Origin of the sequence: Ruegeria sp. ANG10 (genome assembly GCF_040705255.1) — a bacterium.
GTDB lineage: Bacteria > Pseudomonadota > Alphaproteobacteria > Rhodobacterales > Rhodobacteraceae > Ruegeria.
In genome coordinates this window covers 197,093-238,697 of record NZ_JBFCVU010000007.1, presented here as the reverse complement: position 1 = coordinate 238,697, position 41,605 = coordinate 197,093, and the positions used below count along the sequence as shown (strand labels likewise).

Genomic DNA, 41,605 nt, shown 5'->3' with positions numbered 1-41,605 from the left:
GGCCCCGAAAGGCTGGAAACGCGATTGCTAAAAGGGTTCATGCTCATCAGCCCAACCTCACTCAGTCATCTCAATCAGCAACACCATAAACAAAACACAACTAACACAACGAAAACTCACCGAACGGTGATGCCGAAAGAGATGCAAAAGCCCAACCTCAATAGAAATACGGAAGGTTCTTTTCACGGGCTGCGCGGACCCAGTTGGGAACAAACGGAATGATCTTGTCTTGCGAAGGCACCATGATCTCGATGAAATTTGCCCCTGGGTTGGCTATGGCATCCGACAGGATCGGCTCGATATCAGCCTCTGAGGTAATCCGAGCCGTTTTGAATCCGAAGCCTTCTGCCACTTTGACATAATCGACAGCGCCGAAATCGGTACTCCATGGTTCGTCGACATCGTCAAGCAGGATCGCTTCGCCTCGAATCCAGCCAAATGTATCGTTGCGAGTCAGGATCACGGTCACGTTCTTGCCTGATCGTTTGAGCGTTTCCATATCTCCGATCACAAATCCAAAGGAGCCGTCCCCGGTGAATGAGATCACTGGTCCGTCATTGGCATAGGCCGCCCCGATACAGGCCGGCACCGAGTATCCCAAAGCTCCCATCGAGTAATTGGTAATGTACCGCCGCCCGGGTTTGCGGAAGGTCAGCAGCGCCGAAGGGTAGATCGCGCTGACGCCCGGCTCTGAGGTGACCACCGCATCATCGGGCATGATCTTGTCCAGCACTTGCGACAGCCTTACAGGTGACAAGGTGCCTTCGGGCATGGGTATGTTGGAGTTGAATACCTTGTCGAGCGCCGTCTTCTTGACCGGGTTCAGATCTACCCTGGGCCGATCCAGATTGGGGTGTTCGGCCCGGATGAGTTCAACCATATATTCAAGGCTGGCGCGCGCATCGCCCACCATACCGACCTGCACCGGAAAATTATTCCCGATATGGGCTTCGGCGATGTCCAAATGCAGGAATGTCTTTGTGTTTGGGTCGCCATACAGTTTCCAGTGATCGGTGGCGGCGCTGTCGGTGTTTGAGCCGATGAAAAAGATCGTGTCGGCGTCGCGGACGTATTGATTGGAATATTCCATACCGCCCCGGCCACCGATCACACGCAGGGCCAGCGGATGGTCTTCGGGAATGGTGCCCTTGCCCGGTGTGGTGGTGCCAATCGGGATTTGCAGCAGTTCCGCCAGCTCTAGAATCACGTCCGACGCCTTGGAGATCAGCCCCCCCTGACCGCAGACAATCGCCGGTTTTTTCGCTTTGATCAAAATATCAATCGCTGCGCGGATTTTGCTGTGATCCGCGACGGGGCGATGCGCCGGATAGTGACTGTAGTCAGCCTCAGCATAAAGGTCGTTGATCTCAGCCTCTTCGCCGTAAATGTTGATTGGTACTCGGATGTGAACGGGCGCAGGGCGCCCCGACGTTGCCACACGGAAGGCGCGTCGCAACAGGAATGGGATGTCCTTGACGTTGGTCAGAACAAAGCTTTCCTTGCAGATACTGTCGTAAAGCTTGGTCTGATCAATACCCGTCAGCCCATGTTTCTTGTCCTGATTAATTGGGATGTCCGAGCTGAAAAAGATCACCGGAACCGAGCTGAGGAACGCCTCAGTGATGCCAGGTGTGCAGTGGGTAATGCCGGGGCTTGGGGCCTCAAGAACACAAGGTCGACCCGTGATCTTGGCGTAAGCTTCGGCCGCGTAAGAAGCCGTGCGTTCATCGCGTGTCAGAACAAATTCGATATCGCTGTGTTCGCGCCATTCCTTGTACCAGCCGATTGTTGTTTCACCAGGCAGGCCAAACACATGGCGCACGCCATGAAGCTCCAGCATCTTCAGGATGACCTGCGCGCCGTTCATACGCATGGGATCTGCCGATTTCACCACATTATCCTCCGTTTCGTGAGTCGCTTACTCAAATTGTCGACAATTAATTATACAGTATTGCCGACCGGTCAATACTCAGTTCAAACCCCGGCAAAAACCTGTTAGTCCAAAGCTTGATCCTTGCCTTGGGGAAACCGGATGACAAAAACCGAAGATCGTGTTGGTCGCGTCTATGATCTTGTGCGCAGGATGGCCGAGAACTTTGAGTTCAAACCAGAATCCCAGATCAATGAGGTCGCGCTGGCCAAAAGCTTTGGCACCAGCCGGACACCCGTACGCGAAGCACTGAACCGGCTGGTGGCCGAAGGGTTCCTGACCTTTCAGGCCAGGCGGGGATTTTTCTGCCGTCCGCTTAGCCCCTCTCAGATTCTTTCCCTGTACGAGGCCCGGATCGCGGTTGAAACAGAAGCCTTGCGGCTGGCTATTCGCAAATCTTCGGATAGTCAGCTTGCCGCTTTGCTGGAAACATTGCGTGGGGTTTTGAGCGAATATGACCAGTGCAAAGACCCCCGGAGGTTGCTGGAACTGGATGAGCAATTCCATGTGGACATTGCCAAGGGGTCCAAAAATCAGGAACTTGTGCGTATTCTTGAGAACCTCAATGCACGCATCCGGTTCGTTCGCCTGATCGATCTCAAGAACGCGTATTTGAACGACGGGGCTGAAACGACGACTAGCCAAATCCCCAGTCACCTAATGATCATGCAAAACATTGCAGACCGAGACGAAAGCGTCGCAGTCGATACTATTCGAAAACACATCGAACGCCGCCGTGAAGAGACGACTGAGGCCGTCGCCAAAGCGTTCGCCGAAATCTACTTTGTGGATGACGATGCCTAGTCGGCTAGGAATCCTCGTCACGCTGGCAGGATTCAACGATGTCCTGCACTAGAATTTCAACCGCGCGCCTATGTGCCAGTGATGGCCGTGTCGCGAGGTAAAAGGTTGAGTTCCAGTTCAGCTTGTCCGGCGCAAGCTCTCTGAGTCGATCGCGGTGGGCCCAGTTTTCGATAAAGTGAACCGGCAGCGGGCCCAAAAAGTGGCCGGTTTCAATCATCATCGCCATTGCTTCCATATTTGCAACTGTGGCTTTGGGCTGCGCAGTCTGAAGCACTGGTGACACTAATATGTTGTAGGAACGCTGACAGATTTGGTGCTGTGAGATTACTTCCAGATCAATCTGATCGTCCGGCAAGTCAAACAAGGGATGATCCTGCCCGCAGTACAAACGATGCTCTTCCCGGCACAGTTCGGTGTATGTCAGCTCTGGGACCTGATTGCGGAAGGGGGCGATTGCAACATGCAAATCGCCGGTAATCAGTTTCTGCGTCAATTCCGTTGGCGACGCGACAACTACTTCTAGCTGCACTTCATTGGGACGGTCGAGAAACCGCTTAAGGACCTGTGCCAGACTAAGCTCTGCCAAGGTGTTGACCGCATCAATGGTGCCAATCCGCAGATCGCCGGTAGTGGTCCCACGCAGTTCCAGCAATTCGGCGTCGAAATCGCGGGCACTGCGCAGGATATCTCCGGCCTTGCGATAGGCGATTTCGCCCCTTTCGGTTAGACGAAACCCACCGCGGCCGCGTTCGCAAATCCGATAGCCAAGCGCCGTTTCCAGATCTCGGATTCGGATGCTGATCGCCGATTGCGTAATGCCCAATGCGTATTGCGCATCTGTAAAACCACCGCATTCAACCACGGTCACGAAGGTTTCGAGCAGAGTATTTCTGAGTAGTTTCAACGCCTATCCGCCTTTCGGGAGTCGCGGGATAATCTACATTAAAATTCCTCATGTGAACATAAACAAGATGATATTTTTTCGTGTATTTTTCTATGCTGTCCTGATCCCTGAAGACCAAACCCAATAAGGCAACAGGGAAGAAACCAACATGACCTTGACCTCTCGTCCCCTCAAGATAACTGCCGCAGCTTTATTGCTGGGCCTTACCCCTCTCGCCGCCTTGGCCGAGGATTGGAAGTTCGCAATCGAAGAGATTCCGGGCTCGATCATGGATGCCTACGCGCAAGAATTCAAATCCCGCATCGAAGCCGCAACCGATGGTGAAGTGACCGTGACCGTCTACCCAATGGGCACGCTGGGCACGCCCACTGAAACGGTTGAGCAGGCCGCCGATGGTGTCATCCAGTTCACCAACGTATCGATTGGCAACTTGGGCACCGTGGTACCAGAAAGCCAAGTTTTCCTGCTCCCCTACTTGTTGCCATCCGATCCGGCTGCGATCTCGAACATCCTGAGCAGTTCGGAAACCATCTACGGCCCGCTAAACGATGATTTCCGCCAGCGTGGTCTGGAAGTCATGACCATGTATTCCGAAGGGCCGCAGGTCTGGACCACCAACCGCGAAATCCGCACGCCCGAAGATTTCGACAACTTCAAGATGCGGGTGATGGTGTCGCCGATCCTGTTGGAAACCTACAAGAACATGGGTGCCAGCCCGACCCCGCTGCCGTTTGGCGAAGTGTTCGGCGCGCTTCAACTGGGTGCTGTGGACGGTCAGGTCAACCCGATCCCGACCATCGAAGAGATGAAGTTCTACGAGGTTACCAGTCACCTGATCTGGGCCGGAGAGCAAGAGCTTGTTACCACCGTCGTGGCCGGTTCGGATTGGTTCGCGACCCTCAGCACTGACCGTCAGCAACTTGTGCGTGACACCATGGCCGACATGACCGGGTTCATTGATGGCGTCGTCACCGAATTCAACCAGCAGCGTCTGGATATCATCAAAGAAGCCAAACCTGACATTGGCCTGGTCGTTCTGAGCGAAGAAGAGCGTGACGCCTTCCGTGAGCGCAGCACGGGCACCTCTGCCGCTTATGTCGACACGGTAGGCGACCGTGGTCAGGAACTGCTGGACGCGCTGCAGGCGGAACTGTTAGGTAACTGATCCCTCCCACTCACTCAAAACTACCTCACGCGCTTTGCGCGTGGGGGCTTTCAAAGGGGGGAAACCATGCAAAGCAATACTGCCACTCCCTTCGGCTTGTTGGGAAAGATTGACGCCGTTATCGGACGGATCGAAATCTGGATCCTGGGCTGGGGGATCACCCTGATGGCCGTGAACACCATCGCGAATGTCTTTGGTCGGTATGTGTTCAACCAGTCCATCTATTTCTCAGAAGAACTGAACGAGTTTCTGATTGTGATCGTCACCTTCATGGGGTTGGGATATGCAACCCGCAAGGGCATCCATATCCGCATGTCGGCCATCTATGACGCCCTGCCAGTCAAATTGCGCAAAGGCCTGATGGTGGTGATCGCCACCACCACAGCCGTCGTGATGGCCGTGCTCGCCTGGTACGCGTATGAATATGTGCAGAAAGTCGCCTCGCGCGGGCGGATCACCCCGGCGCTGCAGCTGCCGTTGTACCTGACCTATGTCTGGGTGGTGATCGGATTGGCACTGGCCGCGTTCCAATACCTGCTGACCGCAATCCGGAACCTGAACTTCGCGGACGAGGACGTCTATGTCTCGTACCTCGAAATTGACAGCTATGAAGATCCGGAAACCGCGTCAGCCATCAAGAAATTCCAGGACACTGCGGAGGCAGACAAATGACCGAGTTGATGCTGGTTGTAATGATCGTCCTGCTGCTGGCAGGCTTTCCAATGAAAATGCCGTTGATCTCGGCGGCTGTGCTTGGGTTTCTCGTCTATTTCCCTGACATGAACATGCAAATCCTGATCCAGCAGATGATCGGAGGCGTGAAACCGGCCGCGCTGATTGCGGTGCCCATGTTCATTCTCGCCGCCGATATCATCACGCGGGGTCATTCTGCCAATCGGCTGATCGATCTAGTGATGAGCTTCATGGGCCATATCAAAGGCGGTCTGGCGATTTCTGTCACCTCAGCCTGCGCCTTGTTCGGGGCTGTATGTGGATCAACCCAAGCAACTGTGGTGGCCATTGGCGGGGCGATGCGGCCGCGTATGTTGAAATCGGGCTATAGCGACAGCTTTTCGATCGGGTTGATCGTAAACGCCGCTGATTTGGCCTATCTGATCCCGCCATCTATCGGCATGATTATCTATGGCGTGGTCTCGGGCACGTCAATTTCTCAGCTTTTCATCGCGGGCATCTTGCCGGGATTGCTGATCGTGGTGTTATTCTCGGCCTATTGCATGGTGTACGCTTACCGCCACGATATCCCTGTGCTGCCTCGCGAGGGGTGGGGACAGCGCCTGATCGCGCTGCGCAAAGCCCTGTGGCCGATGGGATTTCCGGCGATTATCGTCGGAGGAATCTATGGCGGCGTGTTCTCACCCACCGAGGCGGCGGCAATCTGCGTGCTTTATGCCGTCATCCTCGAGGTTGTGATCTTTCGCTCGATCAAGGTAGGCGACCTGTTCGATATTGCCCTGTCCACAGGGGCCATCACGTCGGTCGTGTTTATCCTGATCGCCGCTGGTGCCGCCTTTAGCTGGACGCTGAGCTTTGCCCAAGTGCCGCAAACCATCATCGCAGCATTGGGGCTGGAACAGGCCAGCCCGCTCATGGTGCTGCTGGCGATCAACGTGGCGTTTTTCCTCGGCTGTATGTTCGTGGACTCGATCGTGGTGATCCTGATCCTGGTTCCGATCTTCGCGCCGATGATCAAGGCCAGTGGGTTGGACCCGGTACTGGTCGGCGTTCTGATCACACTGCAAGTCGCCATCGGAGCCGCCACACCCCCCTTTGGCTGCAACCTGTTCACCGCCATCGCCGTATTCCGCCGCCCCTTTGTCGAGGTGGTCCGCGGTGTGCCGCCCTTTTTGATCATCCTTTTGGTTGTGACCGGGCTGTTGATGGCTTTCCCTCAAATCGCGCTGTTCTTGCCGGAACTGGCGTACCGATAACCCATAAGAAACGGAGAAATCATGTCGAGTCATGGCTATGAATCTGGTCGTCTGAACCTGCCTTTTGTCGGCATCGCGACGTTTGGCAAGAAACCTTATGTCGAAAATTGGGATAAGATCGACGCCGATGTCGCCGTCCTTGGTGCGCCTTTCGATTTCGGGTGTCAGTACCGATCCGGTGCCCGGTTCGGACCACGCGCCGTGCGCGAAGCGTCCACCCTGTTCAGCTTTGGTCACGCCGGGGCCTATGATCACGAGGATGACGCAACCTATCTGGCCAGCGATGTGCGCATCGTCGATCTGGGCGATGCCGATATCATCCACACCAAGACCGAGGAAAGCCACGCCAACATCGAATACGGTGTGAAGAAAATCCTTGATGCGGGCGCGCTGCCGGTGACTATCGGCGGCGATCACTCGATCAACATCCCATGTATCCGTGCCTTTGAAGAAGATTGCACAAAGAACGGGCCCATCCACGTGATCCAGATCGATGCGCATCTGGACTTTGTCGACGAACGCAAAGGCGTCACCGATGGTCATGGCAACCCGATGCGGCGGGCAATCGAAAAGGACTATGTTTCGGGCATGACCCAACTGGGCATCCGCAACGTATCCTCAACCGCGAAAGAAGGTTATGACGACGCGCGGGCGCGGGGTTCAGATATCCTTTCCGTACGACAAGTGCGCAAGCTGGGAACCGAGGGCGTTCTGGATCGTATCCCCGAAGGTGCGCGCTATTACGTCACCATAGATATCGACGCGTTCTGCCCGTCGATTGCGCCCGGAACAGGGACACCCAGCCATGGCGGGTTCCAGTACTACGATGTTCTGGAAATCGTTCAGGGGCTCAGCAAGCGCGGCGATGTGGTTGGCATTGATCTTGTCGAGGTTGCCCCTGCCTATGACCAGACCGAAAGTACGCAAATCCTTGCAGCGCAACTGCTTCTGAACTTCCTCGGGTTCATTTTCCACAACCGGAAATAAGGTCCCTCCCTGTCAGTCCGGCGTGCAGAAACTCGTCAATTTCACGCCGGGCTGCGATCTTTCCCCTTGCAGGCTTTTTTCCAAGACCCCTACCCCAGATAGTCGCGCAGGCTGGGCGGTGGATTGTCCAAAAGGTCCCGGGTCGGCGCAGGGGGATGTGCCTGCTCGTTAGACACAAGAACCGTCTGGCTGGTAATGCGGCGCGCGTCCTGCGGGTCATGGCTGACCATAAGCAGGGTCGTTCCGGTTTCCGCCAGCAACCCGGCCACAAGATCAAGCATTTCGGCCTTCAGTGCAGGTCCCAGCGCGGCAAACGGTTCGTCCAGCAGCAATAGTTGACGACGCTGGACAAGAACCCGGGCCAATGCGACTCGGCTTTGCTGACCCCCAGACAGCTCGGCTGGCTTGCGCTCACCCAAACCAGGCAGGGCAACCCGATCCAGTGCGGATTGGACCTGAGATTGCTCATCAACCGTCAACCGCCCGTTCGGACGCAGGCCCAAAGCGATATTCTGTTCGACCGTCAGATGTGGAAACAGATTGCCATCCTGAAACAGCATCGCCAAAGGGCGCTTGCCCGGGGCGAGGTTGGATATGAGCTCACCGTCCCAGAATATCTTTCCCTGTTTGAGGTCACGAAACCCGGCAATCGCCTCAAGCAGTGTCGACTTTCCCGCACCGGACGGCCCGATAATGGCCACACTGGCACCCGTTTCGACGGTAAAATCAGCGCGCAACGAAAATTTTCCATTCTCGATTACGCAGCCTTCAAGTTTCAGCATGCAACCGCCCTCCGCGATCCAATAGCCAGAAGGCCCCCATCGACAGCAACAACAGCAACAGCGCCGCACCGGCCGCCGCTTGCATCTGATAGGCGCCCATCAACCGGTAGATCTGCAAGGGCAAGGTCGCAATCTGCGGATCGGCAAACAGGGCAATAACCCCCAGATCTCCCATCGATAAAGCCGCGGACAGGCCAGCAGCAAAGCGGATTTGCGGACGCATTCGAGGCAGCATAACGCGAGCAATGAAGGTTTTCTTATCCATATCCAGCGACAGGGCAAGCCGCCCGTGCCGCGCCACAACATCGCGTGCCGCCGGCACCAGAATGCGTAGCGCGAAGGGCAAGGCCATTACGGCATTCACCAGCGCGGTTACCGGCAATGCCAGTGTAACTGGATTAGCCATGGGGCGGATCAGGATGAACAGGCCCGTGCCAATTACCAAAGGCGATGCCGCCAGCCCCAGAATACCGCTGAGCTCGACAATTCCGTGACGACCGGTTGCAACGGCCATGGCCATCGGTAGCGCAAGCATTAACAAAACAGCCGTGCTAGCAGTGGCAACCAGAACCGATATCACCGCCGCGCGGAACACCAAGGCAGGCATCTCGAACAACCCGGACAGGCCAGAGATCACCACCGCCGCCAAAGGAAGAAGCAGAAACGCTGCCGCGACACCGATCCAGCACACATCGACCGCAGGCGCGCCGCCATCCCATCGTTGTATCGCGCGGTCCAACCCTGCGCCGAACCCGTCACCACGCGAAAATTTCAGCGCAGCCATTGCGGCAGCAGCGGTCAAGGCTAGTTGCACCGCAGAAAGCAACGCCGCGCGGCCAAGGTCGAAATCGTAGGTAAAGGATTGATAGATAGCGAGTTCAAGTGTCGTTGCGCGGGGCCCTCCGCCAAGGGTCAACGCGACGGCAAAGCTTGTTAGGCAAATCGCAAAGATCACGGCCATAACACCGGGAAGGATGCGCCCTAACATTGGCAGTTCGATCAGACGGAACATCGCTAAGCCGTCGCAACCAAGTTGGGCTGCCAGACGAAATCTTTCTGCGGGAATTTCCTGCCACGCCTGCAGGATCAGGCGCGTGGCCAGAGGCAGGTTGAAGAATACATGGGCCAGAACCACCCCGTGCAACCCATAGATGCGCAGCGGCGGCAAACCAAACAGACCTAAAAAATCTGAAATCCAGCCTGCACGTCCGAAAACCTGCAACAACCCAAGGATCGCGACAATGACCGGCAGGATAAAGGGGGCGCCCAATAGGGCGATCAGGGCAGACCGCCCACGAAACCGACGCCGCGCCAGTGCCCGGGCGACCGGAATAGCCAGCCCGGCGCTGAACAGCGCAGACAACACCGCCTGAACCAGCGTAAAGCGCAGCGCAGCCCAATCGGCCGGACCCAACCCACCCGCTGTATCAGCGCGCAGGGCCACAGCGGCCAAAGTACCCAATATCAGCGCAGCAACCAGTGCCGCTGCGCCAACACCCGGCCAAGGGCTTACTGGCTGAGCGCGCCCAGCCATTCCGCAAGCGCCTGATCCCGCACGGCGGCGGCTTCATTCGGGGTATACAGCAAGGATTTCTCAGGCGTGATCAACGTGTCAAACCCTTCGGGTAGGCCAGCCGCAGGGGTCACTGCCGGATACATCCAGTTGGTGGTCGGGATGATCTGCTGGAAGGTGTCCGAGACCATGAATTCCAGAAATTGATCCGCCAGTTCGGACTGATCGGTACCGGCAAGCTTCGCCGCAACTTCAACCTGCATATAGTGGCCCTCATCAAAGGCGGCCGCTGCTTTGCTGGCGTCATCCTCGGCGATCAAGTGATAAGCAGGCGATGTGGTGTAGCTGAGCACCATGTCCGCCTCACCCTCAAGAAATAAGCCATACGCCTCGGACCAGCCTTTGGTCACGGTCACGATATTGTCGGCAAGCCCGGCCCAGATTTCGGGGGCTTCGTCTCCATAGGCCGCTTTGACCCACAACAGCAGCCCCAGACCCGGAGTGGACGAGCGCGGGTCTTGAATAATGATCTTGGTTTCACCTTCGGCCAGTTCGCGGAAATTGGCAGGTGCCGCCGCATCTGCGTTATGGACAAAAGCAAAATAGCCCCAGTCATAAGGCGCGAACACGTCATCTGACCATTCAACCGGCAGGGTATAATCGGCGCTGACCGAGTTTGGAGCAAACAAGCCAGTTTCCTTGGCCGCTGCGATCAGGCCGGTGTCCAATCCAAGGACCACATCGGCGTCCGTGTTTTCACCTTCAAGCCGAAGGCGAGACAACAGCGCCGCGCCGTCCTCGACGCCCACAAGGTTCAGATCACAGTTGCATACTGCTTCGAAAGCTTCTTCTACTTTCGGTCCGGGACCCCAGTCCGAGACAAAGCTGTCATAAGTGTAAACGGTCAGCTGAGGTTTGTCGGCCGCGACAGCCGCTGTTGCGCTCAGAAGTCCCGCAGCAATCATCAGATGTTTCATGTCATCCTCCATTGCGGCGAGAGGGCAAGGGTGGATGAAACCGTTACCTTTCCCTCCGCCGGTTCTAGCCGGTTCAGGTTCTACGGGTTCGCCAAAGGCATCTCAGCGCGGCAGGCCACGCACCCCGAGGTGAGGTTGTCAGTAGGTCGGAACGGACGAAAAGACAACCGGGTTAACGTGTTTTTTGGGTGCTCAAATTGGCATCCGTTCAGTTGGACTGAGAGATGCGCGACGTAATCGCCCTGTGGAACAATCACATCAGGAAAGGTTTTGAACTACGTTCCGGGTACTGGAACAGTATGCGTTCTTAACCTTGAGAAACTCAGTGGCCAAACCTCAAAACTGAGAGGACGACCACCAATCTGTTAGGCCTGCAGGCTAATCATCTTACCCGTCGGTCCCTGCCCCGTTTGGGCGGTAAAAGTCGCGGTACCACTTAACGAACTCGGCCACGCCATCCTCGACCGAAGTCCTTGGTTGATAACCGGTCAATTCCCTGAGCAGCGATGCATCGGCCCAGGTTGCGGGTACGTCACCGGGCTGCATCGGCATCATGTTTTTATCCGCCTTGATGCCCGTGGCCGTTTCGATGGCTTCAATAAACGCGGTCAGCTCTACCGCATCATTGTTGCCGATATTCACCACCCGATGAGGGGCGACCGGTGACAAACTGTCTCCTTTTGGAACCTTGCCATCTGCGGGGCGCACAGGGACGGCGTCCATCAGCAGGCGGATCGCCTCAATCAGATCTTCGACATAGGTAAAGTCGCGTTTCATGTCTCCGTGGTTATAGACATCAATCGCATTGCCCTCGAGGATCGCTTTGGTGAATTTGAACAGCGCCATGTCCGGGCGACCCCAGGGGCCATAGACTGTGAAGAACCGGAACATGGTGATCGGCAAATCGAACAGATGCGCATAGGAATGAGCCAAGCTTTCGGTCGATTTCTTGGTGGCCGCGTAGAACGACATCTGATGATCGGCGCGTTGGGTTTCCTTATAGGGCATCTCGTTATTGGCCCCAAAGGCCGAAGAAGTCGAAGCCAACAGCATGTGCTTGGGCGGATGCGCCCGCGCCGCTTCCAGAATTTCGAAAGTCCCGATCACATTGCTTTCCAGATACGAGCGCGGATTTTCGATCGAGTAGCGCACCCCAGCTTGGGCAGCGAGGTGAATGACATAGTCAAAACCATGTTCCTCGAACAACTCCATCATCAGGCCGGGGGTTTCGACCTTGCCGATGACGGGCGAAAAATTCTTACCATTGGGTTCGCGCGCCAGCATGTCGTGGCGGGCCTTTTTTAACGACACATCATAATAGTCGTTCAGAGAGTCCAACCCCACTACGCGATACCCTTGGGCCAACAGCAGCTTGCTTAGATGAAAGCCGATAAAGCCGGCTGACCCGGTGATGAGAACGCTCTGCATATTGTTGCCCTTGTAAAAAACTTGGTATTTCGGGCCTTTTTAGTGCGAGATCAAGGGAAGATACCACCACAGATATCGCAGAAAGCGGTGTATTCTGCTGTGCCCTTTCGCCACCCAGGCGACGCGCAGCGACAAACTGCCTTCGTAACGAATTGGCAGCAGCGGACACCAAAGGTTGCCGGCATTAAATATGCGCATAATTGACGCGCATATTTAATGGGTCTATCCTAGTGCGCAGGGAGGCTTATCTGATGAACGCCCAATCACGCAGACCAACCAACCTTTCGCTGGACAGCACATTGCTGTCCGAAGCCAAAGCTTTGAAGGTCAACCTGTCGCGCGCTGCCGAAGAAGGTGTTCGTATTGCGGTTGCCGAGGCCAAAGCCGAGCAATGGAAAGCAGACAACGCGGAAGCCCTCAAAAGCTCAAACGCGTATGTTGATCAAAACGGCCTGCCGCTGGACAGCTTCCGGCAATTCTGATGCCTAAATACGATGTTTTTCCGAACCCTTCGGGTGATGGCTATCTTCTGGATGTTCAAACCGATCTGCTTGGGGACCTGAATACGCGGGTGGTCGCCCCGTTGATACCATTGGCCAAGGCTCCAAAGCCCGCGACCCGGCTTAATCCGGTGTTCGATATCCATGGCGAACAGGTTGTCATGGTCACCCAGTTCATGGCCGCGGTTCCGGTGGGAATTCTCAAATCTCAGACCGCCAGCCTGAAAGAGGAAGCCGACCAGGTCACGGTTGCCATTGACATGCTGATGCAGGGCTTCTGACAGCGGAGGAACGACCCCGATCTAGTTGATCACGGTTGACTGACCCCCCCGTTAGTTGTCCTGACCCAGCACCTTGATCGCACCCAAAAGACGCGCGATCTCCTGTTCGGTGTTGTAGTGGCAGAACGAGATGCGGATGCAATCCGACAGGCCCAGTGGCTTTAGGACGTTGCCGGAATAGTGGTCATCCTTACGGGTGTGGGTGCGGATGCCCTGCTGGTTCAATATCTCCACCACATCTTCCGAGGCATGCCCGTTGACCACGATCGACACCAGCCCCTCACGCGCGGGATTGTCGGCCCCGGCCAGAATGGTGACGTGATCCATATCGCGCAGGCCAGGCAGATTACCGGTCCCATTGATCGCCGCGTTGGTCAGGTGAGTCTCATAGGCATGAATGGCACGACCAGCGGCCTCGATCCGTTTACGCGGCTCGGTCTCTTCCGACACTTCTCCGCCCAGCCAGTCGAAATAGGACACCACGTCTGAGACGGTCGCATAAGACCCGGTGTCTCGGGTGCCGAATTCCCAGCCTGTCGCAGGCGCGTCGATCAGCATGTCATGCGGGGTATTGGTCAGCTTGTCAGAAATCCAGGCAATGCCATACCCATGGCGCGAAAACACCTTGTAGGGCGAGATCGCATAGCCATCAACATTGTAAGCATCCAGATCCAGTTGCCCGTGGGCGGCGTGCTGAATGCCATCGACAATGATCATGCAATCCGGTGCGACCGCGCGGATCGCGGAGGAAATCGCCGCCACATCCATACCCATTCCCGTCACGGGCGAGGCATGCAGGATCGTCGCCACCGTCACGTCGGGAGTCATCAGCGCAGTGTAATCCTGGGGTGTGACCAGCCCGGTTTCGTCATTATGCGGTACATTTATGTAGTCCAGTCCTGCAATCTCGGCCCAGCGGCGCGCGGCGCTACGCGTGGCGGGATGTTCTATGGACGACCCGATCACCTTAGACCCCTTGGGCGCGGCCAGACAGGCAGTACGGATCATCCGGAACAACAACTCGGTCCCGCTTTCACCGGCAAAGAACTGCCCGCCCGAGGAGTTCATGAATACCGCCAAGTCACCCTTGGCCTTGTTGATCACATTCTGCGTCCCCTGCCCCGCCGGGTTGATGCGACCGGGATTGTCTGGGATCGCAGCATAAAAAGCCGAGGTTTCGGTGACCTTTTTCAATGTCAGCGCACCGCCTGCGTTTTCGAAAAAAATGCGCTCGCCCTGAAACGGGCAGCTTTCGACATGGGCAAACCGGTCGCGGATCGCATCGATGAGGGCTGGGTTGTTCTGGATCATGGGTTTGTCCTGTAGTTTTTCAAAGCGCGCGGCGTGCGATCAGAGTGTGTGTGGTCATTCAAGTGTCTGCCAGCTTTGTCTCTGTAACCCAAGGATTGTCGAGCAGATTGGCCGCCGTCTGGCGCATTGGCGACATCAGACAGTCTGCCACCGCCATCAATACCTTGAGGTATTGCCAACGTGAGCGACGCCGATAATCATGCGAAGTCTTGACGGATCGCCAAAACGGTGAGTGCAATATCCCTTAAAAACCCACATAAAACAAATAAATTCAGGACTTTTTTGGTTGAAATTGTATGTTTTTGTGGAATTATAGGGAGTAATGATGTCAAAAAGCCGGAATCTGATGTTACAAGAAGACGACAGCCTGGAACTTCAGGATTGGATTGTTGACTTGCACAGCGTGATGCAGTGTGCCGAGGGCTATCAGAGCGTCGGAATAGCGGGAGATGTCCAAGGTTCTGAAGGTGAAGCTCGACCGCCCGAGAGGAGGCTGGGCGCCACCATCGGACACGGCTATGCGCGGATGTTGGGCGTTGAAGCAAATTCAAGAAATGTGATCGAATTTAGACGAAATTCGGCTGGAACCCGCATGACCTTTCCCAAATATTGCTGCCCTAGCCCCACAATCCATAACTAGACAGGACGGAAATGGATGTTGAATCCAACAAGCTCTCAAAATACCGACATGGCTGATCTGGTAACGCATGCGATGGCGGTTGCCGATATAGCCAATACTGCGGCACGAGGGTATTTTCGCGGTAGGCTGGGTGTTGAATTCAAGTCGGATGAAAGCCCGGTTACACAGGCCGACAAAGGTGTTGAAACTCAGGTGCGCACTTACCTAGAGCAGCATTTCCCGGATCATGGTATCTTTGGCGAAGAGCATGGATTTGACGGGCAGAATTGTCGTGAAGTTTGGATCATTGACCCGATTGATGGCACAAGATCGTTCCTTTCGGGGCATCCGCTGTTCGGCTTCTTGCTGGGGCATCTGGTCAATGGCAAGCCGGATATCGGTGTGATCGGTATGCCTGCGTTGAATGAGGTATTTGTAGGCGTTTCCGGTCAGGGCGCGACACTGAATGGCAATGCCATCGCTACCTCAAAACAGACGCGATTGGATCAATCCATTCTGTTTGTAAACGAAGGCGACAAGATCTATCGCGATCATCCGTCTTTATTCGCAAAGCTGATGCAATCCGGGCAGACCCGCCGGTTCGCCTATGACTGCTACCCGCATGCCCTGCTGGCGGCGGGGCATGTGGATGCGGTGATTGATTATGACTTGCAGCCATATGACTTTTTACCTGTTCTGGCCGTTGTTGAGGCCGCAGGTGGGGTGATGACCGACTGGAACGGCAAGCCACTCGACCTGGCTTCGGACGGCCGGGTGATCTCGGCAGCAACGCCCGAGCTGCATGCGGAAATGCTGGAAATGGTGAACGGTTAGGCTCATGGCGATTGTAAGCTTTCTCATCAGCCTGGCCGGAGCGACAATGTTGTTGCTTTTCGCCGTGCGCATGGTGCGCACGGGGATTGAGCGCAGCTATGGGGCCTCGTTTCAGCGCGTTATGACAGGCCAGCGCAGTTATTTGCAGGCGTCGATGGTGGGGCTTTCGATGGCTATTGTGCTGCAAAGCTCGGCGGCGGTGGCATTGTTGACCTCGGGCTTTGCCGCTGGTGGGATGCTGGCATTTCCTGCGGGCCTTGCAATGGTACTGGGCGGTGACCTGGGGTCTGCGCTGATTATTCAGATCCTGTCGTTCAAGCTGGATTGGCTGGTGCCGCTTCTGTTGGCGATTGGCGGGTATCTGTTCGTCAAAACCGAGTCCAAGAAACCGCGGCAATTGGGCCGCATTTTGATGGGCGTCGCATTCATCCTGATCTCATTGCGCTTTTTGCGTGAGGCAATGGACCCGATCCGCGACAGTGCTTTTCTGCCCGCCATCGCTGACTATCTGGCCCGCGACTATATCACCGCGTTTTTGGTAGGTGGCGCGCTGGCCTTTGTCATGCACTCCTCGGTCGCGGCGATCTTGATGTGCGTGACGCTTGTGCAAATCGGCGCAATTCCCTTTGCCGCCGGGCTGTCTTTGGTGTTGGGGGCTAACTTCGGCTCGGCCTTTATCCCGGTTTGGCTGACGAGGGGGATGGATTTATCAGCCCGGCGCATCCCCTTTGCCAATCTGGCCCTGCGTGGCAGTTGGGCCGTTATTACTCTATTCGCGGCCACCACAGCCCTGAGGGCGGGCGTTTTGGGCGACCTGCAAGGCGGGCAAATGCTGGTGAACGCGCATCTGGCTTTTAACGCCTCTTTGCTGGTTCTGGCGCTGCCGTTCTGTGGACGCCTAAGTGCCCCGTTCGAGCGGCTGTTGCCAGACCCAAAAGTTTCAGAGACTGCAGTGCAGCCGGGTCGTCCCGCCAGCGCGTTGGACATGCGCAATATCGGCAGCCCCAGCCAGGCCCTCTCGAGCCTCAAGCGGGAACTGCTGCGGATGAGCGATCTGGTTGAATCGATGTTCCGCCCATCTTTGGAGTTGTACCGCAGCGGCGACAAAGAACAGATCCGTGCCGTCAGGGACATTGATGTCGAGGTGAACGAGTGCCTGTCTGGCGTCCGAAAATTCGTGGCGGCCATTCCGGCAGAGGATTTTGGAAAGCAGAACGCGAAGGTGGCGCGCGACTTGATGGAATACGCCATTCGCCTTGAAACAGCGGGCGACGTCGTCGCCAAACGCCTGACCGTGCTGGCAACTAGCATGCGCAAAAATGGTGCATCATTCTCGAAAGAAGGTTGGGCAGAATTGGTCGAAATGCACGAGGGTATTTTAGCCAATCTCAAACTGGCCTCGAACGTGCTGATCTCGGACGATTTGGAAAGTGCCCGCCTGCTGAGCCTTGAAAAGACCGAAATCAAACGGGCCGAGCGTGACAGCCGCAAGCGTCACCTCAAACGGCTACAGCATGGCAGCACGGAAAGTTTTGAGACCAGCGATATCCATCTTGAGACGTTGCGCGCGCTGCGTGAATTCAACAGTCACATCGCAGCTGTGGCCTATCCGATCCTTTATCGGAATGGCCAGTTACTGGAAACACGCCTGATCGAAGAAATGCCCCGGACGCAAAAAGGTTCGGATACTGAGGTGAAGGGATGATTGCGCCCGTAGAGGTACTGAACGAAACAGGCCAGGGCAAAGTGGTCCTGCTGTGCGAACACGCGAGCCATCGGATTCCATCAGAATACGGTGATCTGGGTCTGTCCGAAGCCGACCGGCTAAGTCACGCAGTCTGGGACCCGGGTGCACGAAGCCTGGCGCTCAAGCTTTCGCAGGCTTTGGATGCGCCGGTGGTGGCCTCGACCGTGTCGCGCTTGGTATATGATTGCAACCGCCCCCCGGAAGCCGCAAGCGCAATGCCTGAGAAATCCGAACAAATCATGGTCCCGGGGAACGCGGGCCTGACGCAAGCGCAGCGCGATGCGCGTACGGCTGCGGTTTACGATCCGTTCTGTGCCGCTGTGTCTGAGGTTCTGAACAAGCGCCGGGCTGATACGGTGATCGTGACTGTGCATTCATTTACCCCAGTCTATTTCGGCCAACCGCGCACGGTTGAGCTGGGTTTGTTGCATGATGAAGACAGTCGGCTTGTGGATGCGATGCTGAATTATGTGGATCGTATTCCGAACCGCCGAACCGAGCGAAATGAGCCTTATGGTCCAACCGATGGGGTCACTCATTCGTTACGCCTACATGCGCTCAACCGAAATTTGCCAAATGTAATGCTGGAAGTGCGCAACGACCTACTGCGTACCGATGAAGAGATTGCTGTCGCAGCAGAAGAGGTATTGGCCCTGCTGCTACCGGCACTGAACGACATCGCGATTAAGGAGGATAAATCGTGAGCGGAACTTTCAACCTCGACGAACTGAAGGCGCGTGTGACTGCGGGCGATGTTGACACGGTTTTGGTATGTTTTGTTGACATGCAGGGACGTTTGATGGGCAAACGCTTTCATGCGGGTCACTTTGTTGCGGGGGCATGGGAAGAAACGCATTGCTGCAACTATCTGCTGGCGACGGATTTGGAGATGGGTACGCCGGATGGCTATGCCTCGACCAGTTGGGAGCGAGGCTATGGCGATTACGTCATGAAGCCGGACCTCAGCACGCTGCGCCCTGTTCCATGGCTGGAAGGCACTGTGATGGTGATGTGCGATGTGCTGGATCACCACACCCACGAAGAAGTGCCGCACGCGCCGCGCTCGATCCTGAAAAAGCAGGTCAACCGTCTGAAGGCGATGGGCTATGACGCGATGTGCGCGACCGAGCTGGAGTTCTTTCTGTTCGAGAAGAGCTTTGACCAGATTCGTAAGGAGGGCTTCCGCGATCTGGCTCCGATCTCGGGCTACAACGAGGACTACCACATCCTGCAGACCACCAAGGAAGAGCATGTGATGCGTCCGATCCGCAACCATCTGTGGAATGCGGGGATACCGGTTGAAAACTCGAAAGGTGAGGCCGAGACCGGGCAGGAAGAGCTGAACATCAAATATGCGGCGGCAATGGAGACGGCCGAGTATCACTCGATCGCCAAGAATGCGGTGAAAGAGATTGCCTGGCAGCACGGCCATGCGGCGACCTTCCTGCCGAAATGGCATCATGACAAGGTGGGCAGTTCGTCCCATGTGCATCAGTCGCTGTGGGCAGACGGTCAGCCGGCATTTTTCGATAAGTCGGATGCGTTAGGCATGTCGGCGCTGATGAAAAGCTACATGGCGGGGCTGCTGAAATACGCGCCGGACTACACCTATTTCATGGCACCCTACATCAACAGCTACAAGCGCTTCATGAAGGGCACCTTTGCGCCCACGCGGATCATTTGGTCGGTGGACAATCGCACGGCCGGATACCGTTTGTGTGGCGATGGCACCAAGGCGGTGCGGGTCGAATGCCGCATTCCGGGCTCGGACATGAACCCGTATCTGGCGATGGCCGGGATGCTGGCGGCTGGAATTGCCGGGATCGAGGAAGGGCTGGAGCTGCAGCCGCCCACCCAAGGCGATGTCTATCAGGGCGACACCGGCATGATCCCGGGTACGTTGAAGGATGCACGAAACGCCCTGCATGGGTCGGCCATGTTGCGCGCGGCCATGGGGGATGAAGTGGTAGATCACTATACCCGCGCGGCAGAGGTCGAGATCGAGGAATTCGAGCGTGTGGTAACCGATTGGGAAGTTGCCCGCGGGTTCGAGCGGGCGTGAGCTTGGGCCAGGCTGGGGGCTCTGCCCCCAGTCCCCGAGGTATTTTTGGCCAGATGAAGCAGGGGATCCTGCCGTCTTTCGAAATGGAGTGGTTATGGGGCAGATGTTGAAATGTGTCTCACCGATTGATGGATCGGTTTTTGCGGAACGCGAGGTTCTGTCGCGCGAGGCTGCGTTTGAGGTTGCAGCAAAGGCGCGGGCTGCGCAGGCGAACTGGGCGGCGCGGCCGTTGCAAGAGCGTATCGATCGTGTGATGGCGGGCGTGGCGGCTGTTGGTGCGATGAATGATGTGATCGTGCCCGAGCTGGCTCATATGATGGGTCGCCCGGTGCGCTATGGCGGTGAGTTTGGTGGCTTTCACGAGCGCGCCAGCCATATGGCCGGGATCGCCGAGGCGTCGATGGCAGATATCGCGGTGGGCGAGGATGAGACCTTCAAACGCTATATCAAGCGCCTTCCGCACGGGGTGGTGTTTGTGGTGGCGCCCTGGAATTACCCCTACATGACGGCGATCAACACGGTTGCCCCGGCGCTGATTGCGGGCAACACGGTGGTCCTGAAACATGCCACCCAGACCCTGCTGGTGGGTGAGCGGATGGCGCAGGCCTTCCATGCAGCTGGCGTGCCGACAGATGTGTTCCAGAACGTGTTCCTCAGCCACGATGTGACCAACGATCTGATTGCGGGCAATGCGTTCGACTTTGTGAACTTCACCGGCTCGGTCGGCGGCGGCCAAGCGATGGAGCGCGCGGCGGCGGGCACTTTTACCGGTGTGGGCACCGAGCTGGGCGGCAAGGACCCCGGCTATGTCATGGAGGATGCCGATCTGGACGCGGCGGTCGATACGCTGATCGACGGGGCCATGTTCAACGCGGGCCAGTGCTGCTGCGGGATCGAGCGAATTTACGTGCATGAGAGCCTCTATGATGACTTCGTCGCCAAAGCGGTTGAGATTGTGCAAGGCTACAAGCTGGGCAACCCGCTGGATCCGGAGACCACCATGGGCCCGATGGCCAATGTGCGGTTCGCCAATGAGGTGCGCGCGCAGATTGCCGAGGCGGTGGCCGATGGTGCGGTGGCCCATATCGAACCCTTCGCCGAAGATGACGGTGGCGCCTATCTGACCCCGCAAATTCTGACCAATGTGACCCATGACATGCGGGTGATGCGGGATGAAAGCTTTGGCCCGGTGGTGGGCATCATGAAGGTCTCGTCCGACGCCGAAGCCATCGCGTTGATGAATGACAGCGAATTTGGCCTGACCGCCAGCCTGTGGACCCGCGATGTGGACCGAGCGGCGCGTGTGGGTGATCAGATCGAGACCGGCACCGTGTTCATGAACCGGGCCGATTATCTGGATCCCGGCCTGTGTTGGACCGGCTGCAAGAATACCGGGCGGGGCGGTGGCCTGTCGGTCATCGGCTATCACAACCTGACCCGTCCCAAATCCTACCATCTGAAGAAGGTGACATCATGAGCCTTGTTGGAAACTGGTCCTACCCGACCGCGATCAAATTCGGCGCTGGCCGCATCAAGGAATTGCCCGAGGCCTGTGCGGCTGCTGGCATGAAAAAGCCGCTGCTGGTTACCGACAAGGGGCTGGCCGATCTGCCGATCACAACTGCGACGCTGGATATCATGGAGGCCGCCGGTCTGGGCCGGGGTCTGTTCAGCGACGTAGACCCGAACCCGAATGAAATGAACCTCGAAGCCGGCGTTGCCGCCTATAACGCCGGCTGTCATGACGGGGTGATCGCTTTTGGCGGCGGCTCGGGGCTGGATCTGGGCAAGATGGTGGCCTTCATGGCCGGCCAGACGCGGCCCGTTTGGGATTTTGAAGACGTCGACGACTGGTGGACCCGCGCCGACGCCGATGTCATCGCGCCGATTATCGCGGTGCCGACCACCGCCGGGACCGGCTCGGAAGTGGGGCGCGCCAGCGTCATCACCAATTCCGAAACCCATGCCAAGAAGATCATCTTCCACCCCAAGGTTCTGCCGACGGTGGTGATCTGCGACCCGGAGCTGACCGTGGGCATGCCCAGGTTCATCACCGCAGGCACAGGTCTGGATGCCTTTGCCCATTGCGTCGAGGCGTTCTCGAGCCCGCATTACCACCCGATGAGCCAGGGCATCGCGCTGGAAGGTATGCGGCTGGTCAAAGAGTATCTGCCCCGCGCCTATGCGGACGGCACCGATCTCGAGGCCCGCGCCCATATGATGAGCGCAGCCTCGATGGGCGCTACCGGGTTCCAGAAAGGTCTGGGCGCGATCCACGCTATGAGCCACCCCATCGGGGCGGTGTTTAACACCCATCACGGCACCACCAACGCGGTCTGCATGCCCGGCGTTCTGGAGTTCAACGCCCCTGCCATTGCCGACCGGTTCCAGATGGCGGCCGATTATCTGGGCATCCAGGGCGGCTTTGACGGCTTCCGCGCCTTTGTGCAGGATTTCAACGACGAGTTGGGCATTCCGCGCAAACTGTCTGACCTGGGCGTGACTGAGGCCGCAATCCCTGAACTGGTCCAAGGCGCAATCATCGACCCATCATGCGGTGGGAACCCCGTTGAGCTGACCGAAAACAACCTCAAAACGCTGTTCAAAGCAGCGTTGTGAAAGCAAGGGCCTCGGCGGACACTCTGCCGGGGCCCGAATTTATAATCACCAGTGGTATTCCACAGCGTTAAGCCGGTAGGTCTTACCGTACAAAAGCAGTCAAGTGCTCATATTTCAGTAGACCAGACGCCTTCCAGTCGATGACCGGATTTATTGGAAAATATAAAAAAATCCCCGCAAATCAAATATTGTCACAAAACATTCACAATTTTTGTGGATTTTTAAGTGAAACTATGTTGGGCTTCAAAAATGGATCACGATAGCGATAATATCCCTCATCGGGGCCGTGAACTTCTGGATGTCCTGGCAAGGTTGGGGGGCTCGGCGCGCAATACCCAGATTGCGCAGGTTATGGACGTTTCTGAGGAAACTGTTCGTCGACTGGTCAAAGCGCTGGCGCAAAAAAACATGGTTGAGAGGGTGCATGGGGGAACCTTTCTTTCCCGGGCGCAGGACACGCCGATGTTTTCCGGAGCGTTGGAGCAAAATGCCGAAGAAAAGACGCTTATTGCCAACAAGGTCAGCCAAATGATCGAAGACGGCATGGTGCTGTTCATTACGGTGGGCTCAACGACCACACATGTTGCCGAGCAGCTGCGCGATCTGAAGAACCTGACCGTGGTCAGCAACTCGTTATCGGTTGTCGCCTCGTTGGCTGATCACAACGGAACGCGAGCGATCCTTGCCGGTGGTGAGGTTATTCGATCCGAACGCGGCAGCTTTGGTCGTGCAGCCGAGGAACTGGCCTGCCAATACAGTTATGATGCGGTGATTTGCGGTGCAGACGCCATATCGCTTTCCGGTGGCGTGTTGGCTTCGAACCCGCTGGAGGCTGAGTTGACGCGCGCGTTGCTTAAAAATACGCGGCGCATGATTGTCGCAACCGATCACACGAAATTCGGGGAACGAGCGACCAATGTATCCTGCCGATTTGACCAGGTGACCGATTTGGTGACCGACATTCCCCCGTCTGAAACTTTCACCACAGCTTTGAAGGATGCGGGAGTTGCAGTCCATGTCGCTGCGCTGCGTGGCAAAAAAAAGAAAAAGAAGAAGAAAACCGACGTTGCTGCAGTCAACTAATCGGTTTCACAAGCAAATAAAAAACGAAACTGACGTTACCGTAGGGAGAAAACATGAAACAGCTTCTGATGTCAGGTGTGGCCTTGGTCACTCTGGGGGGAACTGCCTGGGCGAATTGTCCGGCAGCGACAGTGGCAGATATGCAGGGTGTATCTGACGGGGCTTATCCGCAGCAATTTGATCTGGCTGAGTTTCAGTCGGCCGCGGGCTGTACGCTAAGCTTTGCAGAAAACCCAGCCATTGCAGATCTAAATGGTAAAATCCGTGGCAATGGCGACCTGCCTGCGGTGGCGGATCGTCTGCCGGCTGAACCTCTGGTCATCGTGCCATATGACTCGATCGGTCAGTATGGTGGGGTTCTGGATGCGCTGTCCAACGCCACCGAAAGCGGCACGTCAGACTTCTTGTCTGTACGTCACGTGAACCTGTTCCGGTATTCCGACGATCTTCAGACCTTGGTGCCCAATGTGGCCAAGTCATGGGAATGGAGCGATGATTTCACCCAACTGACCGTGCATCTGCGCGAAGGTCACAAGTGGTCGGACGGGGCGCCCTTCACCGCGGCGGATGTGGTGTTCTGGTATGACAACCTGATGATGGACACCAATGTCATCGCCGAAGCCAAGGATTATGCGCTGGCAGGCGGTCAGCCGATGAAGGTTGAGGCACTGGACGATACCACGGTACAGTTCACTCTGGCCGCACCCAAGCCTGGCCTGACCGAGACGTTCTCGTTCACCTATGTGCAGCCATACCAGCCCAAGCATTTCTTTGAAAAATTCCACCCGGCGTTGGATGAAAATGCGGACGCCAACGCACAGGCGCTTGGGTATGAAAACGGTTATGAGTTGATCAAGGCGTATTACGGTAACTCGGACTGGATGGATACGCCGTCGCCGATGTTGACGGCGGGTGACAAGCTGGCAGGACTTCCCAAGGATGCTATGCCGACCCTTGAAAGCCATATTCTTGTGAAGGAAAGCACCGAAGGGCGCCACTATGTCGCCAACCCCTATTTCTTCCAGGTCGACACTCAGGGTAACCAGTTGCCCTATATCTCGGAAATGGATGAAACCTATGTCCCGGATGAAGAGGTGCGTAACCTCAAGCTGCTGAACGGTGAGGTGGATTACAAATCTCAGGGTGTGAACCTGACATCTGCTCCAGTTCTTTTGGAGGGTCAGGAAAGCGGCAACTACACATTGGAAGTGAAGCCTGCGATCGGCTATCCGGTGCTGACGTTTAACGTGACCGCCGAGGATGAGGGCAAACGAGCGCTTTTCAACGACATCCGTTTCAGAACGGCCATGTCGGTTGCGATGGACCGCAATCAGCTGAACGAAGTCACCGCATTCGGGTTGGGTGAGCCGACACAGTATATCGGTTTCTCGCCGCGCCCGGACTTCATTGATGCTAAGTGGTCAGAGTACGAGGCTGGTTTTGATCAGGACCGCGCCAATGCTCTGCTGGATGAGGTCGGCCTTGTTGACCAGAACGGCGATGGTTTCCGTGACCTGCCAAACGGTGACCCGCTTGTGCTGGATTGGCAGTTCTCGACGCAATCCGCATCTGCTCAGCTGGTGGAACTAATCGCCCAGAACTGGAAAGATGTGGGCGTCAACACCGCGATCAAAGAAGTCACCTCGGATGAGTTCCGCGCTGCGCAATCGGCCAATACGCTGGACATGGGTATGTGGCTCAAGAGCCAGCCTGCCGGTTCGGTTCTGGGTGACGGCGAAATCTGGGTGCCACCGTTCGATGGATATTTCGATGTGCGTACCGGGATGCTCTGGGCTGAATACCTTAGCTCGAACGGTGAAAACGGTGTGGAACCGCCCGCATGGGTTGCTGATCTGAAAGCCGCTCTGGATACGTACCAATCCAGCGCACCAGGATCAGAGGCATCCGTCGCTGCTGCTCAGAAGATGGTTGAGATCATGACCGGCGAACTGCTGTTCATCGGCACGGTCAACTCGCCGGCACCGATCTACCACTCGAACAATCTGCAGAACTTTACCGAGTTCAAGACGCAGTCCTATGAGTTCTATCGGACCTATCCGTACCGCCCTGCACAGTGGTGGTTGTCCGAATAATCCGATTTTCGATCTGAGATGACGGAATGGGGCGTTCGCGCCCCGTTCCAATTGCTAGCCGGGAACAAAGACATGCTCCAATTCGCTCGCTTTGCCGCCACGCGCGCGGTGATGGCTGTGGTTACACTTGTATTGGTATCCCTCATCGTGTTCACGCTGATGGAGCTTGTGCCGGGCGATTGTGCGGAACGCTATCTTGCCTACAAAAACACCCAAGGTTCGGCCATCACACTGGCGGATATCGAAGCCGAACGGGCCCGACTGGGACTGGATCGCCCGTTCCTGACACGCTGGGCCAGTTGGCTGAGCGGTGCGTTCCGCGGTGATTTCGGTGAAAGCTGTATACTGCGCGTGAATATCGCGCAGCTTTTGGGCGATAAGTTCTGGATCTCGTTGTGGATCTGCCTTGGGTCGTTGACCTTGGCCTATATGATCGCGCTTCCCGTGGGCATTATCTCGGCTGCTTCCAAGAACGCATTCCTCAACAACTCGCTGCGCCTGATCAGCTATCTGGGTCTGGCCATGCCCAACTTTCTGCTGGCGCTGATGGTGATGCTGTTTTCCACCATCTATTTCGGAGAAACTCTCACCGGCCTGTTCAGCCCGGAATATCGCGAGGCCCCCTGGTCGTGGGCCAAGTTCGTGGATCTGCTGAAACATGCATGGTTGCCCATATTCATTCTGGGCTGGTCCGCAACCGCTTTTGCGTTGCAGACCGTTCGCGCGTTGATGTCGGATGAGATCGGCAAGCTTTATGTTACCGCTGCTGCGGCGCGCGGCATCTATGGCCGCCGTCTGTTGTGGCGTTATCCTGCCCGTCACGCGCTTGGGCCAATCGTCAACTCGCTGGGATTCGACCTGAACCGTATCTTCAACGAGCTGCCCATTGTTGCCCTGATCCTGACCTTAACCGAAGCAGGGTCACTGCTGCTGGAGGCTCTGGCACGGTCGAACGACCAGCAATTGGCCGGCGCCATCATCTTTCTGCTGACAGCCGCCATCGTCACGCTGAATTTTGCCACGGATATCCTGTTGGCCGTGATTGATCCGCGCGTGCGCAAGAGCATTCTGAGGTAAGATCCATGTCTGCAAAAACCTCCACAAAAATTGACGATCAGAAGGCCAAGGAGGCGTATTTCACGGCCTCTCAAAGACAGCTGATCTGGGCCAGGTTCAAAAAGCAACGCGCGGCGATGATTGCCGCCACCGTATTGGTTGTGCTGATCTTATCGGGCCTCTTTGCGCCATTCCTGTCGCCCTACGACCCAACGGTTGCCGGTCGAGATAAGGACTACCTAAACGGTGCGCCTCAGATACCGAAATTCTGCGACAAGAATGGCTGTTCAATCCGTCCCTTCCTGCACACTGTTACTCGTGAGCGGTCACTTGCGACCAACTTTCGCTGGGTCGAAAAGATAAACGAGGATGAGCGCCGCTATATGCAGTTTTTCGTGAGCGGCGACAGTTACAAACTGTTCGGTTTCATTCCAGGAAACATCCATCTGTTTGGCATGGATCAGGGCTACGTCCATCTGTTCGGCACCGACAGTGCGGGTAAGGATATCTTCTCGCGCACGCTGCACGCGGTCTGGACGTCGCTTCAAGTGGGGACGTTGGGGGTGGTGATCTCGTTCGTGTTGGCTTTGATAATCGGGGGGGTGGCTGGATATTATGGCGGAGCCATAGATAGCGTGATCCAGATGATTACCGATGCAGTCAGGACGGTGCCATCCATCCCGCTGTTCATGGCTATTGCCGCCTTTATCCCACCCGAATGGTCAGCCGAGACCCGATTTTTCGTCATAACCCTGATCCTTGGGCTGGTGGGGTGGCCAACATTGGCCCGGCGGGTACGGACCCATCTGCTGACCGAGCGCAATCAGGAATACGTGCTGGCCGCGCAATTGTGCGGGGCCCCCGCTGGTCACGTCATCAGGCGGCATCTTCTGCCAAGCTTTACCAGCTATATCATCGTCGACTTGGTCATTTCGTTCCCCTACGTGGTCCTGTCGGAAACGGCGCTCAGCTTTATTGGGCTGGGTCTCAAGGATCCGGTGAATTCATTAGGTGTCATGCTGCAGAACGTGACCAAAGCCGATGTCTTGTTGAACTATCATTGGTACTTCATCCCGGTTCTTTTCTTCATCGCGCTTGTCATGGCCTTCGTCTTTGTCGGCGACGGGTTGCGTGATGCTGCCGATCCCTATTCGGAGACCCGTAAATGAGCCTGATCGACGTCGAAAACCTGACGCTGCAATTCAAGACCGACGAAGGGCTGATCACCGCGGTCGACAACGTGTCATTTTCGCTGGCCCCGGGCGAGGTCATGGGCCTTGTGGGTGAAAGCGGCTCGGGCAAATCTGTGACCGCGAAATCGCTGATGAAGCTTAATCCGGGCAATGCAGTCTACGCGCCGGAAAGCCGTATCACGCTTCATCTGGACAGCGGGCCGGTAGATGTTCTTGCCTTGCAACGCCCGCGAGATATGGAAGTCGTGCGTGGCGGGGCGATCAGCATGATCTTTCAGGAACCGATGGCCAGTTTTGCGCCTGCGATGACTATTGGCAGCCAGATGGTCGAGCAGCTGTTGATCCATACGGATATGTCCAAAAAACAGGCCCGCGAACTGTCGATTGAGATGCTGGACCGTGTTGGTATTTCCGATGCGCCCACTCGGTTTGGGCAATACGCATTTGAAATGTCCGGCGGCATGCGTCAGCGGGCGATGATTGCCATGGCGTTGTCGACCAAGCCAAAGCTTCTGATCGCAGATGAGCCCACAACGGCGCTGGATGTGACGATCCAAGCTCAGGTCATCGACCTGATGAAGGACCTGGTGGATGAGTTCGGCATGGGAATCATCTTTATCACCCATGACCTTGGTGTGGTCGCGCAGACAGCGGACAAGGTGGCGGTGATGTATCTGGGCAAGATGATTGAACAAGGCCCGGTGCGTGAGGTGATCCGCAACCCCTATCACCCGTATACCCAAGGGCTGATCGATGCGCTGCCGCAGCTTGACGATCTGGACAAACCGCTGATGCCTGTGCCGGGCGATATACCATCACCGCTGGAACGCCCCGAAGGCTGCGTTTTCCATACCCGTTGCAGCAAGATTGTAGGCGATGTCTGTCGAACGATTGTTCCGGGCTGGTCCGACACCGGCGAAAACCATCGCACGGCCTGCCACCTTTGTGATCAGGGACAAACAGCATGAGCAACGACAATCTGATCGAAACCCAGGACCTGTCGGTTGGGTTCCCTGTCGGCGGGAAAATTTTCAACAAAAGTGTCCTGATGGCGGTCAACGAAGTTTCGCTGTCGATCCCCCGCGGGTCCTTTTTCGGGGTGGTCGGTGAGAGCGGTTCGGGCAAAACGACCTTTGGCCGCGCCCTTCTGAATGCCGCTCCCATCACTGGTGGCAGCGCCCATTATGATGATGGAGAGGTCAGCTATGATCTGGGCAAGCTGGCCGGGGCCGACCTGAAGGAATACCGCCGCCGTGCGCAGCTGATTTTTCAGGACCCGTATGCTGCGCTGTCCCCGCGTATGACCGTGCGCGACATTATTGCCGAACCTCTGGAAGTCATGGGTCTGTGCAACTCTCGCGAAGAGGTGGACGAGCGTGTGCGCGAAATCGCCAGCTTGTGCCGGCTGAACCTGGAACATTTGCGCCGGTTTCCGCATGCTTTTTCTGGGGGGCAACGTCAGCGGATTTCCATTGCCCGAGCGCTGGTGTCCAAACCCCGGTTTGTGGTGGCAGACGAAAGCGTCGCGGCGCTGGATGTTTCCATTCAGGCCGACATCCTGAACCTGTTAAAGTCGCTTCAGGATGAGATGGGGCTGACCTATCTGTTCATCAGCCATGATCTGTCGGTGGTGGCCCATACCTGCGATCATGTCGCAGTGATGTATCTGGGGCAGATCATGGAAAGTGCCCCGACGCGTCAGCTGTTCCAGTCGCCGCGCCACCCATACACTAAAGCTCTGTTTTCAGCGATCCCGTCTCTGGACCCGGATGATCGCGGCAAAGCGCAGAAACTTGAAGGTGAAATTCCGTCGCCAACCAATCGCCCCAGCGGCTGTCAGTTTCACACACGATGTCCTTTTGCCACGGACCTGTGCAAGCGGGAGGAGCCTCATTTGGAGACCTGCGAGGCGGGCCACGCAGTAAGTTGTCATAGATGGCGTGAATTGCAGTTGGCGGGTTAATCAGGGTCAAAGTCTTGGTTGCCGTCAAATTGGTTCAACGCCATTGAGGCGATGGAGACAATTGATGAGCAAAGTGACTTTGGGGGACGTTTAAAGCTTTTTAGTTTCCCCGCGCAGTCGCATCAACATTTCAGAAAACTAAAGCCAGCCTCGTTCCGAGGGACCGTTGTCTGCGTGCAAAAATGCACCCTGACCTATGCTCCTTTATGAAAAAAGTGATCCAAATTGAGGGAGGTCGGGCAAAAAAGACATGCCTACCTCTCGTTGTGGGTTTTGGTGAACTGAGAAGCTTGCTACGGGACGCTCAACTATAGATTATTTTTTCCGACTTCATGAAAATTACCAATGCCAGAACATTTTGAACGAACAAAATTGAATGTTGCCAAAGTTATGCATGTCATCGCGCATATGGAGAAAGGGGGAGCTGAGCGTCAAATGATGTTGCTGACGCAAGCTTCCAGACATAGCCATGTCATTGCAGTCCTCAAGGGAAACGAAATCGCGAGTGACACTCCGGTAGTGTTGTTGGAAAATCTCAACCCAGTGAAGATTTTTTCCAAAATCCAAACTGCTATCCGGGAGTATGGCATTGACATTGTGCAACTATGGCTGCCTGACCGGATTACAATTCCGGCGATGTTGGCGGCGAGATCCAATGGCTGTCGAGTAATCAGTGGCGATCGTCGTAAGGTACGTAACTACGGTGGGGGCGCCTTTCGAGACAGGCTGCCGTATATCAACCATGTGGTTGCGGATCTGGTGGTGCCTAATTATCCTCATTTCCCACCGCCTTTGTCATTGCGTCGGGTATTGGGCGTACCACGCAAAACAAAGACCATTGCAAATGGCTTAGCGCTGAAAGCCTGCGAGGTCACGATCTCAAGCCACCCAACACGTCTGTTGTTCGTTGGGCGACTGGTCGAGCAAAAACGTGTGCAACCCTTGGTCGAGAAAATGCCGCGCATTCTGGCAGAAACCGGGATCCAAGGTCTCGACATCGTAGGTGAAGGGCCAGAAGAGGCGGCCATCCGCAATAGTATCAAGCGATTGGGGCTTGCGGATAACGTCCGGTTGCATGGCCGTCTTACGGGTTGGGGCGAGTGTTTCAGCCCTGAGTCGCATATGCTGGTGCTTCCCAGCGCTTCCGAGGGCATGTCCAATACACTGTTTGAGGCGATCTCTTGGGGATATTTTGCGTTAACCAGCCAGAGCAGAGAGCTTGATGCTATGCTCTGCGGGTGGAAACACAAGCCGGTTACGTTTGACCACGAAAACCTCAACTCATTGGTGGAGCAGCTTCGAAATACTAACGCTAGTCCAATAGAGAGCATCCAGACCCGTTTGCGTAGCATGCAGTCTGATCTAGTGGAGTTCAGCGTTGAGCGGATGGCGGCCTCCTATGACGGTATTTATGATCAATTATCCCTGAAAAAAGCCACCTCATGACCAGGCCTACATTTCTTGCCCTGGCGGCGACCAACTCTGCACAAGGTGGCGTAACAGGTGCCGCGATTGGTACCGAGGTCGTATTGGACGTTCTACAGCCTTATTGCAGGATCGAACTCATCGAGCTGAAGACCAACGGATTGAGAAACTTGGCGGCCACTACCCTGTTCGAGCGCCTACGCACCGCGGTTGGTGCCACTATCATGTCTGTTGATTTATTAGCACGGCTTGCAATGCGCGGACTGCGGCGTGCGAAAGTGGACTACGTCTATTTTCTGCCTGCAGCTTCGAAAATGGGGATATTGCGCAACGCGGCCACCGTTTTTGTAGTTCGGCTGCTTTTTCGCAACTCCGTCCTGGTCTTCCATATTCGGAACGGAAACTACTTTGCGCCCATGACCGGGTTAATGGGTTACTTGCACCGCTATGTGAATAAGCAGGCCAACAACATTTTGGTCCTTAGTCCGAGCCTATTGCCGGAAGACCCGGCCGCGTGTGGTCTCAACCTGCAGAAGGTCTGTATCTTGCCGAACACGATTGATGCGGCGCTTGTTCCAAAGCAGGTTCCGGTAAAACCTGCGCCACCACGACCGCTGAAAGTGCTTTATCTGTCGAACTTCATTAAGGAAAAGGGCTATCTTGCGCTGCTTGAAGCATGCGAAATTCTGTGTCAGCGAGGAGTGGGAGATCAGTTTTCGCTTACGTTTCGCGGCAAATGGTTATCTGCGGAAGACCGGTGCGCCTTTGAACACCGTGCAGCCGAGCTTTCCATACATGGCCTAAACGTGGATATTGGAGACACTGTTGTGGAGAGATGCGAGGTGCAGCGTTTATATTCGCAACACCACGTATTTTGCCTACCTACCTGCTATGCCGCCGAGGCACAGCCAAGATCGATCCTGGAGGCTATGGCTAATGGGTGCGCCATAGTCGCAACTCGGTATCGCAGTATTCCTGACCAGGTAATATCTGGTGAAACGGGCTTTTTAATTGATGGGCAGAATCCACATCGTCTTGCCGATACGTTGCAGGAATGCGCTCGCGCGGATATTGCGGGCATGGGACAGGCCGGAGCAGAGTTGTTTCAGCAGGGTTTTAGCCCGCAGAGCATCAAGTCTCAGCTTCTGGAGGCGCTCAGCCTTCAGGGTCCCATGGATGTCGATTTACCGAGAGGCGCAGATGTCTAAGAATGTGTCGAAGTTCACGGTATTTTATGTTGTGGGGCAACCACGGTCGGGCAGTACCTTTGTCGGAGATTGGATTGCAAGGGATCGGCGCATCTTAAATGCGGGTGAAGTATGGCAAACCTTTCGTTCACTGGGGTTCGTGAGTGATCCCGGCTTTGAAAAGAGTGGCGGACGGTGGGCGCGACCAGAAGAGCGCGAGCGTAAGAACGCAGAAATCCAGTCAGATTCTTTCTGGTCGCTGGTCATATCTGAAATCGACTTAGCTCCATACGAGTCCCTAATCCAGCAAGCAAAAAATTTTGGAAACGGGATGGTCGATTGCTCAAAAACAGACAAAGGAATTGAGCGATACCTCGCGCTTGGTTGCGAGGTTGTGGTTATACATACACAACGTTCCTTCTCTACCTGGGCCACTTCAATGCAGGGGTACAATCAACGCCATCAACTACCTTATGTCTCTCGTTGGCGCCTGCTACTTGCGTATCTTCGGGTGAATCTTCGCCACAGGCGCTGGAAGACAAAGCTACCTTATTTTCATGTCAAACAAGAGCGCCTGGATAGCTTGGATAGCGATCTTGATCTTGGATTTGCGCCGCGCGGTGCGAAACAGGGGTATGTGCGCGCCGAAATGTTCGGCACGCCCAATTTCACCGGTTCATTCGATGCTGGGCGGGCCACTTACAAGACCGCTCCTGGTGATCGCCTACTTTACAAAATGACCTTGGCCAGCTCTTAAGCCAATTGTGGGTCAGACGATCTAACCGTAATACGAAACGGGTACCATGAATTTTCTTGATAAACCTATCCTTTTTGCAGCGGCAGCAACCCTGCGCAATGCACAATTGGGACGCCATATTTGGGTGACACCAAAAAGCGATCTTGTCATAGAAGGGTACCCGCGATCGGCTAACACATATCTGCACCGCATAGTACGCGCTACCGGGCCAAAGGGCCTGCGGATTGCAAACCATGTTCATCGTCCGCAACAAATCAGCATGGCCGTACGATACGGTATACCGTGTTTTATCCTGTTCCGGCACCCTCTGGACTGCATTGCATCCTATCTAGTGCGTGAGCCAGATTTGAAGGTAGCAGACAGCCTAAAGCAGTATATCGGGTTCGCACAAACCACTTTGGCACACATTTCCGCGCCTCAGATTCATATCGTTACTTTTGATGATGTGATTGAAGATGCCGCGAACATTTCATCGGCTATTTTGCAGAAAATTGGTCATGATGTCACCATAACAACTGAGTTGATCGAAAAGGCGACGCAGGACAAGCGAAAAGAAAAGTCACGCAGTTCATTGCCCAATGCCGAGAAAGATCGCTTGAAACAAAAATACTATGATCAGATATTAGCCTCGCCGCGTTATCTGGAAGCGCTGGAACTGTTTGAGCAGGCTGTCGCATTGAAATGGCCATGCTGAGAGCGCTTTCATCAATAGTTGTTCTACAGGCCCTTGGGGCAGCGTTCGCGCTGGCGACTGTGATCCTACTTACTTCGGCCTTGGGTGCGGATGGTTATGGGCGATATATCTGGATCATTTCGGCTGCGGGTATCGGCAGCTTGGTTTTGCAACGCGGCCAACCTACAACACTTATAAAAAAGTATGCTCCGCTCGACCTTGCTAAGGTCAAGGCGCCTTCTGAGATGGGCAATACTTATTTAATCTATCTGCTTGGGGCATTGGTAACACTCACAATTGCCCTTGTTGCTTCCTTGGGTGCAAGCAATGAGCTGGCTTGGATTGCCTCAGCGGCCTTTGCGCTGACAGCACTGAACATTTCTGACGCGATCTTACGCGCTGCCGAGCGCGGCGTGCGAGCACAGTTTGCCCGTGACTTCCTAAGGCCCATCGCGTTGTTCGGTGGCTTTTTTTTGCTGTGGCTGGCAGAGGTTAAGGAACCAACTGTTTATTTGCTGATCTTTGTTATCTGTACGGCTTTTGCTTCGATCTATTACTTGTGCCCACTTACCTTGCAGGCTGCACGCAATTGGCAGGGGGCTGGATTGGTAAAGACGAACGGAGCACATTTTCAGGTTTCCCTGTCTCGCAGCGTAGGAAATCACCTGCCAATTTTTGTTTCGGGGTTCTTTCTAACACCTGAAACTTTGGCGTATCTCGCGATTGCGATACGGCTGGCGGGCCCCTTAAATTTTGGAGTCAAAGCTGCAAGAGCGGTGTTTGGCGCCCGGATCAATCGCCACGTCAAAGCCAATAAACCCAGCGCTATTCGCCACGATTACAGGATCGCAATCCTGTTTTCACTTTCTATCAGTGTTCTAGCAGCAGTTGGTGTAGCAATCCTTTTGCTGGTCCTTGGGTATTTCGGGCTTGGGCCGGTGGCAGATCTTGCTGATCAAGATCTCTTGCTTTGGGTTTTTGTGACCATTGCGTTCGCTCAACTGTGTCGCGCGGCAGCTGGGCCTGGGCAGCTTACGGCTGTCTTGCTTCACGCGGAACGGTTTGTAAGAAACTACAACATCCTCATGTTGTTGTGTCTGTCAGCCGGACTGATCGTCGCCGGCTTAATCGGGGACGTGCGTCTCTCGGCTATTGTAGTACTATTCTATTCCGCGGGAACTTCTATTGGACTGGTCTGCAAAATCAGGAGTGCATTGCGCGGCTTGAAAAACAACTCAGGGCCTTGTCAGAGGGGTGAGCAACGTGATTGAACACTCCGCGTTAACGTGCCATGGCTTGCGTGACAGCGGCTGGCTCGGGCCTGATCAATCCCACGTAGCTGCAAAAATTAGCAAAAGAGATGCGCTGGGAAAGTGTATATGAAAACGCTTGTAGTATTTTTTGCTTGCGAAGTCGTTTTCTGGAGCGCCGCGGCCCTATTGTGGGGACCGGATATTGATCCCGTCTTTTTGCCAATTCTAGCTTGGATGTGCATTGCGGTATTTTTCGTTCATCTGGTCGTTTTGGCGCTGACGCCGGGGGTCGGAATCGTATCCATGCCTTTCCTTTATCTCGCATCTTTATCGCTCTACCTGTTGGGGCCGTACATACTTTATCTTGAACTTGGCCCTGTGGGCTTGGTTTATTTCAGGGCGATTGATTACGGTTATCTAACCGGTTGCTTGCCACTGATCATGATCGCCGTCGCAGCCTTTTCTTGTGGTGTTCTGACCTGTTCCCGGCGAACAGGCTTTAACATGACAAAGCTGCCTGCAAACAGAAGGCGGGTTGAGGTCACTACCACACTTTTAGCGCTTTGTTTGATTGGCTTTTCGTTTCTGATCATCGCTTTGGACACCGCAAGAGGGGCTGGTTTGAAACCGATGCTTTCGGGTAACTATCATGATTACTCCGACGCAAGAACAGGTGGCTCTCAAAGCAGGCTTTTCATTGCATCGATGACGTGGTTTCTGCCCATCGCCGCCTTGACGTGCAACGCAATGATCAAAAGTCGAGTTCGGCGTCTCGGTTGGTCAGATCTTCTATTTCTCTGCTTAATGAGCATTCTCTTGGTTGCAGGGGATCGAGGAACACTGCTTGCGTGTTTTGCAGGTTGGTTGATCATTCATCAGGCGATTTGCCGTAATGTAACCCCGGTTAAGCTGCTCATCGTTGCGTGTGCCGTCATGGTCTTTGTCCCCTTGATGGAAGTAATGAGAGGGCTAGCTGCTGCAGACTGGTCCCTCAGTCTCATGTTGGAGACCGCAGGAAATCTGTCAGGAACAAAAGAGAAATTTGCAGATAGCACGCTACTAACTTCGCTGGGTCCTTTTTCGCCCTCGCTCATGACCCTTATGGGGACACGGATGCGTGTCGCGGATGGTGAAATGCTGCGGCTTGGCAGTGATTACTTGGGTAATATTCTGGCCGCGATCCCCTTCAACTCAGGAGCTGCGCCAAATAACAGCAATCAAATACACCAGTATCTTATCCCAAGCCGCAAAGGTGGCCCCGGATTCATGGCGATTTCAGAGATGTATTTGAACTTCCATGTTTTCGGGATCGCAGCGGGACATGCAATCTTAGGTCGGATACTTACCAGAATGCACTATTGTATTCGGACGCCAAATATTTCGACCCACGCAATTGCATTTTCCGCAGTCTTCTTTTTTACCTTAATGATTTGGGTGAGAAACGAGTTCAGCTTCGTGGCGCAAATCTGTTTCTTGTGGGCGATGTTTTTTTGGATTTTTCCGCATACATGCCAACACATGTTGCCCTGGAAAAATCGGGCAGCAAACCAAACAGCACCGCGGTCGCAGTTGTATGGTGCGCCTCTGTCAGATACTTGACCGCCGATAGTTTGAGCCAATGCTTACGTATAAACTGCTCAATGCACAGTCATTTGGGTAAGTCAGTGCCCGCCCCCAGACCCTTTACAAATCTTCATAAACACAACCCGCTATGCGGCCATAAATAAAGCAGTTGACCCTGGCAAAAGGACCTGAAATGTCAACACATTGCCTCGGCAGCTGACACTATATTTGACCACAACTAATTGGAAAGTCTGGAAACTGAGACGAGATTGCGAGTGCAGCGCACCGGGAAAAAGATACTTGGTTGCGGCCTAGTTTAAGAAAGTTACAAGGAGAAGTAATGATACTTTCTCGCAGGCATAAATTTATTTTTATCCACATTCCCAAAGCAGCTGGCCAATCGGTCGCCAATGCCTTGATGCCTTTTGCCGCGGGGCCTGTGCAAAGAATGTTATCGCCATTGTTGACCTATAGGCAGCAACTGAAAATATACACAAAGCTTCACGAAAGAACGGGGCTTCGAACAGTGGCTCAACCGTTCAAAGACCACGTTCGGGTTGACGAAGTCGTAGATAAGCTAGGTCAAAAAAATTTTGACGACCTATTTTCTTTTACATTTGTTAGAAACCCTTGGGATCGGCTTTTTTCTACCTATAGCTATACTTTGTCAAACCATCGCCATTGGAACCATTCATTCGCGAAGTCCCTAGGTGATTTTTCTACATTTGCAGAATGGCATTGTGGGCGGGACAACATCCCATTTCAGTCAGAGTTCGTCTTCAACAGGAGCGGGCAGAAATTAGTGAAATATGTAGGGCGGTTCGAAACGATCGAAGACAGCTTTCAGGAAATTTGCGAACAGGTGGGCATAGAATGCCAATTGCCGCGGTTTAACACGTCAAGAAATACTCATTCCTATAGAGAGGCCTTTACACCTCAGACGCGGGATCTTGTTCATCGCACCTACGCCAAAGACATCGAAGCCTTTGGTTACGTATTCTGAGTGGCAGTAGATAGCAATGACCCAGCTATCGTGCCCAGATCGTTTCAAGAAAGTTGCGTTAAAAGTTCAAGGCTGTAGAGTTCGCGCTCCGCAACGAACGATCACAAATAGAAATTAGTTTTTGGGTTCGCCGACCGCCTCAAGCCTCGTGAAGGTGTTTCCTGACGGTTGGATCAATCCTATTGCTTTGGGCAGGATAGATCCCACAAGCAGCAATTGCCTCACGGGCGGTTACACGCTCGTGCAATCGTTTCCAGATTGCCTTGGCAGCGTAGGGATGCGGGTATGGGCGCCATGCGACGCCCATTGTCATGCCTCGCAGATATTTCAGCTGTTGACGGTGTGCGGAATACAAAATCGTATTGGCAACGCTACCTTCGCGCGTAAGTTCGTGCTCTGTCACGAATATCCTGTTTCCGCGCATTGTCACCAAACCGGCATAGCGTGAAATCTGGTGCGTGCTTTTGTCTGGAGACGTGGCAATTTCTCGGGAGCGGATCGCGAACAGCCCATCAACTTCCTGAATTCGAATCAATGAGCAAAAGATCTTTCCTTCCCAAGAAGGGGTGCGGAAGTAGGAATGATAAAATCCTACGTATCGCCGGAGGTTTTTCTGTTGGCCTCGAAAAGGTTCCAAAAAAGCATCCGTTGGCGTTGTTCCGGTGTGTGACAGGGCGCCTTTTAACATGAGTTCGAAGACGCCGGTTTCAGAGAACAAATCGGCTTCTGTCAGGTCGAAATGACGTGCAATGCGACGCATGTTGTAAGCGGAAGGCAAACTGGAGCCATTCAAGTAACGATTGAATTGCTGTCTGTTGACGCCGATATCACGACAAATCTGCGAAATGTTCCCATGTTCTGCGCATAACGACCGCAGGTTGGCAGAAAAATTCTCAGACACAGGCAAAACCTTTCGCGTTCTGACGCGGTATCACTGCAAATAGCGTCAATCCGCGTAAGATCGCACAATTTGTTTTGTCTGCAAATCGGTTTCTTATTCGGTATCGGTCCACAACAGATAAGTCTCAGATGCCAATCGAAACCATCGAAAACACATGGATAACCCTCGCCGACGGGCGGCGGCTTGCAGCACGCCTGTGGCTGCCCGGCACGGGGCCAGCCCCGACCATTCTGGAATACCTGCCATATCGCAAACGCGATGGCACCGCGCCAAGAGATGAAACAACACACACCGTATTTGCAGAGGCGGGCTATGCCTGCATCCGCGTCGACATTGCTGGCACCGGGGACAGCGAAGGGCAATTCGACGACGAATACTCCGAGCAAGAACTGCGTGATGGTGAAGAAGTCATAGCCTGGATCGCGGCGCAGGATTGGTGTGACGGCCAGGTTGGTATGGTCGGAATATCATGGGGTGGGTTTAACGGTTTGCAACTGGCCTTTCGACACCCACCTGCGTTGAAAGCCGTGGTCAGCGTCGCTTCGACCGTGGATCGCTATGCGGATGACATCCATTTTATGGGGGGATGCCTGCTAAGTGACAATATGAACTGGGGCAGTCAGATGTTTGCGTACCTGACCCGCCCCGCTGATCCTGAGCTTCGTGCGGATTGGCGAGAGGATTGGCTCGCCCGACTGCAAAACGTCCCATTTTCCGCTGCGGATTGGTTACGCCATCCAACACGGGACTCTTTCTGGAAGCACGGCTCAGTTTGCGAGGATTGGTCTGCGATCCAAACCCCAGTATTGGCCATCACCGGCTGGGCAGATGCTTATGTCAATGCGCCCCCGGCTTTGGCCGCGAATCTGACGGTGCCCGCCAAAGCCGTCATTGGACCGTGGGAACATCGCTATGCGCATATCTCAAAGCTTGATCCTGCGGATTTTCACTCTGAAGTCATCGGCTGGTTTGATCGCTGGCTTAAGGGGCAAGAAAATGGCGCCGAGGATTTGCCTGCGTATCGGACCTATATGCAGGAGCATTTTAACCCAACGGCACATAACAGCCCTCGGCAAGGTCGTTGGATCGCTGAGGCGACGTGGCCCTCGCCTCATGTCTCTGAACAGGTCTGGCATCTGACTCCGGGCGGGTTTTCACAGGAGTCGACCGCTGGCACGGTCGCTATCGCGTCGCCCTGCCATATTGGTGCCGATGGTGGGTATTTCTGTGCCGGTATGCGGATCGACAACGAACTTGCGGGCGACCAGGCCAAGGACGATGGCCTGTCGGTTTGTTTTGACAGCGCGCCGCTGCAAGCTCCGTTAGAGTTGCTGGGGCGCGCAAGGCTGAAGTTTCAATTTTCAGTGGATAAACCTGTGGCACAACTTATCGCGCGGTTGTGCGACGTCTCGCCTGACGGTGTATCGCAACGGATCAGCTATCGGTCTTTGAACCTGTGTCACTATCATAGTCACGAGACGCCGCAAACGCTGGAGCCAGGTCAGATTTACGAGGCCGAGATAGCCCTGAATGAATGCGCGCACCACTTGCGCGAGGGCCATTTGTTGCGGCTGGCGCTGTCTACATCTTACTGGCCGATCATTTGGCCAGCACCACATTCTGCCGAAGTGTCTTTGCACTTGCAAGATTGCGCCCTGCATCTGCCGGTGCGCGAGGTCACACGCGAAATTCATGCCTCGGAACCGGGACCGGCACAGACATATCCGGTTCTTGAAGCTGAACTTTTGCGCCCACCTTCAGCCCAATCTGAACGCATGATGACCGATGATGGTCGGGTGGTTCTGGAAACGTTCGATGACTATGGCAAGACGCGCGATCCTTATCATGATCTGATTGTCGGCAGCGATGTGCGAATGCACTACGGTATCCAACCCGATGATCCCGCCACCGCGGTCTTTGAGACCGCCTGGAACTTTACCTTTGAGCGGGCGGATTGGCAGGTGGCCATCACGACCGAGTGCCGCATGAGTTGCGATGCGCAGTATTTCTACCTCTACCGCAAACTCCGCGCCACCGAAGGAACAGACGAAATCGAAGTTCTGACAAAGGAATGGTCCGAAACCATTCCGCGTGGGCTTCTGTGATTAAATCCAAGGGAGGATAAAATGAAGATCGAATGGACAAAGGCCAATGTCGGTCGCCGGGGGTTTCTGAAAGGCGCAACCGCGCTTGGGGCCGCAACTGCGCTTCCGATGGGGTGGGCGAACCGTGCTTTTGCAGCAGATGACGGTGTTTTGCGTGTGCGGGCTTATGGTGATGCACAGAACATGGATCCGGCCCATTCCGTTGGTGTTGTTGAAGAGGAGGTGCATGCTTCGATCTACAACAAGCTGATCCAGTACAAACCAGGCGAGGAATGGGGCTGGCAGTTGGATGCCGCAACGATGATTGAGCAGGTTGATCCGACCCACATCAAATTCGCACTACGTGACGATATCGGGTTCACCAACGGTTTTGGTGCCATGACAGCCGAGGATGTCAAATTCAGCATGGAACGGGTCGTGGACGACGCGACCGACAGTCCGAACAAGCCCGACCTGGGGCCATTCAGCCATGTTGAAGTGAACGGTGAACGCGAAGGGACGATCGTTCTGAGCAAGCCATTCGCTCCGATCTGGTCGATCGCCCTGCCCTATATCACCGGAAACATTGTCTCAAAAGCTGCGGTCGAAGCCGCCGGTGGCCGGATCGGCGCTGATCCTGTTGCAGAGTCCGGTCCATACCTGCGGGACAGTTGGGCGCCCAAGGAAAAAACGGTTCTCAAGCGCAACCCTGACTGGAAAGGGGATGCCCCGACCTGGGACACCGTCGAAATTTACCCGATCGACGACGAAAACACGGCTGAGATTGCGTTTGAGGCAGGTGAGCTGGATGTAACCCGCGTGTCGCTGGGCTCGGTCGAGCGTTATCGCGCCGGGGTTCCGAATGGCGGATCTCTAGTTGAAAAACCCTCGCTTTATTATGTCTGGTTGGGAATGAACGTCGAGCATCCGAAACTGCAAAATCAAAAGCTGCGGCAGGC

36 protein-coding genes and 1 riboswitch (1 of these 37 only partly in view) are annotated in these 41,605 nt (G+C 55.1%); of the genes, 28 read left to right on the top strand and 8 right to left on the bottom strand.

Going from position 1 to position 41,605, the window contains the following annotated elements; translation table 11 throughout:
- Positions 1-157: 157 nt before the first annotated feature.
- On the bottom strand, positions 158-1,891 hold the full coding sequence (locus AB1A64_RS15895; RefSeq protein ID WP_366552297.1) for a thiamine pyrophosphate-binding protein: 1,734 nt from the start codon (positions 1,889-1,891) through the stop codon (positions 158-160).
- Positions 1,892-2,032: 141 nt separating this feature from the next.
- On the opposite strand from AB1A64_RS15895, the gene AB1A64_RS15890 reads away from it, so the two are divergent.
- Complete coding sequence (locus tag AB1A64_RS15890; protein WP_366552296.1) at positions 2,033-2,734, top strand: GntR family transcriptional regulator; 702 nt, start codon at positions 2,033-2,035, stop codon at positions 2,732-2,734.
- 4 nt (positions 2,735-2,738) lie between these two features.
- Here AB1A64_RS15890 and AB1A64_RS15885 read toward each other — a convergent pair whose 3' ends face one another.
- A complete protein-coding gene (locus AB1A64_RS15885; protein ID WP_366552295.1) occupies positions 2,739-3,638 on the bottom strand; it encodes a LysR family transcriptional regulator in 900 nt (299 codons plus the stop codon).
- A gap of 148 nt (positions 3,639-3,786) precedes the next feature.
- On the opposite strand from AB1A64_RS15885, the gene dctP reads away from it, so the two are divergent.
- From dctP to speB, 4 genes are all read left to right on the top strand, one after another.
- Complete coding sequence (gene dctP, locus AB1A64_RS15880) at positions 3,787-4,803, top strand: TRAP transporter substrate-binding protein DctP (RefSeq protein ID WP_366552294.1); 1,017 nt, start codon at positions 3,787-3,789, stop codon at positions 4,801-4,803.
- A 66-nt stretch (positions 4,804-4,869) separates the two neighbouring features.
- Entirely contained in the window at positions 4,870-5,475 is a 606-nt protein-coding gene (locus tag AB1A64_RS15875) for a TRAP transporter small permease (RefSeq protein ID WP_366552293.1), read from the top strand.
- The gene (locus tag AB1A64_RS15870) at positions 5,472-6,752 is read left to right on the top strand and encodes a TRAP transporter large permease (RefSeq protein ID WP_366552292.1); all 1,281 of its coding nucleotides are present in this window, start codon (positions 5,472-5,474) and stop codon (positions 6,750-6,752) included. Before AB1A64_RS15875 ends, AB1A64_RS15870 begins: the two co-directional genes overlap by 4 nt.
- Positions 6,753-6,773: 21 nt before the next feature.
- Entirely contained in the window at positions 6,774-7,739 is a 966-nt protein-coding gene (speB, locus tag AB1A64_RS15865; protein WP_366552291.1) for an agmatinase, read from the top strand.
- An 89-nt stretch (positions 7,740-7,828) separates the two neighbouring features.
- On the opposite strand, the gene AB1A64_RS15860 is transcribed toward speB, so the two are convergent.
- From AB1A64_RS15860 to AB1A64_RS15845, 4 genes are all read right to left on the bottom strand, one after another.
- On the bottom strand, positions 7,829-8,521 hold the full coding sequence (locus AB1A64_RS15860; protein WP_366552290.1) for an ATP-binding cassette domain-containing protein: 693 nt from the start codon (positions 8,519-8,521) through the stop codon (positions 7,829-7,831).
- On the bottom strand, positions 8,508-10,055 hold the full coding sequence (locus AB1A64_RS15855; RefSeq protein ID WP_366552289.1) for a thiamine/thiamine pyrophosphate ABC transporter permease ThiP: 1,548 nt from the start codon (positions 10,053-10,055) through the stop codon (positions 8,508-8,510). The genes AB1A64_RS15860 and AB1A64_RS15855 overlap by 14 nt, the downstream gene beginning before the upstream one ends.
- Complete coding sequence (gene thiB / locus AB1A64_RS15850) at positions 10,031-11,011, bottom strand: thiamine ABC transporter substrate binding subunit (protein ID WP_366552288.1); 981 nt, start codon at positions 11,009-11,011, stop codon at positions 10,031-10,033. The genes AB1A64_RS15855 and thiB overlap by 25 nt, the downstream gene beginning before the upstream one ends.
- Positions 11,012-11,043: 32 nt before the next feature.
- Positions 11,044-11,148, bottom strand: a riboswitch (TPP riboswitch).
- Between the two features lie 250 nt (positions 11,149-11,398).
- Positions 11,399-12,439 (bottom strand): GDP-mannose 4,6-dehydratase, encoded by a 1,041-nt coding sequence (locus AB1A64_RS15845; RefSeq protein ID WP_366552287.1) that lies wholly within the window; start codon positions 12,437-12,439, stop codon positions 11,399-11,401.
- A 251-nt stretch (positions 12,440-12,690) separates the two neighbouring features.
- On the opposite strand from AB1A64_RS15845, the gene AB1A64_RS15840 reads away from it, so the two are divergent.
- Positions 12,691-12,921: a type II toxin-antitoxin system CcdA family antitoxin gene (locus tag AB1A64_RS15840; protein ID WP_366552286.1), complete on the top strand. Its 231-nt coding sequence runs from the start codon at positions 12,691-12,693 to the stop codon at positions 12,919-12,921.
- Complete coding sequence (locus AB1A64_RS15835) at positions 12,921-13,220, top strand: CcdB family protein (RefSeq protein ID WP_366552285.1); 300 nt, start codon at positions 12,921-12,923, stop codon at positions 13,218-13,220. Before AB1A64_RS15840 ends, AB1A64_RS15835 begins: the two co-directional genes overlap by 1 nt.
- Before the next feature lie 51 nt (positions 13,221-13,271).
- Here the strand turns inward: AB1A64_RS15835 and AB1A64_RS15830 are convergent, their stop codons facing one another.
- A complete protein-coding gene (locus AB1A64_RS15830; RefSeq protein ID WP_366552284.1) occupies positions 13,272-14,531 on the bottom strand; it encodes an aminotransferase class V-fold PLP-dependent enzyme in 1,260 nt (419 codons plus the stop codon).
- A gap of 688 nt (positions 14,532-15,219) precedes the next feature.
- On the opposite strand from AB1A64_RS15830, the gene AB1A64_RS15825 reads away from it, so the two are divergent.
- The 19 genes from AB1A64_RS15825 to AB1A64_RS15735 all read left to right on the top strand — a co-directional run bounded on the left by AB1A64_RS15825 (position 15,220) and on the right by AB1A64_RS15735 (position 37,661).
- Complete coding sequence (locus AB1A64_RS15825) at positions 15,220-15,984, top strand: inositol monophosphatase family protein (protein ID WP_366552283.1); 765 nt, start codon at positions 15,220-15,222, stop codon at positions 15,982-15,984.
- Positions 15,985-15,988: 4 nt separating this feature from the next.
- On the top strand, positions 15,989-17,689 hold the full coding sequence (locus AB1A64_RS15820; RefSeq protein ID WP_366552282.1) for a Na/Pi cotransporter family protein: 1,701 nt from the start codon (positions 15,989-15,991) through the stop codon (positions 17,687-17,689).
- Positions 17,686-18,435 carry an N-formylglutamate amidohydrolase gene (locus tag AB1A64_RS15815; protein ID WP_366552281.1) on the top strand — a complete coding sequence of 250 codons (750 nt, stop codon included), beginning with the start codon at positions 17,686-17,688 and terminating at the stop codon, positions 18,433-18,435. Before AB1A64_RS15820 ends, AB1A64_RS15815 begins: the two co-directional genes overlap by 4 nt.
- Before the next feature lie 80 nt (positions 18,436-18,515).
- Entirely contained in the window at positions 18,516-19,793 is a 1,278-nt protein-coding gene (locus tag AB1A64_RS15810) for a glutamine synthetase family protein (RefSeq protein WP_366552308.1), read from the top strand.
- 94 nt (positions 19,794-19,887) lie between these two features.
- Positions 19,888-21,270 carry an aldehyde dehydrogenase family protein gene (locus tag AB1A64_RS15805; RefSeq protein ID WP_366552280.1) on the top strand — a complete coding sequence of 461 codons (1,383 nt, stop codon included), beginning with the start codon at positions 19,888-19,890 and terminating at the stop codon, positions 21,268-21,270.
- On the top strand, positions 21,267-22,412 hold the full coding sequence (locus tag AB1A64_RS15800) for an iron-containing alcohol dehydrogenase (RefSeq protein ID WP_366552279.1): 1,146 nt from the start codon (positions 21,267-21,269) through the stop codon (positions 22,410-22,412). Before AB1A64_RS15805 ends, AB1A64_RS15800 begins: the two co-directional genes overlap by 4 nt.
- Positions 22,413-22,661: 249 nt before the next feature.
- Positions 22,662-23,495, top strand: coding sequence for a DeoR/GlpR family DNA-binding transcription regulator (locus AB1A64_RS15795; protein ID WP_366552278.1), 834 nt, complete (start codon positions 22,662-22,664; stop codon positions 23,493-23,495).
- Between the two features lie 53 nt (positions 23,496-23,548).
- Positions 23,549-25,588, top strand: coding sequence for an ABC transporter substrate-binding protein (locus tag AB1A64_RS15790; protein WP_366552277.1), 2,040 nt, complete (start codon positions 23,549-23,551; stop codon positions 25,586-25,588).
- A 72-nt stretch (positions 25,589-25,660) separates the two neighbouring features.
- Positions 25,661-26,665 (top strand): ABC transporter permease, encoded by a 1,005-nt coding sequence (locus AB1A64_RS15785; RefSeq protein ID WP_366552276.1) that lies wholly within the window; start codon positions 25,661-25,663, stop codon positions 26,663-26,665.
- A gap of 5 nt (positions 26,666-26,670) precedes the next feature.
- The gene (locus AB1A64_RS15780; protein WP_366552275.1) at positions 26,671-27,813 is read left to right on the top strand and encodes an ABC transporter permease; all 1,143 of its coding nucleotides are present in this window, start codon (positions 26,671-26,673) and stop codon (positions 27,811-27,813) included.
- Positions 27,810-28,805 carry an ABC transporter ATP-binding protein gene (locus AB1A64_RS15775; RefSeq protein ID WP_366552274.1) on the top strand — a complete coding sequence of 332 codons (996 nt, stop codon included), beginning with the start codon at positions 27,810-27,812 and terminating at the stop codon, positions 28,803-28,805. Before AB1A64_RS15780 ends, AB1A64_RS15775 begins: the two co-directional genes overlap by 4 nt.
- Complete coding sequence (locus AB1A64_RS15770) at positions 28,802-29,800, top strand: oligopeptide/dipeptide ABC transporter ATP-binding protein (protein WP_366552273.1); 999 nt, start codon at positions 28,802-28,804, stop codon at positions 29,798-29,800. The genes AB1A64_RS15775 and AB1A64_RS15770 overlap by 4 nt, the downstream gene beginning before the upstream one ends.
- 345 nt (positions 29,801-30,145) lie before the next feature.
- The gene (locus AB1A64_RS15765) at positions 30,146-31,246 is read left to right on the top strand and encodes a glycosyltransferase (RefSeq protein ID WP_366552272.1); all 1,101 of its coding nucleotides are present in this window, start codon (positions 30,146-30,148) and stop codon (positions 31,244-31,246) included.
- Positions 31,243-32,433, top strand: a complete 1,191-nt coding sequence (locus AB1A64_RS15760; protein ID WP_366552271.1) for a glycosyltransferase family 4 protein — start codon at positions 31,243-31,245, stop codon at positions 32,431-32,433. Before AB1A64_RS15765 ends, AB1A64_RS15760 begins: the two co-directional genes overlap by 4 nt.
- Entirely contained in the window at positions 32,426-33,169 is a 744-nt protein-coding gene (locus AB1A64_RS15755) for a hypothetical protein (RefSeq protein ID WP_366552270.1), read from the top strand. The genes AB1A64_RS15760 and AB1A64_RS15755 overlap by 8 nt, the downstream gene beginning before the upstream one ends.
- Before the next feature lie 46 nt (positions 33,170-33,215).
- A complete protein-coding gene (locus AB1A64_RS15750; RefSeq protein WP_366552269.1) occupies positions 33,216-33,863 on the top strand; it encodes a hypothetical protein in 648 nt (215 codons plus the stop codon).
- Positions 33,857-35,113: a hypothetical protein gene (locus tag AB1A64_RS15745; RefSeq protein WP_366552268.1), complete on the top strand. Its 1,257-nt coding sequence runs from the start codon at positions 33,857-33,859 to the stop codon at positions 35,111-35,113. The genes AB1A64_RS15750 and AB1A64_RS15745 overlap by 7 nt, the downstream gene beginning before the upstream one ends.
- A gap of 108 nt (positions 35,114-35,221) precedes the next feature.
- On the top strand, positions 35,222-36,694 hold the full coding sequence (wzy, locus tag AB1A64_RS15740; RefSeq protein WP_366552267.1) for an O-antigen polysaccharide polymerase Wzy: 1,473 nt from the start codon (positions 35,222-35,224) through the stop codon (positions 36,692-36,694).
- A 304-nt stretch (positions 36,695-36,998) separates the two neighbouring features.
- On the top strand, positions 36,999-37,661 hold the full coding sequence (locus AB1A64_RS15735; RefSeq protein WP_366552266.1) for a sulfotransferase family 2 domain-containing protein: 663 nt from the start codon (positions 36,999-37,001) through the stop codon (positions 37,659-37,661).
- 139 nt (positions 37,662-37,800) lie between these two features.
- On the opposite strand, the gene AB1A64_RS15730 is transcribed toward AB1A64_RS15735, so the two are convergent.
- A complete protein-coding gene (locus tag AB1A64_RS15730; protein WP_366552265.1) occupies positions 37,801-38,562 on the bottom strand; it encodes a helix-turn-helix transcriptional regulator in 762 nt (253 codons plus the stop codon).
- 128 nt (positions 38,563-38,690) lie between these two features.
- Between AB1A64_RS15730 and AB1A64_RS15725 the strand changes: the two genes are divergently transcribed.
- Together AB1A64_RS15725 and AB1A64_RS15720 are read left to right on the top strand one after the other, a co-directional pair.
- Positions 38,691-40,667 carry a CocE/NonD family hydrolase gene (locus tag AB1A64_RS15725; protein ID WP_366552264.1) on the top strand — a complete coding sequence of 659 codons (1,977 nt, stop codon included), beginning with the start codon at positions 38,691-38,693 and terminating at the stop codon, positions 40,665-40,667.
- Positions 40,668-40,688: 21 nt separating this feature from the next.
- Positions 40,689-41,605, top strand: partial view of an ABC transporter substrate-binding protein gene (locus tag AB1A64_RS15720; RefSeq protein ID WP_366552263.1) — the 5' portion only. It continues 649 nt past the right edge of the window; only the first 917 of its 1,566 coding nucleotides appear in the window; its start codon is at positions 40,689-40,691; the stop codon falls past the right edge of the window.

Coding starts and splice junctions, on each gene's coding strand:
- AB1A64_RS15890 (WP_366552296.1), top strand. CDS start 2,033: ATGACAAAAACCGAAGATCGTGTTGGTCGCGTCTATGATCTTGTGCGC.
- dctP (WP_366552294.1), top strand. CDS start 3,787: ATGACCTTGACCTCTCGTCCCCTCAAGATAACTGCCGCAGCTTTATTG.
- AB1A64_RS15875 (WP_366552293.1), top strand. CDS start 4,870: ATGCAAAGCAATACTGCCACTCCCTTCGGCTTGTTGGGAAAGATTGAC.
- AB1A64_RS15870 (WP_366552292.1), top strand. CDS start 5,472: ATGACCGAGTTGATGCTGGTTGTAATGATCGTCCTGCTGCTGGCAGGC.
- speB (WP_366552291.1), top strand. CDS start 6,774: ATGTCGAGTCATGGCTATGAATCTGGTCGTCTGAACCTGCCTTTTGTC.
- AB1A64_RS15860 (WP_366552290.1), bottom strand. CDS start 8,521: ATGCTGAAACTTGAAGGCTGCGTAATCGAGAATGGAAAATTTTCGTTG.
- AB1A64_RS15855 (WP_366552289.1), bottom strand. CDS start 10,055: ATGGCTGGGCGCGCTCAGCCAGTAAGCCCTTGGCCGGGTGTTGGCGCA.
- thiB (WP_366552288.1), bottom strand. CDS start 11,011: ATGAAACATCTGATGATTGCTGCGGGACTTCTGAGCGCAACAGCGGCT.
- AB1A64_RS15845 (WP_366552287.1), bottom strand. CDS start 12,439: ATGCAGAGCGTTCTCATCACCGGGTCAGCCGGCTTTATCGGCTTTCAT.
- AB1A64_RS15840 (WP_366552286.1), top strand. CDS start 12,691: ATGAACGCCCAATCACGCAGACCAACCAACCTTTCGCTGGACAGCACA.
- AB1A64_RS15835 (WP_366552285.1), top strand. CDS start 12,921: ATGCCTAAATACGATGTTTTTCCGAACCCTTCGGGTGATGGCTATCTT.
- AB1A64_RS15830 (WP_366552284.1), bottom strand. CDS start 14,531: ATGATCCAGAACAACCCAGCCCTCATCGATGCGATCCGCGACCGGTTT.
- AB1A64_RS15825 (WP_366552283.1), top strand. CDS start 15,220: ATGGCTGATCTGGTAACGCATGCGATGGCGGTTGCCGATATAGCCAAT.
- AB1A64_RS15820 (WP_366552282.1), top strand. CDS start 15,989: ATGGCGATTGTAAGCTTTCTCATCAGCCTGGCCGGAGCGACAATGTTG.
- AB1A64_RS15815 (WP_366552281.1), top strand. CDS start 17,686: ATGATTGCGCCCGTAGAGGTACTGAACGAAACAGGCCAGGGCAAAGTG.
- AB1A64_RS15810 (WP_366552308.1), top strand. CDS start 18,516: ATGCAGGGACGTTTGATGGGCAAACGCTTTCATGCGGGTCACTTTGTT.
- AB1A64_RS15805 (WP_366552280.1), top strand. CDS start 19,888: ATGGGGCAGATGTTGAAATGTGTCTCACCGATTGATGGATCGGTTTTT.
- AB1A64_RS15800 (WP_366552279.1), top strand. CDS start 21,267: ATGAGCCTTGTTGGAAACTGGTCCTACCCGACCGCGATCAAATTCGGC.
- AB1A64_RS15795 (WP_366552278.1), top strand. CDS start 22,662: ATGGATCACGATAGCGATAATATCCCTCATCGGGGCCGTGAACTTCTG.
- AB1A64_RS15790 (WP_366552277.1), top strand. CDS start 23,549: ATGAAACAGCTTCTGATGTCAGGTGTGGCCTTGGTCACTCTGGGGGGA.
- AB1A64_RS15785 (WP_366552276.1), top strand. CDS start 25,661: ATGCTCCAATTCGCTCGCTTTGCCGCCACGCGCGCGGTGATGGCTGTG.
- AB1A64_RS15780 (WP_366552275.1), top strand. CDS start 26,671: ATGTCTGCAAAAACCTCCACAAAAATTGACGATCAGAAGGCCAAGGAG.
- AB1A64_RS15775 (WP_366552274.1), top strand. CDS start 27,810: ATGAGCCTGATCGACGTCGAAAACCTGACGCTGCAATTCAAGACCGAC.
- AB1A64_RS15770 (WP_366552273.1), top strand. CDS start 28,802: ATGAGCAACGACAATCTGATCGAAACCCAGGACCTGTCGGTTGGGTTC.
- AB1A64_RS15765 (WP_366552272.1), top strand. CDS start 30,146: ATGCCAGAACATTTTGAACGAACAAAATTGAATGTTGCCAAAGTTATG.
- AB1A64_RS15760 (WP_366552271.1), top strand. CDS start 31,243: ATGACCAGGCCTACATTTCTTGCCCTGGCGGCGACCAACTCTGCACAA.
- AB1A64_RS15755 (WP_366552270.1), top strand. CDS start 32,426: ATGTCTAAGAATGTGTCGAAGTTCACGGTATTTTATGTTGTGGGGCAA.
- AB1A64_RS15750 (WP_366552269.1), top strand. CDS start 33,216: ATGAATTTTCTTGATAAACCTATCCTTTTTGCAGCGGCAGCAACCCTG.
- AB1A64_RS15745 (WP_366552268.1), top strand. CDS start 33,857: ATGCTGAGAGCGCTTTCATCAATAGTTGTTCTACAGGCCCTTGGGGCA.
- wzy (WP_366552267.1), top strand. CDS start 35,222: ATGAAAACGCTTGTAGTATTTTTTGCTTGCGAAGTCGTTTTCTGGAGC.
- AB1A64_RS15735 (WP_366552266.1), top strand. CDS start 36,999: ATGATACTTTCTCGCAGGCATAAATTTATTTTTATCCACATTCCCAAA.
- AB1A64_RS15725 (WP_366552264.1), top strand. CDS start 38,691: ATGCCAATCGAAACCATCGAAAACACATGGATAACCCTCGCCGACGGG.